This window comes from Thermomonas sp. XSG, assembly GCF_014678725.1.
Lineage (GTDB): Bacteria > Pseudomonadota > Gammaproteobacteria > Xanthomonadales > Xanthomonadaceae > Thermomonas.
On the sequence record NZ_CP061497.1, the window covers coordinates 171,645 to 229,315 of the forward strand.

Genomic DNA, 57,671 nt, shown 5'->3' on the forward strand with positions numbered 1-57,671 from the left:
GCAGCGCACCCTCCTCGTTCGAGGTGGCCGGATGGGCCAGCACGCCTAGCGCGTCGCCGGCGTTGTCGCGCAGGATCTGCGACGCCATCGCCAGTGCTTCTTCCCAGCTGGCTTCGCGGAAGCCTTCGCCATCGCGGATCAGCGGAGCCGTGGCACGGTCGGCAGCAGACAGGCCTTCATGCGCATAGCGGTCTCGATCGGACAGCCAGCACTCGTTCACCGCCTCGTTGTCGCGCGGCACGCTGCGCAGCAGGTCGCCGCGACGGACGTGGTGGAACAGGTTGCTGCCCAGCGCGTCGTGGTAACCCAGCGACGGCCGCGCGGTCAGCTCCCACGGGCGCGCCTTGAAGCGGAACACCTTGTTGGTCAGCGCGCCCACCGGGCAGACGTCGATGACGTTGCCGGACAGCTCGGTGGTCAGCGGCTTGCCGTCGTAGGTACCGATCTGCAGGTTCTCGCCGCGGTACATGCCGCCCAGCTCGTAGGTGCCGGCGATTTCCGCGGTCACCCGGATGCAGCGCGTGCAGTGGATGCAGCGGGTCATCTCGCTGGCGACCAGCGGGCCGAGGTCTTCGTCCGCCACCGCGCGCTTGCGCTCGACGAAGCGGTTGACCGAGCGGCCGTAGCCCAGCGACAGGTCCTGCAGTTCGCACTCGCCGCCCTGGTCGCAGACCGGGCAGTCCAGCGGATGATTGATGAGCAGGAACTCCATCACGTTGCGCTGCGCCTTCAGCGCCTTGTCGTTGCGCGTGAAGACCTTCATGCCGTCCATCACCGGCGTGGCGCAGGCCGGCGACGGCTTCGGCGCGGCGCGGCCGCCGACCTCGGTGTCCACCAGGCACATGCGGCAGTTGGCGGCGATCGGCAGCTTCTCGTGGTAGCAGAAACGCGGGATCGGGACGCCGGCCTTGTCGGCGGCCTGGATGATCATCGAACCCTTGGGCGCGGCCATTTCGACGCCGTCGATGAAGACGGTGACGTGGTCCGGCGGCAGGTTCGGATTGACGGGTTGTGCGCTCACGCAACCACCTTCTCAGCCTTGACCAGCGTGCCTGCGCGTTCGTCATCGACGTAGAAGCGCTTGTTCACGATGGCGTATTCGAATTCGTGCCAGAAATGACGCAGGAAGCCCTGCACCGGCCACGCCGCGGCCTCGCCGAAGGCGCAGATGGTGTGACCCTCGATCTGCCCGGCGGCGGCGCGCAGCATGTGCAGGTCGTCCATCGTGGCGTCGAGGTTGGCGATGCGGGTCAGCATCCGGTGCATCCAGCCGGTGCCTTCGCGGCACGGGGTGCACTGGCCGCAGCTTTCGGCCTTGTAGAACTGGCTGATGCGCTGGCAGGCGCGGACCATGCAGGTGGTCTCGTCCATCACCACCACCGCGCCGGAGCCGAGGCCGGAACCGGCCTTCTGGATCGCGTCGTAGTCCATGGTCAGCTGCATCATCGTCTCGCCCGGCAGCACCGGCATCGACGAACCGCCCGGGATCACCGCCTTGATGCGGTGGCCGTTGCGCATGCCGCCGCACATCTCCAGCAGTTCCGCGAACGGGGTGCCCAGGCGGATTTCGTGGTTGCCCGGACTGGCCACGTGGCCGGAGACCGAGAAGATCTTGCAGCCGCCGTTGTTGGGCTTGCCCAGCGACATGAACCATTCGGGGCCGTTGCGCACGATCGCCGGCACCGAGGCGTAGGTCTCGGTGTTGTTGATCGTGGTCGGCTTGCCGTACAGGCCGAAGTTGGCCGGGAACGGCGGCTTGTAGCGCGGCTGGCCCTTCTTGCCTTCCAGCGATTCCATCAGCGCGGTTTCCTCGCCGCAGATGTAGGCGCCCGCGCCCAGCGCGTTGTGGATGTCGATGTCGATGCCGCTGCCGAGGATGTTCTTGCCCAGCCAGCCGTGCTTGTAGGCTTCCGCCAGCGCCTCTTCGATGTGCTCGAAGGGCTCGTGGTGGAACTCGCCGCGCATGTAGTTGTAGGCGACCTTGGTATTGGTCGCGTAGCAGGCGATGGCCAGGCCTTCCAGCACGGCGTGCGGGTTGTAGCGCAGGATGTCGCGGTCCTTGCAGGTGCCCGGCTCGGATTCGTCCGAGTTGCACAGGATGTACTTCTCGCCATCGTGCTTGGGCATGAAGCTCCACTTCAGCCCGGTCGGGAAGCCCGCGCCACCGCGGCCACGCAGGCCGGACGCCTTGACCATCTCGATGATGTCGGCCGGCGGGATCTTCTCGGTCAGCACCTTGCGCAGCGCCTGGTAGCCACCGGTCTTGAGGTAGTTCTCGTACGACCACGGCTTGTCGAAGTGCAGCGTCGTGTAGACCGCCTGGTGTTCCTTCGGCGCCGGGCCGACCGGGCCGTAACCTTCCGAATAGTGCGAATGTCCGCCCATCACTTCAGCCCGTCCAGCAGCTCGTCCACCTTCGCGAGGTCGAGCTTCTCGTGGTAATGCCCGTTGATGACCACCACCGGCGCACCGCAGCACGCCGCGACGCATTCTTCCTCGCGCTTGAGGTAGACGCGGCCGTCGGCGGACGACTCGCCCAGCTTGCAGCCCAGCTTCTGCTCGGCATGCGCCACCAGCGCTTCGGCGCCGTTGAGCCAGCAACTGATGTTGGTGCAGAACGCCACGTTGTTGCGGGCGACCGGCTTGGTCTCGAACATCGAATAGAAGGTGGCGACCTCGTAGGCCCACACCGGCGGCAGGTCCAGGTACTTGGCCACGGCCGCGATCAGTTCATCGGTCAGCCAGCCGCCGTTCTGTTCCTGCGCGGCGAACAGGCCCTGCAGCACCGCGGAGCGCTTGCGCTCCGGCGGGAATTTGGTCAACCAGTGGTCGATATGCGCGCGCGTCGCGTCCGACAGTGCCACCATCGGATCGACATTGCGGCAGGCTTCGAAATTGCCCGTCGCTTTCATCGGTCAACCTCACCAAACACGATGTCATAGGTGCCGATCATCGCCACCACGTCGGACAGCATGTGTCCCTTCGTGATTTCGTCCATCGACGAGAGATGGGCAAAGCCCGGCGCGCGCAGGTGCACGCGGAACGGCTTGTTAGCGCCGTCGCTGACCAGGTAGCAGCCGAACTCGCCCTTGGGCGCTTCCACCGCGGCGTAAGTCTCGCCGGCGGGCACGCAATAGCCCTCGGTGAACAGCTTGAAGTGGTGGATCAGCGCTTCCATGCTCTGCTTCATGTCCGCGCGCGACGGCGGCGCAACCTTGTAGTTGTCCAGCATCACCGGACCTGGGTTGGCCCGCAGCCACGCAACGCACTGCGCGATGATCCGGTTGGACTGGCGCATCTCGGCCATGCGCACCAGATAGCGGTCGTAGCAGTCGCCGTTGACGCCCACCGGGATGTCGAAATCGACTTCCGCATACTTGGCGTAGGGCTGCTTCTTGCGCAGGTCCCACTCGATGCCGGAGCCGCGCAGCATCGCGCCGCTCATGCCCCAGGCCTTGGCCTGTTCCGGGGTGACCACGCCGATGCCGACGGTGCGCTGCTTCCAGATGCGGTTGTCGGTGAGCAGCGTCTCGTATTCGTCCATCCGCGCCGGGAAGTCGCGGGTGAACTGCTCGAGGAAATCGAGCAGCGAGCCCTCACGCCACTCGTTGAAGCGCTTGAGCTTCGCGCCGTTGCGCCACGGCGACTCCTTGTACTTCGGCATCCTGTCCGGCAGGTCGCGGTAGACGCCGCCCGGACGGTAGTAGGCCGCGTGCATGCGCGCGCCGGAGACCGCCTCGTAGCAGTCCATCAGCTCTTCGCGCTCGCGGAACGCGTACAGGAACACCGCCATCGCGCCGAGGTCGAGCCCGTTCGATCCCAGCCACATCAGGTGGTTGAGGATGCGGGTGATCTCGTCGAACATCGTGCGGATCCACTGCGCGCGTTCCGGCGCCTCGATCCCCATCAGGTTCTCGATGGCGCGCACGTAGGCGTGCTCGTTGCACATCATCGACACGTAGTCCAGCCGGTCCATGTACGGGATCGACTGGTTGAACGGCTTGGACTCGGCCAGCTTCTCGGTGCCGCGATGCAGCAGCCCGACGTGCGGGTCGCAGCGGCGCACCACCTCGCCGTCCATTTCCAGAATCAGGCGCAGCACGCCGTGCGCGGCCGGATGCTGCGGGCCGAAGTTCAGCGTGTAGTTGCGGATTTCCTGCGCCGCTTCCGCCGGATTGCTGGCGAAAGTGTCGCTGCCGGGATGCAGGACGTCGCTCATCGGCGCGCCTCCCGCTGCAGGATGCGGTTGTCGCGCTCGGCCTCGGCGGTCGCGAAGCGGGCGTCGTCGCGGATCACGCGGGCCACGCCCACGCGCGGCTCCACGCTGGTGACGGGCTCATACACCACGCGCTTCTTCTCCTCGTCGTAGCGCACTTCCACGTTGCCGATCAGCGGGAAGTCCTTGCGGAACGGATGGCCCACGAAACCGTAGTCGGTCAGGATCCGGCGCAGGTCGGGATGGCCGTCGAACACCACGCCGAACAGGTCGAACGCCTCGCGCTCGAACCAGTTGGCGCCGGGCCACAGGCCGGTCACCGACGGCACCACCGGCACGCCATCGTCCGGCGCGAAAACCCGCACGCGCAGGCGCAGGTTGCGGGGGATAGACAGCAGCTGCAGCACCACCGCGAAGCGGCGGCTGGCGCGTTCGTCGGAGACGACCCGGGTGCCGGCCTCGTGACTGGGCGACTCGCCCCAGTTGAAGCGCCCGGGGCCCTGCCCTTCGACGCCACGGCTGAAACCTTCGGACGAGACACCGACGGTGTCCCATTCATCGCTGCCGTAGCCCAGGTAGTCGACGCCGCACAGGTCGGTGAAGGTGTCGAAGCCGAACTCGTCGCGCAGCGCCTGGCAGGCGGCAAGGTAATCGGCCGGCGCCACCTCGAGGGTGACCTCGCCGCGCGGCAGCGCGACCTGCACCGCCTGCACTCCGAAACGCGCGGCCAGCTGTTCGGACAGTTGCCTGCTCATGCGCGCGCGCCCTCCGGCTTGGGCGTCCGCGAATACGGATTCTGTTCCATCCGGCGGATCTTCTTCTGCAGCTGCAGGATGCCGTACACCAGCGCCTCGGCGGTCGGCGGACAGCCCGGCACGTACACGTCGACGGGGACCACGCGGTCGCAGCCGCGCACCACCGAGTAGGAGTAGTGGTAGTAGCCGCCGCCGTTGGCGCAGCTGCCCATGGAGATCACCCACTTGGGGTCGGGCATCTGGTCATAGACCTTACGCAGCGCCGGGGCCATCTTGTTGACCAGGGTGCCGGCCACGATCATCACGTCGGACTGGCGCGGCGACGGGCGGAACACCACGCCGTAGCGGTCCATGTCCAGGCGCGCCGCGCCCGCCTGCATCATTTCCACCGCGCAGCAGGCCAAGCCGAAGGTCATCGGCCACATCGAACCGGTGCGCGCCCAGTTCCACAGCGCGTCGAGGCTGGTGGTGACGTAGCCGTTCTGCAACAGCGGGTTGTCGCCCTCGGGACGCAGGATGTCATCCAGCCGCCCTTCCGGCAGCGGGTTGCTGGCGGCTTCCAGAACTGATTGGACGATATTGCTCATTCCCACTCCAGCGCGCCGCGCTTCCACACGTACACGAAGCCGATCACCAGCAGCGTGAGGAACACGCCCATCTCGATCAGGCCGAACACCCCCAGCTCGCGGAACACCACGGCCCAAGGGAAGACGAAGGCGATTTCCAGGTCGAACACGATGAACAGGATCGCGACCAGGTAGTAGCGCACGTCGAACGGCATGCGCGCGTTCTCGAAGGCGCCGAAGCCGCACTCGTAGGGCGAGAGTTTTTCGCCGGAGGGCCGCTTGGGACCGAGGACGTTGCCGACGATGATCAGGGCGATGCCGATCCCGGTGGCGACGATCAAAAACAGCAGGGTGGGCAGGTATTCGGCCAGCACGCTTGCCTCTTCTAGTTGTTCGTGGGCTTGCCGGCCATGATGGCCGCTCGCTAACAGCCGCGCATTCTAACCGCCGGGATACCACCGCGGCCATACCTTCACGACCAAATGCACGCGAAGTGCGCACGATTTTGCACTCGGGCGCACCCGCAAGCGCACAGCACAAGAATCGTTCGCATCCACGGCCGGCAAAATACCCGGATCGATTCCCCAGGCATCGCACGGCCGCTTCCGCCACCTGCCCCGGGCATCTTGCGGATTGGAGCCCGTACTCGTGACATGGCGCGTACAATGCGTGCCCCCTTAACCTTCGGCGATTCCGCCCCAAGGCAACATGAGCGCCGACAACGCGACCCTGCTGTTCACCGACCTCGGCCTGCCCGAGACCCTGCTGGCCGCCCTGCGCGACGTCGGCTATGAGTCACCCTCCCCGATCCAGGCCGCGACCATCCCGCCGCTGCTGGAAGGCCGCGACGTGCTGGGCCAGGCCCAGACCGGCACCGGCAAGACCGCCGCGTTCGCCCTGCCCGCGCTGTCGCGGCTCGACGCCCCAGCCGGCAAGCCACAGGTGCTGGTGCTGGCCCCGACCCGCGAGCTGGCGATCCAGGTGGCGGAGGCGTTCCAGACTTATGCCAAGCACATCCCCGGCTTCCAGATCCTGCCGATCTACGGCGGCCAGGGCTACGGCCCGCAGCTGCATGCGCTCAAGCGCGGCGTGCACGTGGTGGTCGGCACCCCCGGCCGCGTCATCGACCACCTGGAGCGCGGCACGCTGGACCTGTCCTCGCTGCGCATGCTGGTGCTGGACGAGGCCGACGAAATGCTGCGGATGGGCTTCATCGACGACGTCGAAGCCATCCTCAAGAAGACGCCCGAGACCCGCCAGGTGGCGCTGTTCTCCGCCACCATGCCGGCGCCGATCAAGCGGATCGCCCAGACCTACCTGAAGGACCCGGTGGAAATCGCCATCAAGGCGCAGACCACCACCGCCGCCAGCATCCGCCAGCGCTACTGGATGGTCAGCGGCGTCAACAAGCTGGACGCGCTGACCCGGATCATGGAAGCCGAGCCGTTCGACGCGATGATCATCTTCGCGCGCACCAAACTGGGTACCGACGAGCTGGCCGAAAAGCTGGCGGCGCGCGGCTTCAGCGCCGCGGCGATCAATGGCGACGTGGAACAGAAAACCCGCGAGCGCACCATCCAGCGCCTGAAGGAAGGCCAGATCGACGTGCTGGTGGCCACCGACGTGGCCGCGCGCGGGTTGGACGTGGAGCGGATCAGCCACGTGCTGAACTACGACATCCCCTACGACACCGAGAGCTACGTCCACCGCATCGGCCGCACCGGCCGCGCCGGCCGCAGCGGCGAGGCGATCCTGTTCGTGGCGCCGCGTGAGCGCGGCATGCTGGGCGCGATCGAGCGCGCCACCCGGCAGAAGATCGAGCAGATGAACCTGCCCAGCGTGGACGCGGTGAACGAGCGCCGCGTGGCGAAGTTCCTCGACAAGATCGACGCTGCGTTGGGCAGTGACGACCTGTCGGTGTTCCGCGGTCTGGTGGAGCGCTACGAGCAGGAAAAGAACGTGCCGGCGGTGGAGATCGCCGCGGCGCTGGCCAAGCTGGTGCAGGGCAAGACGCCGTTGTTGTTGCCCAAGCCGGCCGTGCCGGAAAAACCCTTCACCGCGGGCGAAGGCCGCCCGCAGCGGAGCGAGCGCCCCGCGCGCGAGCCGCGTGAACGCACCCCGCGCGAGCCGCTGCCGGCCGATGTGGGCATGCGCACGTACCGTATCGAAGTGGGCTACCAGCACGGCGCGCAGCCGGGGCATATCGTCGGCGCGATCGCCAACGAGGCGGACCTGGAATCGCGCTACATCGGCCGCATCGACATCCGCGATGATTACACCCTGGTCGATCTGCCCGAGGGGATGCCGCCGGAGCTGCTGGAACACCTGCAGCAGGTGCGGGTGGCGAGCAAGCCGCTGCGGATGAAGCCGGCCAGCGACGCCGATATCGACGCACCGAAGCGCAAGCGCAGCTTCGGTCCGCCGCGCGACGGCGACCGCCCCGGTGGTCCGCGCAAACCCGGCGGGTTCAAGCCCGGCGGACGCAAACCGGGCGGATTCAAGCCGCGCGGGCCGCGCTGATCGCCCACTTGCTGCCCTGATTGTCCGCGGATGACGCCCGCATCCCACTGCGATGCCGTCGTCATCGGTGCTGGCGCCGCCGGCCTGATGTGCGCGCTGGCGGCCAGCCGGCGCGGTCTGCGCGTGCTCGTCGTCGACCACGCCAACAAGGTCGGCAAGAAGATCCTGATGTCCGGCGGCGGACGGTGCAATTTCACCAATACCGGCACCACGCCCGCCAACTATCTGTCGGCCAACCCACACTTCTGCAAGTCGGCGCTGGCCCGCTACACGCCCTGGCATTTCATCGAGATGGTGGAGCGGCACGGCATCGCCTACCACGAGAAAGAGCTGGGCCAGCTGTTCTGCGACGAGTCCTCCAGGCAGATCGTGGCGATGCTGCTGGCCGAATGCGCCGACGCGGGGGTGGAGATCCGCACCCATTGCGCCATCGAGCGGGTGGAACACACCGACGCCGGCCGCTTCCGCCTGGATACCGTGCAGGGGCGCTTCGAAGCCGCCTCGCTGGTGGTGGCCAGCGGCGGCCTGTCGATCCCCAGCATGGGCGCCAGCGGCTTCGGCTACCAGCTCGCACAGCAGTTCGGCCACGCCGTGCTGCCGACGCGTGCCGGGTTGGTACCGCTGACCCTGAGCGGCAAGCATGCGGAGCGGCTGCACGACCTGGCCGGCGTGGCGCTGCCGGTGGAAGCCCGCTGCAATGGCGCCAGCTTCCGCAACTTCATGCTGGTCACCCACCGCGGCATCAGCGGTCCGGCGATCCTGCAGATCTCCAACTACTGGCAGCCGGGCGACGACCTGCGTCTGGACCTGTTGCCGGCAACCGACGTCGATGCGCTGCTGCGCGACTGGCAGCAATCGCGGCGCGACGCCGAACTTAAGACGCTGTTGGCCGAGGTGTTGCCCAAGCGCTTCGCCCAACGGCTGTGCGAGCACTGGCTGGCCAGCAAACCGCTGCGCCAGTACACCCCGCGCGAGCTGGACGGCATCGCCGCGCTGCTGCGCGACTGGCCGCTGGTAGCCAGCGGCACCGAAGGCTACCGCACCGCCGAGGTGACCCTGGGCGGCGTGGACACCGACGGCCTGTCGTCCAGTACGATGATGTCGCGCCACGTGCCGGGCCTGCATTTCATCGGCGAGGTCGTGGACGTCACCGGCTGGCTGGGCGGCTACAACTTCCAGTGGGCTTGGGCCAGCGGCCACGCGGCCGGACAGGCGCTGGGCGGGCCCTGAGGCGGACGCGGCGCCGCCCGAGTCAGATGAAGGGCACCAGCGGCAGCCCCAGATAGGGATGTACCAGCCACCACAGGCCCACTACCGCGGCCAACCACAGCAGCAGTTTGACCAGCGCGCTGGCGACCTTCAACGCCAGCCACACGCCCAGCACCACCAGCACGATCGCAACCCAGTTCATGCGGCCTCTCCTGCCGACATCGGCCGCAGCTGCGGGTCTAGCGCCACCCGCTCGTCGAACACGAAACAGCCGCCCGCATAGCCCACGCCGCCCACCTGCTCGAAATACCCAAGGATGCCGTCATCCAACTGCAGCACGCTGTCCATGCCGTCGGCGCGCAGCCACAGCGCGGCCTTCTCGCAGCGGATCCCGCCGGTGCAGAAGCTGACCACCGCCGCATCGCGCAACGCCTCGCGGTGCGGAGCCAGCGCCGCCGGCAGGTCGGTGAAGCGGTCGATGGGCAGGGTCAACGCGCCGTCGAAGGTGCCGTATGCGACCTCCTGCTGGTTGCGCGTGTCCAGCAGGACAAGCCGGCGCCCGGCATCATCGCGGCCGCCCTGCGCGATCCAGCGCGCCAGCGTGGCCGGGGCCACCGTCGGCGCGCGCTCGCCAACTTGCAGCGGCGAGGCCGCCTCGCGCCGGAACGTGATGATTTCTGCCTTGCGCTTCACCTTCAATCGCGCAAACGGCACCGTCTCGCTCCAGCTTTCCTTCGCATGCAGCGCGGCGAAGCGCGGGTCCTGGCGCAGCCCCTCCAGGAAACCGCGCAACGGCGCTTCGGCGCCGGCCAGGAACAGGTTCAGGCCTTCCGGCGTCACCAGCATGGTGCCCCGCAGCCCTGCTGCCTCGGCCTGCGTGCGCAGGCGCGCGGCGAGCGCATCGGCATCGTCGATGACCACGAACAGATAGGCGGCGATGTTGAGGATCATGCTGGGTCCGGCTGGCACAAACCAGCCATTCTAGTCGCCCTGCGGCGGCGGCCGTGGAATCATGTGCGGATGCCCGAAACCCCACACACCCGCCGCGTTGCCGTGATTGGCGGCGGCCCCGCCGGCCTGATGGCTGCCGAAGCCGCGCGCGCCGACGGCGCCGAGGTGCATCTGTTCGAGGCCAAGGGCTCGGTGGGGCGCAAGTTCCTGATCGCCGGCAAGGGGGGATTGAACCTGACTCACGGCGAAGCCCGCCCCGACTTCGACATGCGTTACCGCGAGCGGGCCGGCGAAATCGGCCGCTGGCTGGACGCCTTCGACGCCGACGCGCTGCGCGCGTGGGCGCACGGGCTGGGCGTGGATACCTACGTCGGCAGTTCCGGGCGGGTGTTCCCGCTGGACCGCAAGGCCGCGCCATTGCTGCGCACGTGGGTACGGCGACTGAAGGAGTCCGGGGTACAGATGCACGTCCAGCACCGATGGCAGGGCTGGGACGAGGCCGGCGCGCTGCGCTTCGACACGCCCAACGGCGCCACCACGTTCGCCGCGGATGCGCTGGTGCTGGCACTGGGCGGCGGCAGCTGGCCGCAGTTGGGATCGGACGCCGGCTGGGTGGCGTTGCTGACCGCGCGCGGCATCGACATCTCGCCGCTGGCGCCCGCCAACTGCGGGTTCGACGTCGGCTGGAGCGCGTTGCTGGCCGGGAAATTCGCCGGCGCGCCGTTGAAGCCGGTGGTGGCGCACTGGCAGGACGCTGTGGGTACCGCGCACGCCCTCCAGGGCGAATGCGTGCTGACCGAAACCGGCATCGAAGGCAGCCTGGTCTATGCCATCGCCGCAGACCTGCGCACCACCATCGCCCGCGACGGCAGCGCGATGCTGGAACTGGACCTTGCACCCGGCCGCGACCTGGAACGTCTGCAGGCCGATCTGTCGAAGCCGCGCAAGAGCCGCAGCCTGGGCGAACACCTGCGCCGGCAGGCGGGGCTAGATGCTGCCAAATGCGCGTTGGTGTTCGAGGTGCTGGACAAAGCCGCGCTGCAGGACATGGCTGCCGTCGCTGCGACCATCAAGAACTTACCGCTACGCCTGCTTCGCCCACGCCCACTGGCGGAAACGATCTCCACGGCCGGCGGCGTCAGGCTGGAAGCGCTGGACGATTCGCTGATGCTGCGCGAACGGCCCGGGATCTTCTGCGCGGGCGAGATGCTCGACTGGGAGGCCCCCACCGGCGGCTACCTGCTGACCGCCTGCTTCGCCAGCGGGCTGGTGGCCGGCCGCGGCGCCGCGGCGTGGCTGGCGCGGACGCCAGCCTGAGCCCGCGGGCGGTGAAGCTCAGTCCAAGTCCCGCACCGCCCCTTTGACCACCACCGGTGCGGCGCTCCCCCGGAACCTGCGGAAAAACGCCACCGCGCGCGCGCGCCTGCGGCTCAGCAGGTACCAACCGATGCACAGGCCGACGAAAGCGATGAGCAGCAGCGGGTTGGGCACGTCCAGGCGCATCGCCTGGCCGGCCACCAGCCCGCACAGCAGGCTGAACCAGGTAAGGTGCAACGCCGCCCGGGTGGGCCCGAAACCCGCATCCTGCATGATGTGATGGATGTGGTCGCGCCCGGCCGAGAACGGAGACCGCCCTTCCTGCAGGCGCCGCAGGATCAGCACCAGACAGTCCATGACCGGCACCGGCAGCAACCACAGCGCCAGCACCGGGTTCACCGGATGCCCCGGATTCTGGGTCAGCCGGAACATGACCCAGGCGATCAGCAAGCCCAGCAGGGCGCTGCCGGCATTGCCCAGGAACACTTTCGCGCGCGGCCGCCACGGCAGGCGCATGTTCCAGGCCAGGAAGCCCGCGAGCGCACCGCACAGCACCGACAGCCGCCCCGCCAGCACCTCGTTGCCAGCGTACATCGCGGCAAACGCAAGCATCCCCAGCGCCGCCAGCCCCAGCAGGCCAGCCAGCCCATCGGCACCATCGATCATGTTCATAGCGTTGATGATGCCGATGGTGGCAAACACCGTGAACGGCACCGACAGCCAGCCGAGCGACATCTCGCCCAGGCCGAATACCGGGCCGATCTGCTCGACACGTACCCCGCCCCAGTAAATGATCATCAGCGCCGCTACGGCCTGTCCGAGCACCCGCGTGTACCAGCGCATGTCGCGCAAATCGTCGTAAAGGCCCATCGCCACCAGCAGGACCGAGGCGGCCAGCAGCGAATGGACCGCATGGCTGGAGGACTGGAACCAGAGCAGCACCACCGCGCTGCCGACGAAGATGGCCAGGCCGCCGGTGACTGGCGTGGGGGACTGATGGTCCTTGCGGCCCCCGGGGCAATCCAGCAGCCCCAGCCTGCAGGCCGCAGGCTGTATCAACCAAAGCACGCCTGCGGTAACGGCGAACGCCAGCAGCGTGGCCAAGGGGTCGAACCCAAGGAACTTGTGCAACATCCTGTTGCTCCGGCCGGACCAGAACCCCGAGTCTACGGCCTGACGGGTTGTTTTGCCGTTCACGGGACGGGCGACAGTACCCTGGGCCCGGAATGCCGCCTCGCCCACCCGACCGGGTTGGCGCTTACGCGTGCTCGGGTCGCATGTACGGGAACAGCAGCACGTCGCGGATCGAGCTGGAGCCGGTCAACAACATCACGAAGCGGTCGATGCCCACGCCCAGCCCGCCGGTGGGCGCAAGGCCCACCTCGAGCGCGCGGATGTAATCGGCATCGAAATGCATGGCCTCGTCGTCGCCTGCGTCCTTCGCCTCGACCTGGGCGCGGAAGCGCGCGGCCTGGTCTTCCGGGTCATTCAGCTCCGAGAACCCGTTCGCCAGCTCCTTCCCGCCGACGAACAGCTCGAAGCGATCGGTGATGCCGGGCTCGCTGTCGGATTCGCGCGCCAGCGGACTGACTTCTACCGGGTAGTGGGTGATGAAGGTCGGCTGGATCAGCCCGGTTTCGACGGTCTTCTCGAAGATCTCCAGCAGCAGCTTGCCCCAACCGTAGCCGGGCTTGACCGGAATCTTCAGTCGCGCGCAATGCGCGGCCAGTGCGGCGCGGTCGCGGCAGTCGGCGGCCGAGATCTCCGGGTTCAGCTCGCGCACCGCCTCCTCCAGCTTCCAGCGGCGGAAGGCCGGGCCGAGATCGATGGTGTTGCCGTCCCACTCGAATACGGTCGTGCCCATTGCTTCCCGGGCGACGTCGCGCATCATGCCTTCGGTCAGGTCCATCACTTCGGTGTACGTGGCGTAGGCCTCGTACAGCTCCAGCATGGTGAACTCGGGGTTGTGGCGGGTGGACACGCCTTCGTTGCGGAAATTGCGGTTGATCTCGTAGACGCGCTCCAGCCCGCCGACCACCAGGCGCTTGAGGTAGAGCTCCGGCGCCACCCGCAGGAACAGCTGCAGGTCCAGCGCGTTGTGGTGGGTCACGAACGGGCGCGCAGTGGCGCCGCCGGCGATGTACTGCATCATCGGCGTTTCCACTTCGAGGAAGCGGCGCGCGTCCAGCCAGTGGCGGATCGCGCGGACGATGCGCGAGCGGGCGATGAAGACTTCGCGCGCCTCCGGGGTGACGATCAGGTCGACATAGCGCTGGCGGTAGCGCTGCTCGACATCGCTCAGGCCGTGGAACTTGTCCGGCAGCGGCCGCAGGGACTTCACCAGCAGGCGCAACGAGGCGGCCTTGACCGACAGCTCGCCGGTCTTGGTGCGCATCAGGCCGCCCTCGGCGGCCACGATGTCGCCGATGTCCCAGCCCTTGAACGCCTCGTACGCCTCACCCAGCACGTTGGCCTGCAGGAACAGCTGGATCCGGCCGCTCATGTCCTGGATGGTGGCGAACGCGGCCTTGCCCATGACGCGCTTTGCCAGGATGCGGCCGGCGATTGCGACGGCACGGCCATCGGCTTCCAGCACTTCCCCGGTCCAGCGCTCGGCGTCCGCATACTCCGACTGCAGGTCGCCGGCAAAGTCCGCGCGACGGAAATCATTCGGGTAGGCGCCTCCCTGCCCACGCAGCGCGGCCAGCTTGGCACGGCGCTCGGCGATCAGGTGGTTTTCGTCGACAGGCTGGGAGGCGGTGGTTTCGTTCATGGGTAATCCGTCACGCGCGCTGCCGGCAGCGGCGTGCCACAGGGGCAATGGGGGTCAACGCAGGCCGTCAAGAATACCAGAGCCCCCGCCACAGCCCGCGCCGCTGCGATGCCTAGCAAGCCACGGCACATTTCCTGCATGGAAGGACACAACGCCATTATTCCGTCCCCATGCGCATCCTTGCCGCTCTCGTCCTGCTGCTGGCGTCATTGCCGCTGTCCGCGGCCACCGGCACCCCTGCCCCGTCGCCGCAGGTTGCGGAAAGCGACAGCCAGCCCGCCCAATGCATTCGCCTGCAGGGCAGCCTGTCCCGTCAGACCACCGCGCTGGCGGAACTGCAGGCGCGCAGCCAGGCACTGTCTTCCCAGCGCGAGCTGGAGCGGATGCGCAACGAAAGCCGTATCCAGGCGCTGGAGAACGAAAAGGCAAGGCTGCTGTCGGCCGCGGTGATCGCGGTGCTGATCCTGCTGTTGGCGGCGGCGACCGCATTCGGACTGCTGCTGCGCAAGCGCCATCGGCAGCTGCGGCGGCTCAGTGAAATCGACGTGCTGACCGGCCTGGGCAACCGCCGCGCAGCCGCACGCAAACTCGACGCGATGGCGATCCAGCGCGGCCCGGAGGGCACCCGCCACGTGCTGTTCCTGATCGATGTCGATCATTTCAAGCAGATCAACGACAGCCATGGCCACCACGTCGGCGACGAGGTACTGGTCGCCCTGGCGGCGAGGCTGAAGACGGCCTGCCGTCCCACCGACCTGGTGGCGCGCTGGGGCGGCGAGGAATTTCTGGTCGCCTGCACCAACCTGACCCGCGAACAGGCCGAACAGGTCGCCGCACGCCTGCGCCGGGCAATGGCCTACACGCTGGAAACCCCATATGCCAACCGCCCGGTCACGGTGTCGCTGGGATTGGCGCCGATCCCGTTCTTCGACGGCGGCAACGACCCCGCGGCCGCCAGCTGTTGGGACTACGCGCTGCGCATGGCCGACCGCGCCCTCTACGCCGCCAAGCGCCATCGCGACGCCTGGGTGGGCTACTGGGGGGCGCAGCTGCCCGACAACGCCACCGCCGAGGCGGTGCTGGAGCAGCCGGAGGCGGCCGATGGCATCGTCACCGTGATGTCCAGCGTGCCGCGGATCGTCGCAACCTCACTGACGGCCGCCCGCGCGCGCAGCCTCAGGGCACTGCGCGCGCAGGGGTGATCGCGCTCAGACCGCGTCGTTACGCTTGGCGCCGGCCTCCAGGCCCGATTTGAGGCTGGCTTCGACGAATTCGTCGAGGTCTCCGTCCAACACCTTCTGGGTATCGCTGCGCTCGATGCCGGTGCGCAGGTCCTTGATCCGGCTCTGGTCCAGCACATAGTTCCGGATCTGGCTGCCCCAGCCCACGTCGGACTTGGTCGCTTCCAGCGCGTCCCTCTCGGCATTGCGCTTCTGCACTTCCAGCTCGTAGAGCTTGGCCGCCAGCATCTTCATCGCGCGGTCGCGGTTCGCGTGCTGACTGCGCTCGGTCTGGCAGGCCACCACCACGCCGGATGGCACGTGGGTAATACGCACCGCCGACTCGGTCTTGTTGACGTGCTGGCCGCCCGCACCGGATGAGCGGTACACGTCGGTCTTGAGGTCGGCCGGATTGATCTCGATGTCGATGTCATCGTCCACTTCCGGCGACACGAACACACTGGTGAAGCTCGTGTGGCGGCGATTGTCGGAGTCGAACGGCGACTTGCGCACCAGCCGGTGCACGCCGATCTCGGTCTTCAGCCAGCCATAGGCGTATTCGCCCTCCACCCGGAAGGTAGCGGACTTGATGCCGGCCACGTCGCCGCCGGAGGCTTCCAGCAGCTCGGTTTTCCAGCCGCGCGACTCGCACCAGCGCAGGTACATGCGCAGCAGCATTTCCGCCCAGTCCTGCGCTTCGGTGCCACCGGCGCCGGCCTGGATGTCGACAAACGCGTTGCAGCTGTCCATCTGCCCAGAGAACATGCGCTGGAACTCGATCGCCTCCACGCCCTTTTCGTACTGGTCGACGTCGGCTACCACGGCCTGCGCGGTGTCCTCGTCGTCTTCCATCTCGGCCAGTTCCAGCAGCTCGCCCGCGCCGACCAGGCCATCAGTCAGATTGCGGATGCCGTTGACGGTCTTGTCCAGCAGCGAACGCTCGCGCCCCAGCGCCTGCGCACGGGCCGGGTCGTTCCAGACGTCCGGATGTTCCAGTTCGCGTTCTACTTCTTCCAGGCGCTCGCGCTTGGTGTCGTAGTCAAAGATACCCCCGGAGCGCATCGAGCCGACCGGTCAGGTCGGCGATGCGGGCTCGGATGGGATTGAGCTCAATCATGGGGAAAACCGAAGATTCGGGTGAATGCGACATTTTAACAGTGCGTGGCGCCTCTTACGCCGGGGCAATAGTGCCGCCGGCTTTCCGCGCACAGGTTCGCAATGTATGCGGAAGAAGCGCGAAGGCTGGTGACGCGCGCATCATGGAGGGGGCCGGGTCGGAGAATGGACCCGGCAGGCCTCAACCCTCCAGCCCGGCTCGCTGCCGCAGGTCGGCGCGGTAGGTGCGGCTGCACGGCAGCTTCGCGCCATCCCGCATGTGCACACGCGCATCGCCGGTTTCCAGCGGTTCGATGGAGGCGATGTGGTCGAGGTTGACCATGTAGCTGCGGTGCACGCGGGCGAAGCGGGCCGGGTCCAAACGCGCCTCGATGCCACCCAGGGTGCTGCGCAGCGGGTAGTCGTGGCCGCGCACCCGCAGGTTCACGTAGTTGCCCGAGGCCTGCAGCCACTCGATGTCGTTGGCCGCCACCAGAAATTCCCGGCCCAGCTTGCGCACCAGAAAGCGCTCGGGCCGGTCCACCGGCTCGACCGGCGGGCCTTCGTCCGGCAGTGCGAGCAGCATGGCCTCGCCCTGCAGACGGCGCAGCAGCAAACGATAGCCCTCGATGGTCAGGACCACGCCGGCATAGGAGCGGACGTCCTTCAGGTATTCGTAGCCGAACTCCCACCACCAGGGGGTGAAGTCATAGCTGTCGCCGACGCTGGCGTAGGCAGCCTTGCGCAGGGCCACCATCCCGGCCACGTGCAGGATCGACCACACCAGGCTACCCAGCACGTGCAGTGCCAGCACCCGCCGCCAGTCGTCGAGCCGCAACGGGAACCGGCGGGTGAACCAGGCCACCGCCGGCACCAGTGCCAGGGCGACCAGCGCCGAACTGGTTTCCCAGACCGCCGGCTGCCATGCGCTGAATCCCAGGTGCAGCCGGCGCACGTCCATGTTCACGGTGATGCTGTTGGCCAGCGCCGACACCAGGTATTGGACGACCCAGAACCCGGCCTCGACGCCGCGGCGCCACGGCTGGTAACGCTGGTAGAGAGTCGGGACGACTTGTTGCATCCGCGCATTGTAGGGGGCGGGCCGGGCGTTCCGTCCCCGGTTCGTCCCCGGGTTCCGCGGCCCGTCCCAAACCCGCGTCGCACGGTCACTACGGGGTGGCGGGCCCGCCTGTGCGACGGAAGGCTGGCGGTTCCTTCGCAACGGCCATTCCCATGCAACGCCGCCTCGACATCGACCGGGTACGCGTCCTCGCCTTCGGCCTGCTGGTTCTGTACCACGTGGGCATGTACTACGTGAGCTGGGACTGGCACGTCAAAAGCCCACATGCCGGCCCCGCGCTGGAACCGCTGATGCTGCTGACCAGCCCATGGCGGATGTCGCTGCTGTTCGTGGTCTCGGGCGTGGCTACCGCCTTCCTGCTGGCCAAGGCGAACCGTGGCGACGGGCGCTTCCTCGGCCGGCGCTCGTGGCGGCTGCTGCTGCCGCTGCTGTTCGGCATGTATGTGGTGGTGCCGCCGCAGGTCTACTACGAACTGGTCGAAAAAGTGCCGGGCGGCTTCCACGCCAGCTACGCCGCATTCATGGCCACCTACCTGCGCGGCGGCGACTTCTATTGCGCGGCCCCCGGCGACTGCGTGGACGCGCCGACCTGGAACCACCTGTGGTTCCTCGCCTACCTGTGGACCTATACCGTCGCCCTCTGGCTGCTGCTGAAACTGGCGCCGGCGGCGATGCAATCGGTCGGTGGCTGGCTCGGGCGGCGGCTGTCGGGCCCGGGCGCGCTGTTGTGGCCGATGGCGTGGCTGGCGCTGGCAAGGCTGGCGTTGGCGGGGCGCTTCGAGTCCACCCATGACCTGGTGGACGACTGGTACAACCACGCCCAATACCTGCCCATGTTCCTGCTGGGCTACCTGCTGGCGTTCTCGGCCGGGTTCTGGGAAGCGCTGCAGCGCCACCGCAAAGTCGCGCTGGGCATCGCCCTCGCCGGCTACGCCGTGATCACCGGCGTCTGGTATTTCTCCGGCTACAGCGACGAAGTGCCGCCGCCCGAGGGCCTGCGCATGCTGTTGCGGCTTGTGTGGGGCATTAACCAGTGGTGCGCGATCGCGGCCATGTTCGGCTACGCCTACCGCCTGCGCGATGTCGACAGCCCCGCTTTGCGCTACCTCACCCCGGCGGTATTCCCGGTCTACATCCTGCACCAGACCGTCATCGTCGCACTGGCGCACGGCGCCAAACCGCTGGCCCTGCCGCCGCTGCTGGAAGGTCCGCTGCTGGTGGTGCTGACCTTCGCGGCGTGTTTCGGCGGTTACGAGCTGATCCGGCGGATCCCTGTGCTGCGGCCGCTGTTTGGCCTCAGGCGGGAACCGACGCGGCTGCCGCTTCCCGATGCACCACCACGAGCTGGATAGCATCGCCGCCGCGATAATCGTCGGGCGCGAGCCGATACGCGACATGGATCCGTCGACCCGGCTCCTCGCCGTTCCAGCCGTTGAAGTGGATGGCGTTGCAACGGCGTCCGCCGAGCTCGAGTTCCAGCTTGAGATGGCGTTCCTTCAGCACGCGGAAGCCCAGCACCTCGAACTCGCCGTCGAACAGCGGCTCGGGGTAGCCCTGGCCCCAATGCCCACCGTCGCGCAGCGCCAGCGCGACATCCGCCCGCAAGTCGTCCGCACGCAGCTCACCATCGCTGTGCAGTTCCTCGGTCAGCAGCACGGGGTCCAGCCACTCGCGCGCGACCTGCACGAACGCCTCGCGGAACGTAGGGAAGGCGTCTCGCGGCAGGCTCAGGCCCGCCGCCATCGCATGCCCGCCGAAGCGCGGCACCAGCCCGGGGTGGCGGGCATCCACCAGCGCCAGCGCATCGCGAACGTGGAAGCCGGGAATCGAACGCGCCGAGCCCCGCAGCATGTCGCCGTCCGGCTCCGCCGGGGCGAAAGCGATGGCGGGCCGGTGCAGGCGCTCCTTCAGCTTGGACGCCACCAGCCCGACCACGCCGGGATGCCAGTCGGGGTCGAACAGGCAGGCCGCGTGGCTGGCATCGATGTCGTCCAGCCGGGTGTCGGCCACGTCCTGCATGTCGGCCTGCAGCGCACGGCGCTCGTCGTTGATGCCATGCAGTATGGCCGCCAGTTCGCGCGCCTGCGTCGCGTGGTCGGTGAGCAGGCATTCGATGCCGATGCCCATGTCCTCCAGCCGCCCCGCCGCGTTGATGCGCGGGCCGATGGCAAAGCCGATGTCGACGGTGGACAGGGTGGCGTCGCGCCGGCCCGAGACCTCGATCAGGGCGCGCAGCCCGGCGCTGCCCTGCCCGGCCCGCAACCGCCGCAGCCCGGCCCCGACCAGGGCGCGGTTGTTGGCATCCAGCGGCACCATGTCGGCCACGGTGCCCACGGCGACCAGATCCAGCAGCACGGAAAGATCGGCCTTCGATTCCAGAGCGGCGCGCAGCGCCAGCAGCACGTAGAACATCACCCCGACGCCGGCCAGCACCTTGCTCGGGAAGCCGCAGCCGGGCTGGTTTGGATTGACGATGGCATCGGCCGGCGGCAGCGTTGGCCCAGGCAGATGGTGGTCGGTGACCAGCACCTGCCAGCCTTGCGCCTTGGCCGCCCGGATACCGGCATGGCAGGCGATGCCGTGGTCCACCGTGACCACAAGGTCGGGCTGCAGCGCCGCCAGTTCCTCCACCAGTCCGGGGGTCAGGCCGTAGCCATGGACGATGCGGTTGGGCACCGCATGGGAGACCCGACGTGCACCCAGCAGGCGCAGGCCGCGTACGCCCACCGCGCAGGCGGTGGCGCCGTCGCAGTCGAAATCGCCGACAACAAGGATATGCGCGTCCGCATCGATCGCCGCGCGCAGCAACCGCACCGCCGCGTCGATGCCCAGCAGGTCCGAAGGCGGCAGCAGGTCGGCCAACCGCGGCATCGCCGCGCGCGCATCGCTGCCGCGCGCGGCGTGCACCCGGCGCAGCAGTTCGGGCCAGTGCGCGGGCCAGTCGCCAACCGGTTCGGAAGGCGGCCGGCGGACGATGCGGCGGACCGCAGTCATGCCGACAGCGCCGGCAGCGGCCGGCGCCAGATCCGCCAGCGCTGGCTGGAGCTCAGTGCGAACGACAGACCATCGGCAAAATCGAAGTCCGCCTCGCCGCGCGCGGCAGCCGGCGCCAGCCAGCGATCCAGAAGCGCGCGCGGATCGCGCTGGCCGCGCAGGTCGACCAGCGCATCACCCTCTACTTGGTCGATTGCGGGCAGCGGCATGCCCTGCAGCTTGCCCAACCGGGCCGCACCCAGCACCGCGGGATCATCGGAATACACGGTCGGCGCAGTGGCCGATACCGCATCGGGCAGGTTGCCGCCGCCCCAGAACCACAGCGCATTCACTGGCACCCGGCCCGAAGCCAGTCGCGCGGCGTTGTGCGGATGGTTGTGCAGGGTGATCTGCAGCTCGCTTTCCAGCGCCCGCCAGCGGCGCGCCGCGTCGCCACGCGGCGCGTGGTCGAACACGTCGTCGCCCAGCGCCTGGTCGGGCGAGACGAAGGCCGGCAATGGCGTCCCGCCGGGCAGGCGCAGGTACCAGCGCGTCGGATGCGGCGCATCCAGCGCGAAGCCGGCATCACCGAACAGCGGCCGCAGCGCCGGCAGCAGCGCGTCCACGTCGGCCTGGTCCATGCCCAGGTTGGCACCGATACCGAGCAGGCGCGCGCCGTTGATGTCGGGACGGATGTGGGCGGGATCGGCGCGCAGCCAGGTCGCGCCACGCGCCTCGCCCTCGCCCGCGTCCAGCAGCCGCGTCATTGCGGCCGCAGGCCAGCCGCGCGGGCGCAGGTCGAAGTGGCGGGCCAGCAACTCCGGCTCACCGGGGTCCGCCTGCCTGCGGTCGGCGCGACCCAGCGCCTTCGCCAATGCGGGCGGCAGGGCTATGCCGGCGAACCGCGAGGCCGCCGGCAGCAGCAGCGTCAGCCGCGCCACGGCTCAGCCCTTGTAGGCGACCGAAACGATCTCGTACTCGCGGGTGCCGCCCGGCGCTTCGATGGTGATGGCGTCGCCCTCGTTCTTGCCGATCAGCGCGCGCGCCACCGGCGAGGAAATCGCGATCAGCCCCTGCTTGATGTCGGCCTCGAGGTCGCCGACGATCTGGTAGGTCTTCTCCTCGTCGGTATCGCAATCCACCACGACCACGGTCGCGCCGAACACCACCTTGTCGCCGGCATCCAGCTTCGAAACGTCGATGACCTGGGCGTGCGACAGCTCCGCCTCCAGCTGTTTGATGCGGCCTTCGATGAAGCCCTGCTGCTCGCGCGCGGCATGGTACTCGGCGTTCTCCTTGAGATCGCCATGGGCGCGGGCCTCGGCGATCGCCTCGATCACCGCGGGACGCTTGACCGACTTCAGTTCTTCCAGTTCCGCGCGCAGGCGCTGCGCGCCCTTGGCGGTGATGGGTGCACGGCTCATGCCAGCTCCTTGTGCAGTTCCTGCAGCGAGAGCACGTCGCCCTTGCCGCGATGGTCCAGAGAATGCAGCAGCGCGTTGGCGCCCGCCACGGTGGTGGAATAGGTCACGCGCGCCTGCAGCGCCTCGCGACGGATGGAGAAGGAGTCGGCGATGGCCTGCCGCCCTTCGGTGGTGTTGACGATATAGCTGATCTCACCGTTCTTGATCAGGTCGACGATGTGCGGGCGGCCTTCCGCCACCTTGTTGACGCGCTCGCATGCCACCCCATGGGCGCTCAGGAAGTCCGCGGTGCCGCTGGTGGCGACGATGCTGAAGCCGCGCTCGATCATGTACTTCGCCACCGGCAGCACCCGCGCCTTGTCCGGGTCACGCACCGAGATGAAGGTCTTGCCCGGCTGCGGCGCACGAATGTTGGCTGCTTCCTCGGCGCGCGCGAACGCCGCTTCGAAGCTGCGGCCCACGCCCATCACCTCGCCGGTGGAACGCATCTCCGGGCCGAGGATCGGATCGACGTTCTGGAATTTGGCGAACGGGAACACCGCTTCCTTGACCGAGTAGTACGACGGCACGATCTCTTCGGTCGCGCCCTGCTCCGCCAGCGTCATCCCGGCCATGCAGCGCGCCGAGATCTTGGCCAGCGGGCGGCCGATCGCCTTGGACACGAACGGCACGGTGCGGCTGGCGCGCGGATTCACCTCCAGCAGGTAGATGGTGTCGGCCTCGTCCCCTTCCGCCACGCCGACCTGCACCGCGAACTGGGTGTTCATCAGGCCGACCACGTGCAGCGCCTTGGCCAGCGCCACCACCTGCTCGCGCAGGCGTTCCTGCGTGCGCGCGGACAGCGAGTACGGCGGCAGCGAGCAGGACGAGTCGCCGGAATGCACGCCGGCTTCCTCGATGTGCTCCATCACGCCGCCGACCAGCACGTTGCCGTCGCGGTCGGCGATCACGTCGATGTCCACTTCCACGGCGTTGTCGAGGAAGCGGTCCAGCAGCACCGGAGAATCATTGCTGACCTTCACCGCCTCGCGCATGTAGCGCGCCAGGTCGGCATCGGCATGCACCACTTCCATCGCGCGGCCGCCCAGCACGTAGCTGGGGCGCACCACCAGCGGATAGCCGATCTCGCGGGCGTGCGCCAGCGCTTCGTCCGGGCTGCGCGCGGTGCGGTTCGGCGGCTGCTTCAGGCCGAGGTCGTCGACCAGCTTCTGGAAGCGCTCGCGGTCCTCGGCCAGGTCGATGGAATCCGGCGAGGTGCCGATGATCGGCACGCCGTTGGCCTCCAGCGCCTTCGCCAGCTTCAACGGGGTCTGCCCGCCGTACTGCACGATCACCCCCCAGGGCTTCTCCAGCTCCACGATCTCCAGCACGTCTTCCAGCGTCAGCGGCTCGAAGTACAGGCGGTCGGAGGTGTCGTAGTCGGTGGACACGGTTTCCGGGTTGCAGTTGACCATGATGGTCTCGTACCCGTCCTCGCGCAGGGCGAGCGCCGCGTGCACGCAGCAGTAGTCGAACTCGATGCCCTGGCCGATGCGGTTGGGACCGCCGCCGAGCACCATGATCTTCCTGCGGTCGCTCGGCGCGGCCTCGCACTCGTCCTCGTAGGTCGAATACAGGTAGGCGGTGCCGGTGGCGAACTCGCCGGCGCAGCTGTCCACGCGCTTGTACACCGGGCGCACGCCGAATGCCTTGCGCAAGGCGCGCACGGCGGTTTCGTTGGTGCCGGCAAGGGTCGCGATGCGGGCATCGGAGAAGCCCATGCGCTTGAGCGCGCGCAGCCGCTTGGCGTCGAGGCCGTCCAGGCCGCGATGGACCACATCCACCTCGGCGTCGATCAGCTCCTCGATCTGGTCGAGGAACCACGGATCGACGAACGACAGCGCATGCACGTCTTCCACGCTCATGCCGGCGCGGAACGCATCTGCGATGTGGAAGATCCGCTCCGGTCCCGGTTCCTTCAGCTCCCGGCGCAGCGCCAGCAGGCCATCCTCGCTCGCCAGGTCCAACCCGGTCGGATCCAGCCCGATCTTGCCGGTCTCCAGCCCGCGCAGCGCCTTCTGCAGCGATTCCTGGAAGCTGCGACCGATCGCCATCACCTCGCCCACCGACTTCATCTGGGTGGTCAGGCGGGCGTCGGCGGCCGGGAACTTCTCGAACGCGAAGCGCGGGATCTTGGTGACCACGTAGTCGATCGACGGCTCGAAGCTGGCCGGGGTCAACCCGCCGGTAATCTCGTTCTTCAGCTCGTCCAGCGTGTAACCCACCGCGAGCTTGGCGGCGACCTTGGCGATCGGGAAGCCGGTCGCCTTCGAGGCCAGCGCCGACGAACGCGACACTCGCGGATTCATCTCGATGACGACCACGCGGCCGTCCTTGGCATTGATGCCAAACTGCACGTTGCTGCCGCCGGTATCGACGCCGATCTTGCGCAGCACCGCGATGGAGGCGTCGCGCAGGCGCTGGTACTCCTTGTCGGTCAGGGTCTGCGCCGGCGCGACGGTGATGCTGTCGCCGGTATGCACGCCCATGGCATCGAAGTTCTCGATGCTGCACACGATGATGCAGTTGTCCGCGGTGTCGCGGACCACTTCCATCTCGAATTCCTTCCAGCCCAGCACCGATTCCTCGACCAGCACTTCGCTGGTTGGCGACAGCTCGAGGCCGCGCTTGACGATCTCCTCGAACTCCTCGCGGTTGTAGGCGATGCCGCCGCCGGTCCCGCCGAGCGTGAAGGACGGGCGGATGATGGTGGGGAAGCCAACGCTGGCCTGGATCTCCACCGCCTGTTCGTAGGTCTTGGCCACTTCCGAGCGCGGGCTGTCCAGCCCGATCTCGGTCATCGCCTGCTTGAACAGCTCGCGGTCCTCGGCCATCCGGATGGCGTCGCGCTTTGCGCCGATCAGCTCGACGTCGTACTTCTCCAGCACGCCGTTGTCGGCCAGGTCCAGCGCGCAGTTCAGCGCGGTCTGCCCGCCCATGGTCGGCAGGATCGCGTCGGGCTTTTCCTTGGCGATGATCTTCTCGACCGTCTGCCAGTTGATCGGCTCGATGTACACCGCGTCGGCCATGTCCGGGTCGGTCATGATCGTGGCCGGGTTGCTGTTCACCAGCACCACCCGGTAGCCCTCCTCGCGCAGCGCCTTGCACGCCTGCGCGCCGGAGTAGTCGAACTCGCAGGCCTGGCCGATCACGATGGGGCCGGCGCCGATGATGAGGATGGTCTTGAGGTCGGTGCGCTTAGGCATTGTTGTTCTTCTCCATCAACGCAACGAAACGATCGAACAGGGGCGACACGTCCTGCGGCCCCGGGCTGGCTTCCGGGTGGCCCTGGAAGCTGAACGCCGGCGCGTCGGTCAATTCGATGCCCTGGTTGGTGCCGTCGAACAGCGAGCGGTGGGTGACCCGCGCGTTCGACGGCAGGCTGGCTTCGTCGATGCAGAAGCCATGATTTTGCGAGGTGATCAGTACCCGGCCGCTGTCGAGGTCCTGCACCGGATGGTTGGCGCCATGGTGGCCGTGCGGCATCTTCATGGTGCGCGCGCCGACCGCCAGACCCAGCAGCTGGTGCCCGAGGCAGATGCCGTACAAAGGGATCCTGGCGTTGATGAATTCGCGGATCGCGCCGATCGCGTAGTCGCAGGGCGCGGGGTCGCCCGGGCCGTTGGACAGGAACACGCCGTCGGGCTGCATTGCCAGCACCTCGGCCGCAGGCGTCTGCGCAGGCACCACGTGCACATCGCAACCGCGTTCGGCCAGCATGCGCAGGATGTTGCGCTTGGCACCGAAGTCGTAGGCAACGACCTTGAACTTCGACTCCGCGCGCACGAACGTGTTGCTATCGAGGTCCAGCTGACCTTCGCCCCAGCGGTAGGGTTCGGTGGTGCTGACCACCTTGGCCAGGTCCATGTCCTTCAGGCCGGGGAACTTGCGCGCCGCCTCGATGGCGTGTTCGACGTCCAACACCTCATCGTGGCTGGCCGCCGCCAGCAGCGCCGCGTTCTGCGAGCCGCGCTCGCGCAGGATGCGGGTCAGCTTGCGGGTGTCGATGCCGGCGATCGCGCGGATCCCGCGCGCCTGCAGCCACTCCGGCAGCGCCACCTGGCTGCGCCAGTTGCTGGGCCGGCGCGGCACGTCGCGCACGATCAACCCGGCGGCCCAGGCCTGCGCGGCCTCGTCGTCCTGGTCGGTGCAGCCGGTGTTGCCGATATGCGGATAGGTCAGCATGACCAGCTGGCGGGCGTAGGAAGGATCGGTGAGGATCTCCTGGTAGCCGGTCATCGCGGTGTTGAACACCGCTTCGCCCACGGACAGGCCGGGGGCGCCCACGGAAATGCCCTCGAAGACCGTACCGTCTTCAAGCGCGAGAATGGCGGGATTATTCAAGTGCATCGCCCTGCGTCAGGTTGCAAGAAAGCGCCGAAGCGGGGCTACCGGTTCGGAGCTGAGGGGGTTAGGCGAGCGGGAATTGTACCGATGCGGCCGCGCTGGCGCCAGCGTTGCAGCGCTCCCCGGCGGGCTCCCGGATGCAGGGCAGCCGCAGCGCCGGTTGCCGCGCGGGGCGGCGCGGCACTCCGCTACAGCAGCTCGGCCACCCGATAGCGCCCGGCATTGCGGCCGCGCAGGCGCGTGGCGACATGCAATGCCCCGCGCGCGAAGATGTCGCGGTTGCTGGCGCGGTGCACCAGCTCGATGCGTTCCCCCGCTGCCGTGAACTGCACGAGGTGCTCACCGACGATGTCGCCGGCGCGGATCGAGGCGTAATGCGGCTGCGCGCCCCCCGCCTGCGCCGCGGCACCCAGCGTCAGGGCGGTTCCGGAAGGTGCATCCAGTTTGCGGGTGTGGTGGGCCTCGACGATGTCGCAGTCCCAGCCCGGCAGGAGCGCTGCGGCGCGCTCCACCAGCTCGTGCAGCACCGCCACGCCAAGGCTGAAGTTGCTGGCCCATGCCACCGGGATCGTGGCGGATGCGGCGTCCAGTTGCACCCTCTGTGCATCGGACAACCCGGTGGTACCGGACACCAGTCCCGCACCGCGAGCAACGCAAAGCGACAGGATGGCGTCAAAGCCCTCCGGCAGGCTGAAATCGATGGCCACGTCGAACGCCGGCACGCCCGCCAGCTCGGCGGCAGCGAACTGCGGCACCCCATCCACCACCCGCGCACCGACCTGGCGCGCGACCGCCGCCACCACTTCGCAGCCGGAATCCTGTTCGCGGCACAGGCGCAACAGCGTCTGCCCCATCCTGCCCGTGGCCCCATGGATCAACAGTCGTACCGGCATCGTCGTCATCGGCGCAGGCTAGCCCGCGTCGATGGCAGCAGCAAGCCGGCGCGCGTTCGTCCAGCGCCGGATATCGAACCGAATGACCCGGTTCAGCCCTTGCCAGATGCGCTCTGCAGGCGCCCTACCACCTGATGCATGGCATCTTCAAAGGCGGTTTCGCCGTCGCGCACGATCACCCGATCGAGCTTGGCCATGACAGCCAGCTCTTCTACCGACGCAACCAGCACGCGGATGCCGCGGCGATTCACCAACAGCAAGCGTGCCGAGATCGGGCTGATCCACGACACCTTGGCCGGGGCGAAATGACCGTCGGCCGCGGCAAGCTGGATCCAGTCGCCGATCTGCAGCTTGCGGATGCGTTCCAGCATGGCCGCGTCATAGTCGAGGCTCGCGGAACCGGCCACGACCTCCAGCTGCGGCTCCGGCTCGGGGGCCGGCTCGGCTGCCGCTACCTGCACCGGCATGCGCGCGTCGTCCTCAAGCGCCGCCTGCCCTGCCAGCAGCCTCGACAGCGCGTCGCGCAACGCATCCAGCGCAGCCTGCGTGGCTTCGCCTACACAACCGGCGCTGGCCAGGATCGCGCGCAGCCCATCATCCGGCTGCAACGCCGCCGACGCGGACGCTACTCCGGCCGCCGCCTCGTCGAACGCCGCCAGCAATTGCTCCACGGCGCGCAGTGCTTCCTCGTAGCGCGGCGCGCCGCGACCATCGCGCAACGCTACCTGGGTGAGATGGTGGCTGGCGTGCCGGGACAGGAAGTCGCCGATTACCGGTGGCAGCAACCTGTCAGCACGCAATCGATCCAGATCTTCGGCAGCGACCTTGCGCGCATGCTCCAGCCGCTCGCGGCCACGCTGCGCCTCGGCGGTGCGCTTTTCGGCCAGTTCGAACCGCTTGCGGTGCTGTGCCATGTAGGCACGCAGCTCCTGCTCCAGCGTCTCGAAAATCGCAACATCTTCGTTGAATTCGGCGACCAGGCGGTCGATCGTGTGATCGACGCGGGTCAGCAGCTCGCGCTCTTGGGGCGCCTCGCCGCGGTTGCCCTCGCAGGCCTCGGCGACGGTGTTCAGCAGCTTGCGCGCCGGATGTTCCTTCAACATGAACATGCGGCGATCCTTCACCGCGACCTTCACGTAGGGCACCAGCATCCGCCCGATCTTCTGGCGGATCTGGGTGTCGTATTGCGGGCCGTCGAGCAGCACGTCGAACAGCAGGGCGACCAGATCGACGGCATCGCCGTCCAGCCCGTCCAGATTGATGTTGTCGCCGCGGACGCCGAGCTTGCGCGCGCTTTGGGTCATCTGCTGGCGCAGCTGGCCGGCCAGCGACTGCTCGGCCTCGCCGGCGGGGGTGAAGCGCGCGCTGCCATCGTGCTGCATCAGCGACAGGATCGACATCAGGTCCTGGGTGGGCAGCACGGGTCCGGCCCCGGCCGGGCCGGCAGGCGCTGCCAGGCCCATCGCGGAGCGCCAGCCCTGCAGCATCCCGAGCATGTTGGCGAACTCGGCCTGCTCCGCGCCGCTGATTGGCATCGCCGCGGCGCCGCCGTCGAGGTTCGCAGGCGGGCCCTCGTGCCCGCCCGCGGCGGACGGAGCCTGCGCCGCGCCCGCCCCGGCCCGGGCCGCGCGTGGCGGTACCCGGCCGCTGGTCCGCAGCTCAGGCAAGATGCCAGCCGCCGCCATAAGCGTGTTGCAGCGCTCGTAGATGTCGCCCAGCGCGCTTGTCAGCTCGCGTTCGAAGAACTTGAAGACGACGATGCGCAGATCCGGCTCGAGGTCCAGCTTGCTCATCGCCTGGCCAAGCGCACTGGCAAGGAAAACCGGGCCAAGCGGATTTTCGAGCGGCGGCAGCTCGCCCTGTCCGGCGACCACGGAAAACCGCTTGCTCGCCACTTCGAACGCGGATGCGTGCGTGCGCAGGACCGCCGCGGCCAACTGTTCCACCGCCAACTGCTCTTCCAGGTCCTGGTCGGACAGGAGGCTGAGACCGGCGTCGTCGCCATCGCCCACCGCGCTTCCTGCGCGCAGCCCCCGGAACCGGTTCAGCACCGCCTGGCGGAACCGCTGGATGATTTCGCCGCGCGCACGCCGCATGTCGCGCAGGGCCATCAACCCCAGCGATTCCTCGCCGGACTGGCTGCGGTCGAACAGGTAATCATCGAGATCGGCCAGCGCACGGTCCAGTGCCGGCACCGCGCGATCGATCACGTGCTTCTGCAGCGCGTCGAGCAGCGGGCCGTTGGCGCGCGAAGGCATCGGGATCGGGGATTCCGCGGGGGAACGGAAATTCATGGCTCGGCCTGCCTGGAGTGGCCCAAGTCGGACATTATCCCAATTCAGGAACATGATGAGTGATCGCCGTCATGGATCGGGGGATCGCTGGCGCTCAGCCCGGCAACATCCGTCCAATGCCCGTCCGCGCCAGCTCCGCCACCGCGTCCTCCAGCTGCCCCGCCTGCGTGCCCGGGCTGAATCCAAGCCGGAAGTGCAGTTCACCGGCCGGGGTACGCGAGGAATGCAGCGACGCGATGTTGACCCCGTGACGCTCGAACACGTGCAGCAGGGCGCGCAGCGAACCCGGCCGGTCTTCCGGCAGATGGATGCCGAGGCTGCGGGCATCGGAGAGGTCCGCCAGCAGATAGCCAAGGCGCTCGTAGGTGTAATTGCCGGCGGCCAACGCCGCTTGCCCGAGGCCCTCGCGGTTGGCCTCCAGGAACTCCGTGCGGAACCCCGCGCGGGCGGCATCGTCTCCCTGCCCAACCAGCGTGGCGAGCCGCGACAGCTGCGCCGACAGCGCGCGCAGCGCTTCCGGCGCATGCGGATTGCCGAACTGGATGTCCTCGTAGATCGCGGGGTTCAGCGACAGGATGCGGGCGGCGACGGCGGCATCCATCTCGAACGATGCCGAGCGCAGCGAGAGCAGGCCGGCCAGACCGCCCACGTCCCCTGCATGCTCGCGCAGCACCCCTGCCTGGGCCAGGTGCGAGGCGTGCACCATCGCCTGCACCAGCGCCATCGCCCGGTCGTGGCGTTCCGGCGTGGCCCGCACGCATTCGGCTTCCAGCGCCGCCAGCAGCGCTTCCAGCCACGGCCGCCACGCCTGCAGCCGCGCTTCGCAGACCACCAGCACGCGTCCTTTCAGGGTGGGCGATTTCGGCGGCGCCGTCATCGGGTGCAGGCCGGCCACTTCCGCCTGCGAGCCCAACATCGCGGCAACAGGGGCGGCCTTGACCGAGGTGATGTCCAGCCACAGGCGGCCCGCCTCGCGGCCGGCAGAGCGCTGCGCGTAGCGCCCGATCAGCTCGGGCGTGTGCCGGATCGGCGCGGAAAACAGCAGTACATCGGCCTGCTCCAGCAGCGCCTCCTCGCTGGCGGAAGCCGGATCCGCGGGATCGTGGCCGATGACCGCCAGCCCCATGCGGGATTCGAAGAACGTGCGCAGCCAGCGCCCGTAGGCGCCGGCACTGCCGACGATGCCGATGCGTGGGCGCTGTGGGGGACCGGACAAGGAACGGACTCCGCGAAGGAGCCCGGATTCTACGCAAGCATGCGCCGGCGCAGGGCGTTGGTTGCCCGCGACACCATCGACCCTTGGTGCCGCCCGGCTTGCGCCATATGCCGGCGATCAGGACACCATGCGGTCCCAGAACCCCTTGACGCCATCGAGGAAGGTGCTGGATTTCGGCGAATGGCGGCGCGCCCCTTCGCCGACGAAGGTGGCTTCGAACTGCTCCAGCAGCTGGCGCTGCTCGGGGGTCAGGTTGACCGGCGTCTCCACCACCGCCCTGCAGTACAGGTCGCCCGGCTGACGGCTGCGCACCGACTTCACCCCGCGGTCGCGCAGCCGGAACACCTTGCCGGTCTGGGTTTCGGCCGGAATGCGAAGCTCCACTTCGCCGCCCAGCGTGGGCACCCGCACGATGTCGCCCAGCGCCGCTTGCGAAATGCGGATCGGCACCTCGCAGTGGAGGTCGTCGCCATCGCGCTCGAAGATTTCGTGCGGGCGCACCCGCACCTCGACGTACAGATCGCCCGGGGGCGCCCCTGCGGGGCCGGCTTCGCCCTCGCCCGCCAGGCGGATGCGGTCGCCGCTGTCCACGCCCGCCGGGACCTTCACCACCAGGGTCTTTTCCTGCTCGACCCGGCCATTGCCGTTGCAGAGCTTGCACGGGCTGGCGATGGTCTTGCCTGCGCCATCGCAGTGCGGGCACGGCGCCTGCATCATGAACGGGCCGCGCTGCATGCGGACCTGGCCGCGACCCTGGCAGGTGGCGCAGGTTTCCACCTTGCCGTCCTCCGAACCGCTGCCCTTGCAGGGCTCGCAGTTGGCCATGGTGGGGATGTGGATGGTCTTCTCGACCCCGGCGACCGCCTCCTCCAGGTCCAGCTCCATCATGTAGCCGACGTCGGCGCCGCGGCGCGGGCCCTGCTGGCGCGCCCCGCCACCGAAGATGTTGCCGAAGATGTCGCCGAAGATGTCGCCCATGTCGGCGCCGCCGAAACCGCCGAAGCCCGGGCCGGCGTTGCCGCCGCCCATGCCGTGCTCGAAGGCGGCGTGCCCGTGCTGGTCGTACAGGCGGCGCTTGCCGCCGTCGCTCAGCACCTCGTAGGCCTCCTTGCACTCCTTGAACGCGGCCTCGGCACTCTTGTCGCCGGGGTTGCGGTCGGGGTGGTGCTTCATCGCGCAGCGGCGGTAGGCCTTCTTCAGATCCTCCTCGCTGGCGTTGCGGGCCACGCCCAGGACTTCGTAGTAATCGCGCTTGCTCATCGGGCCAACCTGTTCCCTTCACGGCGACGGGCAGACCACCGGCCTGCCCGTCGCATTGCATGCCTGGCGATCAGGCCTTCTTGTCGTCGTCCTTGACCTCGGTGAACTCGGCGTCCACCACGTCGTCGCCCGGCTTGCCGGCATCGCCGGCCTCACCCTGCGGCTGGGCGGCGGCAGCGGCGAACAGCGCCTGGCTGGCTTCCTCCAGCGCCTTGGCCTTGGCCTCGATCTGGCCCTTGTCGTCGCCCTTCATCGCCGCTTCCAGCTCGGCGATGGCGCCTTCGGCGCGGCCGATGGCATCGCCCGGCAGCTTGTCCCCGTTGTCCTTGATGGTGCTGCGGGTGGCGTGGATCAGGGCATCGGCCTGGTTGCGCGCGGTGACCAGCTCGTGGAACTTCTTGTCCTCCTCGCGGTGGCTTTCGGCGTCCTGCACCATCCGCTGGATCTCGTCGTCCGACAGGCCCGAGCCGGCCTTGATCTCGACCTTCTGCTCCTTGCCGGTCTTCTTGTCCTTGGCGGTGACGTGGACGATGCCGTTGGCGTCGATGTCGAAGCTCACCTCCACCTGCGGCATGCCGCGCGGCGCCGCATCAATCCCGGTGAGGTCGAACTTGGCCAGTGACTTGTTGTAGCGGGCCTGCTCGCGTTCGCCCTGCAGCACGTGCACGGTCACGGCCGACTGGTTGTCCTCGGCGGTGCTGAACACCTGCGAGGCCTTGGTCGGGATGGTGGTGTTCTTCTCGATGATCTTGGTGAACACGCCGCCCAGGGTCTCGATGCCCAGCGACAGCGGGGTCACGTCGAGCAGCAGCACGTCCTTGACGTCGCCGGCCAGCACGCCGCCCTGCACCGCCGCACCGATGGCCACGGCTTCGTCCGGGTTGACGTCCTTGCGCGGCTCCTTGCCGAAGAACTCGGCCACCGCCGCCTGCACCTTCGGCATGCGGGTCTGGCCACCGACCAGGATCACCTCGCTGATGTCGCTGGCGCGCAGGCCGGCGTCGTTCAGGGCCACGCGGCAGGGCTCGATGGTGCGCTTGACCAGGTCATCGACCAGCGCTTCCAGCTTGGCCCGGGTCAGCTTGATGTTCAGGTGCTTCGGACCCGACGCATCGGCGGTCACGTACGGCAGGTTGACGTCGGTCTGCTGGTTGGAAGACAGCTCGATCTTGGCGCGCTCGGCGGCATCCTTCAGGCGCTGCAGGGCCAGCGGGTCCTTGCGCAGGTCCACGCCGTCGGACTTCTGGAACTCTTCCACCAGGTAGTCGATGACCCGGTTGTCGAAGTCCTCGCCGCCCAGGAAGGTGTCGCCGTTGGTGGCCAGCACCTCGAACTGCTTCTCGCCGTCGACGTTGGCGATCTCGATGATTGACACGTCGAAGGTGCCGCCGCCGAGGTCGTACACCGCGATCTTGCGGTCCTTGGTATCGCCCTTGTCGAGGCCGTAGGCCAGCGCGGCCGCGGTGGGCTCATTGATGATGCGCTTGACGTCCAGGCCCGCGATGCGGCCGGCGTCCTTGGTGGCCTGGCGCTGGCTGTCGTTGAAGTAGGCCGGCACAGTGATGACCGCCTCGGTGACCGTTTCGCCCAGGAAGGCTTCGGCGGTCTTCTTCATCTTCTCCAGCACCTTGGCGGAGACTTCCTGCGGGGCCAGCTTCTTGCCGTCCGCCAGCGCCACCCAGGCGTCGCCGTTGTCATGCTGGGTGATGGTGTACGGCACCACGCCGATGTCCTTCTGCACCTCGGCGTCGGTGAACTTGCGGCCGATCAGGCGCTTCACCGCGTAGAAGGTGTTCTTCGGGTTGGTGACTGCCTGGCGCTTGGCCGAGGCACCCACCAGCACTTCGCCGTCCTTGGTCCAGGCGACGATGGACGGGGTGGTGCGGTCGCCCTCGCTGTTCTCGATGACGCGGGCCTTGCCGCCTTCCATGATGGCGACGCAGGAGTTGGTGGTGCCCAGGTCGATGCCGATGATCTTGCCCATGACGATATCCTCTTGAATCCCGATGTCTGGTGGCGCCGCGCGCCGATGATTGCTATCTGGGGATGCCGCGCCGGCCTTCAAGAGCCGCGCGGCATCGTGCGTGCACGCCGTTTCAGTCCTGCTTGGCCACGATCACCAGCGCCGGGCGCAGCAGCCGGCCGTTGAGCAGGTAGCCCTTCTGGAACACGGTGATGACGTGGCCGGGGGCCACGCCCTCCGATTCGCCCTGGCTGATCGCCTGATGGTGCTCGGGGTTGAACGCCTGCCCGGCGGGATCCAGCACTTCCATGCCGTTGTCCGCGGCGACCTTCAGCAACTGCTTGTAGGTCAGCTCCAAGCCCTGGCGCAGCGCGCCCGCATCTTCGCCAGCTGCAGCCAGACCCGCATCGAGGCTGTCGAACACCGGCAGCAGGTCGGACAGCAGGCGCTCGTTGGCGAACCTGCGGGCGCTGTCGATGTCACGGGCCAGCCGCTTGCGCTGGTTCTCAAGATCGGCGCGCTCCAGCAGCGATTGCGCCCGGAGCTGCTCGACTTCGGCGCGCAGCGCCTCCAGCTCGTCCTGCTGCGCCATCTCGTCGGCGCCTTCGTTCACTTCCTGCGTCGGGTCGTTGCTCATGTCCACGGATCGATTGGCGGCGGGATGCCGCTTCCGACTCCGGCTATGGGGCCATCGCCGCCGCGATTCAAGGCACCGCGTTCAGGCGCCCCCGTCCAGCGCCGCCCCCAGCGCCGCTGCGGTGGCCTCCACCACCGGGATCACCCGCTCGTAGGCCATCCGGCTCGGGCCGATGACGCCCAGCACCCCCAGCACCTGGCCGTCGCGACCGTAAGGCGCGCTCACCAGCGACATCCCTTCCAGCGGCGCCAACCCGGTTTCCTCGCCGATAAACACACGCAGGCCGGGCGCCTTCGCGGTGCGCTCCAGCAGTTGCAGCAGCTCGCGCTTCTCGGCGAAGGCTTCGAACAGCCCGCGCAGGCGGTCCAGATCCCCCAGTTCCTGCAGGCCCAGCAGCCGGGTCTGCCCGGCCACCAGCATGTCGTCCTCGCGGGCAGGCGCGAATGCCTGCTCGGCAAGCTCGATGGAATTCGCCAGCAGCCGCTCCATCTCGCTGCGGGCATCACGCAACTCGCGCAGCAGCGCTGCCCGGATCAGCGCAAGCGACCGCCCGGCGAAATGGGCGTTGAGGTAATTCGCCGCCTGCTCGAGTTCGGAGGGCGAAAACGCCCGCCGCACCTGCACCACCCGGTTCTGCACCTCGCCATCGGCGAACACCAGGATCGCCAGCACCCGCTGCGGGTCCAGCGCGACGAAATCGATCTGCCGGAACGCGAAGCTCTCGCGCTTCGGCACGCTGACCATGCCGGCGAAGTGGGTCATCGCCGAGAGCAGTTCCGAGGTGCTGCCCAGCAGGGCCTGCGTGCCGGCGCCCGCCGGCAGGCCGCTGCGCAGGCGATCCACGTCCTGCGCCGCCAGCGGCTTGACCTGCAGCAGGGAATCCACGAACAGCCGATAACCCTGCGCGGTGGGCACGCGTCCGGCCGAGCTGTGCGGCGCGGCCAGTAGACCGGCATCCTCCAGCGAAGCCAGGATGTTGCGGATGGTGGCCGGGCTGACGTCCAGCCCTGAATGCTTGGCCAAGGTCTGCGAACCGACCGGCTCGCCATCGCGGATGTGCCGCGACACCAGCGTGCGCAGCAACTGCCGCGCACGCGGGTCGAGGGCGATATCCGGGGTCGGGCGGCGGGCCATGCGCAGGTTGTAAGCGCAGTCCGCCACGCATGCAACCGCTTCCGGGCAATCGCCCACGCAGGCACAATGCGCAGCCATGCTGACCCGCCTTTCGATCCGTGATTTTGCCGTCGTCGCCCATGCCGAACTGGACTTCGGCGCGGGCCTGACCGTCGTATCCGGCGAAACCGGCGCCGGCAAATCGCTGCTGGTGGATGCGCTGGGCTTCCTGTCCGGCGCCCGCGGCGATGCCGGGGCGGTGCGCCACGGCGCGCAGCGTGCGGAACTGTCCGCCGAGTTCGCGCTGGACGACTGCCCTGCCGCCACCTGCTGGCTCGCCGAAGCCGACCTGGACGACGACGGCGCCTGCCAGCTGCGGCGCACCCTGCGCGCCGACGGCGGCTCCAAGGCCTGGATCAACGGGCGCAGCGTCACCATCGCCCAGCTGTCGGAACTGGCCGCGCTGCTGGTGGAAATCCACGGCCAGCACGCCCAACAGGCGCTGCTGGTGCGCCCGCAGCAGACCCGCCTGCTCGACGACTTCGCCCGCCATCCGGACCTGCTGGCCGCCACCGGCGAATCGGCGCGGCGCTGGAAGGCATTGCAGCAGGAACGCGACGCCCTGCTCGCCCGCGGCGACGTTGCCGAGCGCCAGGGCTGGCTGCAGCACCAGCTGGACGAACTGCAGGCGCAGCCGCTGGAACCGGCGGTGCTGGCCGAACTCGACGCCAGCCATCGCCGCCAAGCCCACGCCGCCTCGCTGATCGCCGCCTGCGATGCGGCGCTGGACGCACTGGGTGGCGATGACGCGCTCACAGGCCGCCTGCAGCAGCTGCGCAATGGCCTGCAACGGGAAACCACGCACGAGCCGCGCCTGGTGGAAGTCGATGCGATGCTCGACTCCGCCGCCATCCAGCTCGACGAAGCACTGGCGCTGATGCAGCGCATCCGCGACGACCTGGACCTTGATCCGGACGCACTGGCCGAAATCGAGCGCCAGCTTGTCCGCGTGCAGGACCTGGCGCGCAAGCATCGGGTCACTCCCGACAAGCTGGCCGCGCATCGCGACGCGCTGGCCGCAGAACTGGAGTCGTTGGCGGATGCCGATGCGCGCCTGCAGCGGCTGGATCGCGACATTGCCGTCGCGCTGGCGGCGTGGCGCACTGCCGCCACCGCCCTCGCCGCCTCGCGCCGCAAGGCGGGCGACGCGCTCGGGGCCGCCATCACCGCACTGATAGGCGAGCTGGGTATGCAGGGTGGCCGCTTCGAAGTGGCGCTGGAAGCCAACGCCAGCGACAGCCCCGACCCGAACGGCGGCGAGCGTGCGGAATTCCTGGTCTCCGCCAACCCCGGCCAGCCGCCGCGTCCACTGCGCAAGGTCGCTTCCGGCGGCGAGCTCTCGCGTGTTTCGCTGGCCATCGAAGTGGCCACGCAGGGACAGGATGCGGCCGCGACGCTGGTGTTCGACGAAGTCGATGCCGGCATCGGCGGCGCGGTGGCCGCCGCGGTCGGCGCCAAGCTGCGCGCGCTGGGCGCATCGAAGCAGGTGCTGTGCGTGACCCACCAGCCGCAGGTCGCCGCCGCCGGCCACGCGCAGTACCGTGTCAGCAAGGCCGCGCAGGACGGCATCACCCAGTCCTCGGTGGCCGCGCTGGACGCCGCCGGGCGCGTGGACGAGATCGCCCGCATGGTCGGCGGCGCCGATGTCAGCAAGGAAGCCCGCGCCGCGGCGAAGAAGCTGCTGGACGGTCACTGAGCTCAACCCGCGCGCATTGGCCCTAGAATCGGGCCATGCTCAAGATCGACACCCACGCCCACTACCTGCCGCGCGACTGGCCGGACCTCGCCAGCAAGTACGGCGACAACCGCTTCCCGGTGATCCACCACGGCGACGACGGCCGCCACCGTATCTACAAGGACGGCAAGTTCTTCCGCGAGATATGGCCGAAGACCTGGGACCCGCAGATCCGCATCGACGACTACGCCGGCTTCGGCGTGCAGGTGCAGGTGCTGTCCACGGTGCCGGTGATGTTCAGCTACTGGGCCAGGGCGCACCAGGCGCTGGAGCTGCACCGCGCGCTCAACGACCACTTGGCGCAGACCTGCCGCGATTTCCCACGCCATTACGCGGGCATCGGCACGGTGCCGCTGCAGTCGCCGCAGCTCGCCGTGCGCGAGCTGGAGCGTTGCATGGACGAGCTGGGCCTACAGGGCGTGCAGATCGGCAGCCATGTCGAAGCCATGAACCTGGACGCGCCGGAGCTGTTAGAATTTTTCGAGGCGGCCAGCGAGCTGGGCGCCGCCATCCTCGTGCACCCCTGGGACATGATGGGCGCCGAGTCGATGCCGAAGTACTGGCTGCCGTGGCTGGTCGGCATGCCGGCGGAGCAGTCGCGTGCCGCCTGCTGCCTGGTGTTCGGCGGCGTGCTGGAACGCCTGCCGAAGCTGCGCATCGCGCTGGCCCACGGCGGCGGCAGCTTCCCCTACACCATCGGCCGGATCGAGCACGGGTTCAACATGCGCCCCGACCTCGTCGCCACCGACAATTTCCGCAATCCGCGCGAGTATCTGAAGCGCCTGTACTTCGATTCCTGGGTGGCCGATGACGCCGCGCTGCGCTACCTGCTCGAAGTCTGCGGCAGCGAGCGGGTGATGCTGGGCACCGACTATCCGTTCCCGCTGGGCGAACAGGTGCCTGGCGAAGGCATCGAACGGCTCGACCTGGCCGACGCGCAGCGCGCACGGCTTTACCACGGCACCGCGCTGGAATGGCTGGGCCTGTCCGCATCGAGGTTTACATGACCGAGCTCTACACCGACCACCACGCGTCCGCGCTCGATGCGGCCGACCCGCTGCGCCACTTCCGCGACGAGTTCCACCTGCCGCTGCACGACGGCGCGCCACAGGCCTACTTCGTCGGCAACTCGCTGGGCCTGCAGCCGAAGGGCGCCCGCGCCCATGTCGAGGAGGTGCTGGACAAATGGGCGCGCGAGGCGGTGGAAGGCCATTTCACCGGCAGCGCGCAATGGATGCCCTACCACGAACTGGTGCGCGACCCGCTGGCGCGGGTGGTCGGCGCGCAGCCATCGGAAGTGGTGGCGATGAACTCGCTGACCGCCAACCTGCATTTCATGCTGGTCAGCTTCTACCGCCCCACCCGCGAGCGGCCGGTGCTGCTGATGGAGGCCGGCGCATTCCCGTCCGACCGCTACGCGCTGGAATCGCAGGTGCGCTTCCATGGCTTCGATCCGGCCGAGGCGCTGGTCGAAGTGGCGCCGGACAACGCCGACGGCACTTTCTCGATGGCCGCGATCGAGCGCGCCATCGCCGAGCATGGCCCGCGCCTTGCCACCATCGTCTGGCCGGGCGTGCAGTACCGCACCGGGCAGGCCTTCGACCTCAGGGAAATCGCGCGGCTGGGGCACGCGGCCGGCGCGGTGGTGGGCTTCGACCTCGCCCACGGCGTCGGCAACCTGCCGCTGCAATTGCACGATGCCGACGCCGACTTCGCGGTCTGGTGCCACTACAAATACATGAACGCCGGTCCCGGCGCGGTGGCCGGCTGCTTCGTCCACGAACGCCATGCCCGCACCGACCGCCCGCGCTTCGCCGGCTGGTGGGGCAACGATGCGTCGGTGCGCTTCAAGATGGGCCCGCAGTTCTCGCCCACGCCGGGCGCCGACGGCTGGCAGCTGTCCAACCCGCCGATCCTTGGCCTGGCGCCGCTGCGCGCCTCGCTGGAGCAGTTCGACCGCGCCACGTTGCCGGCGCTGCGGGCGAAATCGGAACAGCTCACCGGCTACCTCGAGCAACTGATCGACACCGGCCTGCGCGACGTGCTGCAGGTGGCCACGCCGCGCGACCCCGTGCAGCGCGGCTGCCAGCTTTCCATCCGCGTGATCGGCGGCCGTGAGCGCGGTCGCGAACTGTTCGATTTCCTCGCCGCGCGCGGCGTGCTTGGCGACTGGCGCGAGCCGGACGTGATCCGCATCTCGCCGGTGCCGCTGTACAACAACTTTGCCGACGTGCTGCGCTTCGCCCGCACCGTCAAGGAGTGGCGCGATGGGCGCTGAGCGCGATATCACCATCATCGGCGGCGGCCTGGCCGGCGCCCTGCTTGCCATCCTGCTGGCCCGGCGCGGCTGGTCGGTGGACGTGTTCGAGCGACGCGGCGACCCGCGCGTGGACGGCTACGCCGGCGGTCGCTCGATCAACCTCGCGTTGGCCGAACGCGGATTGCACGCACTGCGCCAGGCCGGTGCCGACGACGCGGTGCTGCAGCAGGCGGTGATGATGCGTGGCCGCTACGTGCATCCGCTGCACGGCGAGCCCGGCCTGCAGCGCTACGGCCGCGACGATTCGGAAGTGATCTGGTCGATCAACCGCGGCGAGCTGAATATCGTGCTGCTGACCATCGCCGAATCCCACGGCGCGCGCCTCCACTTCGACCACGCACTGGAGCGGGTGGACTTCATCGACCGCATCGCCTCCTTCCGCCACCACGAGCAGCAGGTGAAGCGGCCGTTCCAGGCGCTGGTCGGCGCGGACGGTGCCGGCTCCACCCTGCGCGCGGAAATGGCGAAAGTGCAGCCGCTGGGCGAGCGCACCGAATGGCTGGACCACGGCTACAAGGAACTGGAAATCCCGCCGGCCGCCGACGGCGGCTTCCGCATCGAGCCCAACGCGCTGCATATCTGGCCGCGCGGCCACTACATGTGCATCGCCCTGCCCAACGACGAGCGCACCTTCACGGTGACGCTGTTCATGCCGCATGCGGGCAGCTACCCCAGCTTCGAGCAGGTCCAGACCGGCGACGATGCGCTGGAGCTCTTCCGGCGTGACTTCCCCGACGCCCTGCCGCTGATCCCCGCGCTGCGCCACGATTACGATGCCAATCCGGTCGGCAGCCTGGCCACGCTCTACCTCGACCATTGGCACGTGGGCGGCCACGCGATGCTGCTGGGCGATGCCGCGCACGCGATGGTGCCCTTCCACGGTCAGGGCATGAACTGCGCGTTCGAGGACTGCGTGGCATTGGCCGAACATATGGAACGCGCGCCGGCGCTGGGCCATGCATTCGCCGCATTCGAGGCCGAGCGCAAGCCGAATGCCGAGGCGATCCAGAAGATGGCGCTGGAGAACTACATCGAGATGCGCGACAAGGTGGACGATGCGGACTTCCTGCTCCAGCGCGATCTGGAGCTGGCCCTGCAGGAACGCCACCCCGGCCGTTTCGTGCCGCACTACGCCATGGTCACCTTCATGCGCATCCCCTATGCCACCGCCCTGCATCGCAGCGAAGTGCAGCGCGGGATCCTGGTCGAGGCAACGCGTGGACTCAACTCGCTGGACGAGATGGATTGGGCCGCAGTGGATGCCGACGTGCTGGCGAAACTCGACGTCCTGTAGGAGCGCACGGAACGGGCGCGAACGCTGCCGCAGGATCACGCAAAGAGCATCGCGCCCCTGCGGTGCACTCCTACAATAGTGCGATGGCCGCTTCCTTCCTCTTCTACGACCTCGAAACCTTCGGCACCGACCCGCGCCGCAGTCGCATCGCGCAGTTCGCCGCGATCCGCACCGACCTTGAACTGAACGAGATCGATGCGCCGATTGACGTGCTGGTGCGGCCCGCCGATGACCTGCTGCCCTCGCCCGGCGCCAGCATGGTCACCGGGCTGACGCCGCAGGCGTTGCTGCGCGATGGCGTCAACGAAGCCACCGCATTCGCCCGCATCGCCGACGAGATGGGCCAGCCCGACACCTGCAGCGTGGGCTACAACTCGCTGCGCTTCGATGACGAATTCGTCCGCTACGGCCTGTACCGCAATTTCCACGATCCGTACGAACGGGAGTGGCGCGGCGGCAATTCGCGCTGGGACCTGCTCGATGCACTGCGGCTGATGCACGCGCTTCGCCCGGACGGCCTGGTCTGGCGCCAGCGCGAGGACGGCAAGGGCACCAGCTTCCGGCTGGAACACCTTGCAGAGGACAACGGGCTGCGCGAAGGCATGGCGCACGAAGCCCTGAGCGACGTACGCGCGCTGATCGGGGTGGCGCGTCGTTTCAAACAGGCCCAGCCGCGCCTGTGGGACTACGCCCTGCGCCTGCGCGACAAGCGCTTTGCCGCCTCGCTGCTGGACACGGTGGCGATGACGCCCTTGCTGCACGTCTCGCAGCGCTACCCCGCCGCGCGCCTGTGCGCCGCACCGGTGTTGCCGCTTGCACGGCATCCGCAGATCGACTCTCGGGTGGTGGTGTTCGACCTCGACGCCGATCCGGAACCGCTGCTGGCGCTGGACGCCGACGCCATCGCCGCGCGCCTGTACGTCCGGCAGGAGGACCTGCCCGAAGGCGAGCTGCGCATTCCGCTGAAGGAAGTGCATACCAACAGGTGTCCGGCGCTGGTGCGCTGGGACCATCTGCGCCCGGACGATTTCGCCCGGCTCGGCGTCGACGCCGGCCTCGCCGAAGCACGCGCGCAGCGCCTGCGCGCAGCCGGCCCCGCGCTGGCGGAAAAAGTCCGCCGCGTATACGCACGAGAGCGGCAGGCCGCGGCGGCCGACCCGGATGCCGCCCTGTACGACGGCTTCCTCGGCGAGGGCGACAAGCGGCTGTTCGCCCAGCTGCGGGGAACCCCGCCGCAACTGCTGGGGCGCGCAAGCTTCGCCTTCCGTGACCCGCGCCTGCCCGAACTCCTGTTCCGCTACCGCGCGCGCAACTGGCCGGAGACCCTGCTGCCGGCGGAGCGCGCTGACTGGGACGCCTATCGCCGCCGCCGGCTGCTGACCGATGCGGGCCTGTCGGAACTGACCTTGGCGCAATACCGCGAGGACATCGCGCGGCTGCGCGACGAGCACGCCAATGCCCCCGACCGGCTGGCCCTGCTCGACCAGCTCTCGGCCTGGGGTGACCAGCTCGCCGCCGGGCTGGGCGGCTGACCGCTACACTGATACAGGACTTCCGGAGCCGCGCCGTGTCGAAGAAGCTGAAGTGGATCCTGGCCATCGCCATCGGCCTGCTGCTGGCCCTGTTCGCGTATGCGGCGGCGGGCCCCTACCTGGCCGTCAACGGCATCCGCAACCTCGTCGCCAGCAACCGGTACGACGAGCTGTGGCGTTTCGTCGACTTCGACCGCCTGCGCGAGGACCTGCGTCCGCAGGTGCAGGAACGGATCGCCCGCGGCATCATCGGTCGCGTCAGTCCTGGCCAGGCCGACAAGGCGGTTGGCGAGCTCACTGCGATGGTCGCGAAGCCGGCGGTCGATGCGATGGTATCGCCGCAGGGCATCAGCACCCTGCTCACCGGTAGCGCCTTGGCGCGCCAGATGGCGGGCAAGGTGGAACCCGACGGCAAGGCGCGCGCCGCGGACCCGCTGAAGGACGCGCAGACCCGGTTCGAATCGCCCTCGCTGTTCACCGCCACGGTGTCGAATGCCGAAGGCAAGCCGGTGGTGTTCGAGTTCCATCGCGATGGGCTGTCCTGGAAACTCGCGGGATTGCGCCTGCCTGAGTAACGCGAGCGCGCGCCGGCTCTCTCACCCGACGCCAGCGCGCGTTCCTTCGGTATCGCCAGTCGTCGCAGCGGCACCACTGCGGCGGGAGCCGCGGGGACTGGCATCCGCGAGACTGGCCAGCATCAACCCCGCCAGTGCCCCGGTCGTCGACATCAACGCAAGCGTGCGCAAGGGATAGTCCGCCCACGAATGCGCCAGTACGGCGCAGATGGCGACAAAACAGCCGGCCGCGAGCGCGGCGCTGCGCCCCTCACTCCGGACGAGCTGCCAGCCCGAGACCGCCAGCAGTCCGAGAACCAGCGCCAGCACCGCCATCCCCACCCAACCGGTGGCCAGCCACCACTGGGCATACTCGTTGTGGGCGTGGTTGACGTAACTGGCCAGCTGCAGCTGCGGCGGCGCAGCCTGCGCGAATACCGGAATAAATGCGCCAATGCCGGCACCCAGCGGCGCCTGGGCCTGGCCCGCCTTGAGCGTGGCAGCCGCCATGACGTGTCGCAGCTCCTCCGCCTGGTCGACCGCCATCCAGCCCATTGCCGCGCGCACGCCGATCACGGCCAACACTGCCACGCCCGCCACGAGCAGCGCGGAACGCCTGCTGCGTCCGATCTCGCGCAACCGCAGCGCTCCCGTGAGCAGCAACGCCAGCGCCAGCGCCGGCAGTGCGATCGCCATGCCGGCACGCGAAGTGGACAGAGGCACCATCAGCAGGAAGAAGCCCGCCAGGCCCAGATACCACCAACGGCGATGCGGATGGGCCTGGCCACGCCGCGCGCGCAGGCGGGCCTCTGCCGCCAACCCCACCGCCAGCGCCATGCCGATGATGCAGGCAGTCGCCTGGTGGTTGGTATTGGCAAGCAGGCCGCCAAACCCGGCGTTGAAGTCCTGGTAAAGGCGCAGCGCGCTGTCGCGCGGCAGTCCGGCCTGGAAGAATGCAAACAGTACGTTGGCGGCCAGCACCACCACGACAGCCTGCACCAGTCGCCGCCGCTGCGACTGGCTCAGTGCGGCCGCGGCGAGGAACGCCGCCACTGCCGGCAACAGCGCCCACAGTCCCTGCTCGGTCGCGAACGGCGACAGGCTCCAGCGCGGCGCCGCCGCGACGCCTGCACTGGCCAGATCCGCGTGCAGCAGCTGGCGCGCCGGGGCAATCGCGCCGCCAGCAACCGGCAGCAGCTGCATGATCGGCACCAGCAGCACCAACGACACCGCAACGACGCCCCAGGCCACCGGCCCCGGCAAACCATCTTCGACGAGCACGCCCACCGCCAGCAGCAGCACCGGCAGCGCCAGCAGCTGCAGCCACTCATCAATGGCGGTGTCATCGGCGGTCACCCCGCCACCCAGCCAGCAGGCAATCAGCAGGATGAGGGTGGCAGGCAGCAGCAGGCGACGGGCAGATGCTTGCATCGGTGAACGGACTCCGACGAAGGGGAAACGAAACAGGGCAGGTCTCTCGACCTGCCCTGCTGTGTTCGACACGAGGCGCGCAAGCGCGCTGCCATCAGAAGTGGCGGATACCGGTGCTCAGCGGACCAGCCGGCGTCTTGTCTTCGTTTTCGATCACGCCGGCTGCGACCAGCGCGGAGATCGCGATGATGCCGGCATTCATGGCCGAGCTGCCACCGGTCTGACCCGGCACCGCGTTGCACTGGCTCGGCACGGTGTAGATGCCCGGCTGGTCGAGCTTGATCTTGCAGCCATTGCCGTAGGTCAGGAAGCCGCTGGAGCCGGCGTTGACCATGACCTTCTGACCCGCAGCCAGAGACTGGCCGCTGCTGGCGGATGCGTATTCGCCGCCGGCGCTGGTCATGATCGAACCACTCTCGACCTGCAAGGTGGCGCTGACGGGCTCCTGGGCAAACGCGGGGGTGGCGAATGCAGCGGCGGCGGCAAGCAGTGCGGCGGCGATCTTGGTCATGGCATCATCCTTGTTGGCGGTAGGGTCGGGGGAGGATCCCTCCGTCCCGAGGGTATCGGAAATTGCGGATCTTTGCAATACGAAACATGACACTCATTCAGGTTGCCGCTTCAACCGGAAGCCGGTCAGCCACAGGTCACCCGCAACCTGCTGCCCTGCCCCACTGGGCACGGGATTTTCCAGACGGAGCCATTGTCCGGGACACCCTACAGGAGGCACCGTGAATTCCATGTCGACATCCATCCAGTCGAAACTCCCTTGGAGCGCCTCACTCCTTCCCACCACGCGCGCCGGCCCGGCACAGGCAATGCGCCATTGCAGCCCCATTTCGCTCCGCACCGCTCGGGCACGAGCACGCAAGAGCATCCGATAACGCCCGGGTGCGAGCATCAATGCCTGCTCCAGTCCGGCATTCGGCACGCGCCGACCAAGGAACTGCAGGTGGACGATCCGGCTGCCGGCCTCTTTCCCTGGCTCGAACTCCATGAGCACGCCAGGCACGCGCCGGCGACGCCAGTCAAACCCGGTGCCGGACGGATCCAATGCAAAGTCGCCGTTGTAGAGGAGTGGCAATCGGCCGCCGGGTTTGTTGGCGCTGCTCGCCCAGCGTGCATACGCTTCGCCCCAACGCCCTTGACTGATCAGGCCATCAAGCCAGCGCGAGTACTCATCCGCCGACAATCCACCCTCGTCCTGCAGGGCCTGCATCACCTGCCCTGCAGCCAAGGGACTGCCGGTTTTCGGATGGCGCAGCGCCGCCAACACGCCTGCGCGCCACGGGGGATCGCTGCGCAGGACCTGCGCCAGCGCCTTTGCAAACACGGCATCCTGCGCCATCTGTACCAAGGCAGGATGGACCTTGTCGGTACGCCATGGCGCCACCCGCAGCAACGCATCGATCTGCACCAGCGCCTGCGGATAGTCGCCCTGCTGCAGGAAGTGTCGCGCCAGCCAGGCGCGCGTTGCCTGGTCGCGCGGCGCGCGGCGCGCGGCGATCTGGTAAAGCTGCAGCGCCCGCTCCTGGTCGCCCTCCCGCTCGCTGGTAGCAGCGAGGATCCGGAATGCCTGTCCCTGCAATGGCTCGCGCTCCAGCAGCCGCGTGGCGGTCACTCTCGCCGCGGCCGCATTGCCGTCTGCCAACTGGCGTTCGGCCAATCCGAGCAGTGCGGCGGGATCACCTGGGCGCCAGCGCAGGGCGCGCAGCGGATCGCTTGATGCGTAGCGCTCCGCCTGCATCTGGCCCACCACGCGCCACCCGGCAAAAAGGCATGCCAAGGCAACCGCCGCCAGCACAAGCCGGCCTGACAACACCCTCATCGGGTCGACTCCATGTCCATTCCTGTCACCAGCCAGTAGCCATCGCGCCAGCGCAGACGCGCAGTCAACACGCCACCGCGCGGCGCACGCCCCGCAACAACCGCGGATTCGAGCACTGCATTGTCGCTGCCGATCCGCCATTGCGCTTCGCCGAGCCGCACCCGTCCCTCGGCGTGCAATTCTTGCCGCAAGCGCGCGGCGTCCGTCTCGACGGCCGGACTGCTCCAGATCGGCGGTGCCGGCCTGCGCGGCGCACGGAGATAGTCGAGGAGCTGCGCCCCGGTCAAGCGGGCCGACTCCACCTTTGCGAATTCCGGTTGCACCACAGATGGAGAAGCTGGCGATGTCTCCGTCGGCACCGACGCCTGATTGCCGACGGCAGCCGGACGCTGCGTGACGGCCTGCTGGTGTTGATGGGCAGAAATGCTTACCGCCCGACCTGCGGCAAGTGCAGGTTGGTGGGCGATAGCGCCGGGGAGGCTGGGCGCTCCGGACCCTGCAGCGTCGCTGGCGGGATACCGGCCAGCCATTGGAATGGAGGACGCCTGTTCGGCTTGCGGAAGCGCGCTGACGCCGATCCGTGATTCCGTCGGATGCGGATTGGCCGGCTGCCTTTCCACGCTGGCGTTCTCGCCCTGGCGCGGAGTCGGCGAGAGCTGCCGCTTGGACACCGCGTCCGCGTCCGCGCCCGGGCTGGGCAGCAGCGATGCGATCGGTTCGGGCTCACGCCTGTGCCCGGCATCTGGCGTGACCTGCGAGGCCTCCCATTCCGCATCGGCCCGCTCCATGTCACGCAGCGCCAGCAGCGCAAGCACGCCGCACAGGGCCAGCAATGCCAGCGCGGGCCAGCGCCGCCGCCACGGCGAAGGCGGCACGACCGGCTCGGCTGCCGGCACCCAGGTCCGCACACTGCGCAGCGCGCCACTGCTGTCGAAGATCTCCGGCGGCCGCGCTGCCCGCAACGCGTCGTCATACGCCCGCCGCCGCTCGGCACTACGCAGACGGTTCCAGGCACTGTTGACCCGCGCGGCGAACACCACGTCGTCCTCGCTACGGGTGCGATCCGGATGCAGCCACAGCTGCAACAGGCGGTAATGACCCTTGATGGTGTCGGCGCTGGCCTGGGGATCGACGCCGAGCACCCGGTAGGCATCTGCCTGCGGATGGAACAGGACCTCGCGGGCGTAGAAGCGGGCGGCCTCCAGCACCTGCGCTTCGCTTTCGCCAAACCGCCGCGCCTGTTCGGCAAGGACTTCAGGCGCTGCACCGGCGGCGATGCCCAGCAACTCCTCCATGCCCTCCTGCGGCAGCGGACGCTGCCGCAATACATGCCGTTCGCCAGGCGCCCTCAGCAAGGCCAAGGCCCACTCCAGCGCGCTCCCCATCGCGCCGCCCACTCCTCAGCCCTTGGTCAGCCGCGGCTTGTCGCCGTAGGAGTAGTACGCGTAGGCGCCACCGTAGCCATAGCCGTAGCCATAACCGGCGGCGCGGGCGTCGTACTTGGTCAGCAGTCCACCCAGGAGGCGCGCACGCGCGGCATACAGTCGCTTGAGCGCGGCCTGCGCGGCGCCGATCTTGGTCTTGGCACTGTTGACGACCAGCAGGGTGCCATCAATCGCGTTGGCCAAGATCGGGGCATCGGCCAAGCCCAGTACCGGCGGTCCGTCGATGATCACGTGGTCGTATCGCTCCGTGCCGACCGTCAGCAGCGACACCAGCTTCGAGCCGGACAGCAGCTCCGCCGGGTTGGGCGGCAGGGGCCCGGCAAGGATGACGTGCAGGCGCTCGTCCTCCGTGCGCTGGACGGCTGCGCCGAACGTGCAACCGCCGGCGAGGAGATGGCTGAGCCCCGACTCGGCCTTCAATCCGAGCGTCTTGTGCAGCGATGGTTTGCGCAGGTCCGCATCCACCAGCAGCACGCGCTTGCCGAGTTGGGTGAGGTTGCGCGCCAGCGCCAGGGCGGTGGTCGACTTGCCTTCACCGGGGCCACTGCTGGTGACCAGCAGGCTCTTGGGTACGCCGTGGTCGGTGGCGAACTGCAGCGCGGTGCGTACCGAACGGTAGGCCTCGGAGAACGAGGACTGCAGGTCGGAGGCAACGTCACTCAGGTTGTCCTTGGGGCCAAGCTTGGGAATGATCCCCAGCACCGGCAGCTTGAGCTTCTGTTCGACATCGTCTGGCGTCTTGATGGTGTCGTCGAGGAACTCCAGCAGGAACGCGGCCAGCACGCCCAGCATCGCCCCGAGCAGCAGCCCGATGGCGAGGTTGAGGGTGAGGTTGGGCTTGAAGCGCCAGCGCGGCACTTCCGCTCGATCGATGATGGAGATGTTGTTGGCGCGGACGTCGCCAGCCACGCCGACTTCCTTGAAGCGCTGCAGCAGGCCGTCGTAGAGCTGGCGGTTGGTGTCGACCTCGCGCTTGAGGATGTTGTACTGGATGCTGCGGCCGTCCACGTCCAGGGCCTGGGTACGCAGCGCGGCGATCTGCTGGGTCAGCATCTGCTCCTGCGCGGCGGCGGCATCGTACTCGGCGCGGACGGAGGCACGCACGCCGGCGGTTTCCTTGACAATCTGCCGGTCCAGCTCATCGATCTGGCTCTTGAGCTGCTGCATCTCCGGATAGTCAGGCTTGAAGGTCTGCAGCTTCAGCTGGTACTGCGACTGCAGTTCTCCCTTCTGCTGCTGCAGCACCCGGATGTTGGAGTTGCCGATCATGTCGGCCGGCATCGCCCCCGACGACGCCTGCCGCCAGCGCGCCTGCGCGCGGATGCGCTGGTCCTGCGCCGTGGCCAGCGCGGCGTTGAGCTGGGTCAGGTTCTGCACCGCGAGCGACTGCCCGTTTTCGCCGGTGTTGATCAGGTTTTCCTGCTGGGCGAACTGCACCAGCTTGCGCTCGGAATCCTCCAGCTTGGCCTTGGTGAGCTTCAGCTGGTCTTCCAGATAGGTCTTTGCGTAGGACGAAGCACCGAACCGTCGCTCCAGCCCGGAGGCGATGTAACCCTCCGCAATGGCGTTGGCCGCACGCGCCGAAAATTGCGGCGAAGGGCTGTCGAAATTGATCTTGACAAGCCGGGAGTTGCGCACCGGCTCGATGCTCAGGCTGTTGCCGATCAGTGTGGCGGCGTCGCGCAGCTCGGCTGCCGCATCGCTTGTGGACGCGATTGCCTGCTTGTTTTCTTCCTGCTTGCCCTTCGGCTTCAGCAACGCCAGCATCCGCCCCAGCCAGCCCGGCTCACTGAGCCGGTCCAGCGCAGCCCGGTCCAGCCCCAGTTCGTTCGCCACGCGCTCGGCGAGCGAACGGCTCTTGATCAACTCGTACTGGGTCTGCAGGAACGCCGGATCAAAGCCGCGGTCATCGCCGGGCTGGATGCCGTCCACCTGGACTACCTGGATGCCTTCCTTGTCCAGCTGCAGGAGGGTCGTGGCGCGGTAGATCGGCGTCGCGGTAAGGGTTGCCAGCAACGCGACCGCAACCACCCCGGCCAGCACGCTGGCGATCAGGCGGCGGCGCTTGACCAGGATCCGCCAGTAGGCAAGCAGATCAATTTCGTCGTCATCGTGGCGTTCCTCCTGTGCCTCCAGCACCAGAGCGGTACCGCCGCGATGCAGGTCGACCCCGCCCGCCCTGCCCACCTCGGCGCGCGCCGGCAGGCCTCGTTTGTCGTCGGCCGGCCCCGCCGGCAGGTTTTCGTCAGTCATGCGGGAATCGTCCTTGATCTGTCAGAACCAGCGGAACACGCCGATCGCCGGCACGGCTTCGATGAAGCGGCGGAACGCCGATTTGCTGCCGGACTGCTCCACCACGATGATGTCGTCCCCGTATACCTGCGGGTCGTCGATCATCCCCTTCCGCACCAGGCGCAGGTCGAAGACCGCGGCCTGGCGCTTGCCCTCCACCTGGCGCATCAGCACGATGCCGCCGAGGTCGGCGATCTTGTCGTCCACGCCTTCCGCAAGCGCAATGGCCTGCAGCAGGCTGGTCCTGCCGGTGATGGGATAGATGCCCGGTTTCTTCACCGCCCCCTCCAGCGTAATCCGCTGGCTCGAGTATTCCTTGACGAAGACACTGACCTGGGGGTTCTGCAGGAACCCATCCGCGTATTTCTTCGCCAGCTCCGCTTCCAGTTCGGGGATGGTGCGGCCACCGGCCATCACCCCACCCACCAGCGGCAGCGAAATCTGGCCGTTGGAATTGACCCGCACTTCCTTGTCCAGGTCCTGCACGCCGAACACGCTGATCTGCAGCAAATCCATCGCGCCGATGCGGTAGTCGGTCGCACCCTCGTAGGCGCCCGAGGCTGCTGTGGTGTCGGGCGGCGGCAGCGTGGTTACCGCAGACGCGGCGGCGTCCCGGGGGCCACCGCTGCTGGCGCACGCCGCCAGTAGCAGAACCAGGGTCGATGTCAGCAAGCCACGCATCCAGTTGCGCATGCACGATCCTCCGCGGTTGAACCGGCATTATGCGTGGCAGGCAAGCCTGCGCAACCACACAGAATTCACACGCCGCGAGGTCGGTGCCTCCCGCCCCATTCATGCGATAGGGAAGCGGGTGGGACGCACCAACAAAAAAGCCGGCGCATGGCCGGCTTTTCTTGCTTGGATCTGGTGGGCGGTGCAGGGTTCGAACCTGCGACCCTTGCCGTGTGAAGGCAATGCTCTACCGCTGAGCTAACCGCCCGAAGGAGCCGCGTATTCTACATGAACGCGGCCGGCAGGCAATAGTCTGCGCAGCCCGGCAAACCACGGCCGCGCCGGTACCGGGCAGCATCGCCGAACCCGGCCTGCAACTCGACCGCGCCGGTCACGCCGCCACAGCACCCACGCCGGCTGGGGCCCCGGTCCGCAACGCCGGTGCACCCGGCGAGGCGGCGATACCGTCGTCCTCCGGCACCGACATGAGGTGCACGCCAACGTTCAGCCGCTTGGCCTGCCGCTTGGCGGCGGCGGCCTGCGAAGCCACCTCCTCGGCGGTGGCGAAGCGTCCCGGCGCGGCCGGGGTCACCCCGATGGTCAGCGTTGTCAGCGGGAACGTGGCGTAACGCCCGGCACGGTCCTCCCCTTCCAGCACCCCGCGGGCCAAGTCGGCCGGATCGAACAGGGTATGGCTGGCGGCATTGAACTCAGCCACCATATCGGCGCAGCGACGTTCCCAGTCGTCGCTCTGGAAAAGCACGACGAAATCGTCGCCACCGACATGGCCGACGAAATCCCAACGCGGCTCCGCATGCCGGACCAGCGTATTGGCCACCAGCCGGATCATGCGATCTCCACGGAAATAGCCGTACTGGTCGTTATACGGCTTGAAGTGGTTGAGATCGCAATACGCGGCCATGAACGGCTGGCCGGCGTCGATCAGCCGCGCGATGTGCTCGGCGATGGGAATGTTGCCGGGCAGCAGGGTCAACGGATTGGCGTACCGCGCCGCCTCGATGCGCAGCTCGGTCACCCGCCGGACGAGCGCCTCGCCGGTACCCACGCCGGCATAACGACCGCCCCGGGTGATGATGAAGCCGTCGGCCAGATAGCGCTGGTCCTCGCCCAGCAGGATCTCCGACATCGCATCGATGCTCTGCGAGACATCGGCCATGATCGGAGAGGGATGCATCAGCTGGATGCAGGGCTTGCGGCCGAGCAGTTCGCGCGCGAAAGGCATCGCCATCCGCTCGTTGAAGACGCGGCGGTTGATCAGCCCCTGCGGAAAACCCTCCATGTCGACAACCGGCAGCGCCGGCAGGTGCGGGTGCTGGCGGAACAGCTGCTCGGCTTCGAAATTGCTGGCCTGCTCGTTGATGGACGGCGCCTCGACCAGCAGGTGTGCAGCGGTCACCCTCGGGAATGCGTGGCGCTGCCCGTTGACCGGCCACACCGGCAGCTTTTCGCTGGAGGCCTGCAGGGCCTCCCCGGCCACGGTCTCGGCCACCGCCGGCTGCGGACGACCGAGCAGGAACCCCTGCGCATAGCGGATGCCGAGGTCCTGGATGATCGCCAGGTCCTGGATCCGTTCGACGCCTTCGGCGATCAGGTCGGTCCCCAGGCTGTCCGCCACCTGCACCAGCGCCCGGACGATGCTGAGGCGGCCGGGGCTCTGGGCGATGTCGTGCACCAGGTAACGGTCGATCTTGACGTAGTCGGGGCCCAGCTCGTGCCAGAGCTCGAAGTTGGAGTGGCCGTTACCGAAGTCGTCCAGCGCGATCTGCACGCCGGCCGCGCGCAGGTAGCCCAGCGCATCGGCCAGACGACCGACGTCCTCGACGATGTCGCGCTCGGTGATCTCGATGACGAACCTGCTGAGGTCCTGGCCGGCCGATTGCAGGCTGCACAGGACCTGCTGCGGGCGCAGGTCTCCCTGCAGGATGGCGTGCGCGCTCAGGTTGACCAGCAGCCGCCCGCCACGGATGAAGTCGAAGGCCTGCGCCAGAGTGCTGGCGGCGTGGGTTTCCAGCTCGCCCAGGCGGCCCGTGCGCCGCGCATGGTCGAGCAGGCGCAGAGGCGGCACGTCCGCGTGCGCATGGCGCATCAGGCCCTCATGCGCCACCACCTTGCGGTCTTCCAGCCGGACGATCGGCTGGAACAGGGCGCGCAGGCCGTGGGGCCGCAGGGCGGCGGCAAGCAACGCATCGGACGGATCAGGCAATGGGGCGGCGCACATGCAACAAATGGTGTGAGCAGGCGATGACAGCTTCGTGTCACCGCACGCGCCATCGCCACCATTAGCCCGCGCCGATCAGGTCGCGGTGTCGTACCACTCCAACGCCAGCGCAGCGATGACCTCGTCCGCAAGCGCTGCCACATCGGCCCCCAGCGTATGCAGGTGCAGTTCCGGCGCCTGCGGCGGCTCGTAGGGCGAATCGATGCCGGTGAAGTTGCGCAGCTCGCCGCGGCGCGCCTTGGCGTACAGGCCCTTGACGTCGCGGCGCTCCGCTTCGGCCAGCGGGGTATCGACGAACACCTCAAGGAATTCGCCAGGTTCGAACAGCGAGCGCGCCATCTCGCGTTCGGCGCGGAACGGGCTGATGAAGCTGACCAGCACGATCAGCCCGGCGTCGGTCATCAGCCTGGCCACCTCGGCGACGCGACGGATGTTCTCCACCCGGTCCTCGGCGGTGAACCCGAGGTCCTTGTTGAGGCCGTGGCGGACGTTGTCGCCATCCAGCAGATAGGTGTGCCGACCCTGCGACAGCAGCTTCTTCTCCACCAGGTTGGCGATGGTGGACTTGCCGGCACCGGACAGGCCTGTGAACCAGAGGCAGCGCGGCGTCTGGTGCTTGACCGCGGCGCGCGCGGCCTTGTCCACGTCCAGGTGCTGCCAGTGGATGTTGGCGGCGCGACGCAGCGCGAAGTCCAGCGTGCCGGCCGCAACGGTGGCATTGCTCTGCCGGTCGATCAGGATGAAGGCGCCCAGCGCGCGGTTCTCGGCGTAGGCGCTGAAGGGCACCGGCTGGTCCAGGTGCAAGTTGCAGTAGCCGACCTCGTTCAGGTCGAGGTGCTTGGCGGCCAGCTGGTCCTGGGTATTGACGTCGACCTTGTGCTTGATTTCGGTGACTGATGCGCCGACGGTGCGGCTGCCGATCTGCAGCAGGTACGGCCGCCCCGGCAGCAGCCGCGCATCGCCCATCCACAGCAGGTGGGCGGCGAACTGGTCGGCCACCTCCGGCGGATTGGCGGCGCTGGCGATCACGTCGCCGCGACTGACGTCGATCTCGTCGCGCAGGGTCAGGGTGACCGCCTGCCCTGCACTCGCTTCCGCCAGTTCGCCATCGGCGGTGACGATGGCAGCGATCCGCGAGCGGCGCCCGGACGGCAGCACCACGATGTCGTCGCCCGGCTTGGCCGTGCCTGCCGCGATGGTGCCGGCAAAGCCGCGGAAATCCTGGTTCGGCCGGCACACCCACTGCACCGGCATCCGCAGCGCGGCATCACCCGCGGCGCGCGCAAGCGGTACCGTTTCCAGCAGCTCCAGCAGCGCCGGCCCGCCATACCAGGGCGTGTTAAGCGAGCGCTCGATCATGTTGTCGCCACGCAGCGCGGACAGCGGGATGCAGTCCACGTGGGCGATGCCCAGCTGTGCCGCCAGCGCGCGGTATTCGTCGGCGATGCGATCGAACACGGCCTCGTCGAAGCCGACCAGGTCCATCTTGTTGACTGCCAGCAACACGCGCTCGATCCCCAGCAGCTTCACGATGTAGCTGTGGCGGCGGGTCTGGGTGAGCAGGCCCTTGCGCGCGTCCACCAGCACCACCGCCAAGTCCGCGGTGGACGCGCCGGTGGCCATGTTGCGGGTGTACTGCTCGTGGCCGGGACAGTCGGCGACGATGAACTTGCGGCGCTCGGTATCGAAGAAGCGGTAGGCCACGTCGATGGTGATGCCCTGCTCGCGCTCGGCGGCCAGGCCGTCGACCAGCAGGGCGAAATCGATTTCGTCGCCCTGGGTCCCGTGCCTGCGGCTGTCGGCTTCCAGCGCGCTGACCTGGTCATCCAGCAGCAGCCGGGTGTCGTGCAGCAGCCGGCCGATCAGGGTGCTCTTGCCGTCGTCCACGCTGCCGCAGGTGATGAAGCGCAGCAGGTCCTTGGTTTCATGCTGCCGCAGGTAGGCGGCGACCTGTGCATCCGCGTCGTCCATGCGCATCAGAAGTAGCCCTCCTGCTTCTTCTTCTCCATCGAGGCGGTCGGATCGTGGTCGATCACCCGGCCTTGCCGTTCCGACGTGGTGGCCACCAGCATTTCGGCGATGATCTTCTCCAGCGTATCGGCCCCGGATTCGATGGCGCCGGTCAGCGGGTAGCAGCCGAGGGTACGGAAACGCACCTGCCGCATGGCCGGCACTTCGCCCTCGCGCAGCGGCAGGCGCTCGTCATCGACCATGATCAGGGCGCCATCGCGTTCCACCACGGGACGCTCGGCGGCGAAATACAGCGACGGCACCGGGATCTTCTCGCGGTAGATGTAGAGCCAGATGTCCAGTTCGGTCCAGTTGGACAGCGGGAACGCACGCACCGACTCGCCCCTGTGGATGCGCGCGTTGTAGAGATTCCACAGCTCCGGGCGCTGGTTCTTAGGGTCCCAGCGGTGCTGCGCGTTGCGGAAGCTGAAGATGCGCTCCTTGGCGCGCGACTTTTCCTCGTCGCGGCGGGCACCGCCGATGGCGGCATCGAAGCCGAACCGGTCCAGCGCCTGCTTCAGCGCCTGCGTCTTCATCACGTCGGTGTGCACGGTGGCGCCGTGGCTGACCGGACCGATGCCCTGTGCCAGCCCGTCGGGATTGGTGTGCACGTGCAGGGTGACGCCGGTCTCGGCGGCGCGGCGGTCGCGGAAGTCGATCATTTCGCGGAACTTCCACGTGGTGTCCACGTGCAGCAGCGGGATCGGCGGACGCGCGGGATGGAACGCCTTCAGCAGCAGATGCAGCAGCACCGAACTGTCCTTGCCCACGGAGTACAGCAGCACCGGATTGCGGAACCCGGCGGCGACTTCGCGGAGGATGTGGATGCTTTCGGCTTCCAGCCGGTCGAGGTGGGACAGGGCTGCGTTCAAGGCTGCGGTGCTGCGTCAACGAAGGCGCACAGCGTATCAGCTGGCCTTGCTGTCCCGAAGCCGCGCGACATGCGCAGGCGGCATGAAGGCATCGCTGCGCGCTTGCTGCCAGAACTCGCGGAACACCGCGTGTTCGGGCAGGCGCCCGCCGAGCAGTTCGCCAGGCTGGAGGTAGCGGTACAGCGCCGACAGCGAGCGCACCTCCACCGGCGAGACGCGGCGCAGGATGTGTTCCGGGCCCAGCTGGTCCGGGTGCTGCAGCCCGGCCGCGCAAAGCAGGTCACGCAGCGCGCGCAGGGTATTGGCGTGGAAGGTGGCCACGCGCACAGACTTGTCGGCCACGTCCAGCTGCTTCCAGCGCGCCGGATCCTGGGTAGCGATGCCGGTGGGGCAGCGGTTGGTATGGCAGCTCAGTGACTGGATGCAGCCCAGCGCGAACATGTAGCCGCGGGCGGCATTGCACCAGTCCGCACCCATCGCCAGCGCGCGGGCGATGTCGAAGGCGCTGACGATCTTGCCTGCTGCGCCGATTTTTATCCGGTCGCGCAGACCCAGCCCGACCAGGGTGTTGTGCACAAGCATCAGGCCTTCGTGCATCGGGACGCCGACGTGATCGACGAACTCCGCCGGTGCCGCGCCGGTGCCACCCTCGGCACCATCGACGACGATGAAGTCCGGCAGCAGTTCCGGATTGGCCTCGGCCTGCTCCTGCATCGCCTTGGCGATCCCGAACCATTCCCACGGATGCCCGATCGCCAGCTTGAAGCCCACCGGTTTCCCGTCCGACAGCTTGCGCAGCCGTGCCACGAACTGCAGCAGCCCCAGCGGCGTGGAAAAGGCCGAATGCGCGGCCGGGGACACGCAGTCCTGCCCCATCGGCACGCCGCGGGTGGCGGCAATCTCCGCGCTGAGCTTGGCCGCCGGCAACATGCCGCCGTGGCCGGGCTTGGCGCCCTGCGAGAGCTTCACCTCGATCATCTTCACCTGCGGGTCGACGGCCTGCGCCGCGAACCGCTCCTCGCTGAAGCTGCCGTCGTCGTTGCGGCATCCGAAGTAGCCGGAACCCAGTTCCCACACCAGGTCGCCGCCGCCCTCGCGGTGGTAGGGGGAAATCGAGCCCTCGCCGGTATCGTGGTAGAACCCGCCGCGCTTCGCGCCGGCGTTGAGCGCATGGATGGCAGCGGCGGACAGCGCGCCGAAGCTCATCGCCGAAATGTTGAACACGCTGGCGCTGTACGGGCGGGCGCGACCCGCGCCTATGACGATGCGGAAGTCATGGTCCGGGATCGCCGTGGGCGCCAGCGAATGGTTGATCCATTCGTAGTCGAGGCCGTACACGTCCTGCAGCGTGCCGAACGGACGCACGTCGTTGACGTGCTTGGCGCGCTGGTAGACCAGCGCGCGCTGCTCGCGCGAAAACGGCACCTCGGCGGTGTCGGACTGGATGAAGTACTGGCGCATTTCCGGGCCGATGGTTTCCAGCCCGTAGCGGAAGTGCGCCAGCAGCGGATAGTTGCGGCGCAGC

Annotated in this window: 46 protein-coding genes and 1 tRNA gene (2 of these 47 cut by a window edge); 11 read left to right on the top strand and 36 right to left on the bottom strand. The window is 68.3% G+C overall.

Annotation, left to right across the window (positions count from 1 at the left end; genetic code table 11):
• The 7 genes in view from nuoG to ICG51_RS00830 are tightly spaced (each overlapping or abutting the next) and all read right to left on the bottom strand, a layout consistent with a single transcriptional unit that may run on beyond the window.
• Nucleotides 1-1,021, bottom strand: the start of a protein-coding gene (gene nuoG, locus ICG51_RS00800; protein ID WP_190281099.1) for an NADH-quinone oxidoreductase subunit NuoG. The gene continues 1,214 nt to the left of window position 1, outside the view; the window shows 1,021 of its 2,235 coding nt (coding positions 1-1,021); its start codon is at nt 1,019-1,021; the stop codon falls past the left edge of the window.
• Nucleotides 1,018-2,385 (bottom strand): NADH-quinone oxidoreductase subunit NuoF, encoded by a 1,368-nt coding sequence (gene nuoF, locus ICG51_RS00805; RefSeq protein ID WP_190281100.1) that lies wholly within the window; start codon nt 2,383-2,385, stop codon nt 1,018-1,020. The genes nuoG and nuoF overlap by 4 nt, the downstream gene beginning before the upstream one ends.
• On the bottom strand, nt 2,385-2,912 hold the full coding sequence (gene nuoE, locus ICG51_RS00810; RefSeq protein WP_190281101.1) for an NADH-quinone oxidoreductase subunit NuoE: 528 nt from the start codon (nt 2,910-2,912) through the stop codon (nt 2,385-2,387). The genes nuoF and nuoE overlap by 1 nt, the downstream gene beginning before the upstream one ends.
• Nucleotides 2,909-4,219: an NADH-quinone oxidoreductase subunit D gene (locus tag ICG51_RS00815; protein ID WP_190281102.1), complete on the bottom strand. Its 1,311-nt coding sequence runs from the start codon at nt 4,217-4,219 to the stop codon at nt 2,909-2,911. Before ICG51_RS00815 ends, nuoE begins: the two co-directional genes overlap by 4 nt.
• Nucleotides 4,216-4,971, bottom strand: a complete 756-nt coding sequence (locus ICG51_RS00820) for an NADH-quinone oxidoreductase subunit C (protein ID WP_190281103.1) — start codon at nt 4,969-4,971, stop codon at nt 4,216-4,218. The genes ICG51_RS00815 and ICG51_RS00820 overlap by 4 nt, the downstream gene beginning before the upstream one ends.
• Complete coding sequence (locus tag ICG51_RS00825; RefSeq protein WP_190281104.1) at nt 4,968-5,558, bottom strand: NADH-quinone oxidoreductase subunit B; 591 nt, start codon at nt 5,556-5,558, stop codon at nt 4,968-4,970. The genes ICG51_RS00820 and ICG51_RS00825 overlap by 4 nt, the downstream gene beginning before the upstream one ends.
• On the bottom strand, nt 5,555-5,911 hold the full coding sequence (locus ICG51_RS00830) for an NADH-quinone oxidoreductase subunit A (RefSeq protein WP_187570707.1): 357 nt from the start codon (nt 5,909-5,911) through the stop codon (nt 5,555-5,557). Before ICG51_RS00830 ends, ICG51_RS00825 begins: the two co-directional genes overlap by 4 nt.
• Nucleotides 5,912-6,245: 334 nt before the next feature.
• On the opposite strand from ICG51_RS00830, the gene ICG51_RS00835 reads away from it, so the two are divergent.
• A complete protein-coding gene (locus ICG51_RS00835; protein ID WP_190281105.1) occupies nt 6,246-8,057 on the top strand; it encodes a DEAD/DEAH box helicase in 1,812 nt (603 codons plus the stop codon).
• A gap of 30 nt (nt 8,058-8,087) precedes the next feature.
• Nucleotides 8,088-9,287 carry an NAD(P)/FAD-dependent oxidoreductase gene (locus tag ICG51_RS00840; protein WP_190281106.1) on the top strand — a complete coding sequence of 400 codons (1,200 nt, stop codon included), beginning with the start codon at nt 8,088-8,090 and terminating at the stop codon, nt 9,285-9,287.
• 22 nt (nt 9,288-9,309) lie between these two features.
• On the opposite strand, the gene ICG51_RS00845 is transcribed toward ICG51_RS00840, so the two are convergent.
• Both ICG51_RS00845 and ICG51_RS00850 read right to left on the bottom strand, forming a co-directional pair.
• Nucleotides 9,310-9,468 (bottom strand): hypothetical protein, encoded by a 159-nt coding sequence (locus ICG51_RS00845; RefSeq protein WP_190281107.1) that lies wholly within the window; start codon nt 9,466-9,468, stop codon nt 9,310-9,312.
• Nucleotides 9,465-10,217 carry a sulfurtransferase gene (locus ICG51_RS00850; protein WP_190281108.1) on the bottom strand — a complete coding sequence of 251 codons (753 nt, stop codon included), beginning with the start codon at nt 10,215-10,217 and terminating at the stop codon, nt 9,465-9,467. Before ICG51_RS00850 ends, ICG51_RS00845 begins: the two co-directional genes overlap by 4 nt.
• A 69-nt stretch (nt 10,218-10,286) precedes the next feature.
• Between ICG51_RS00850 and ICG51_RS00855 the strand changes: the two genes are divergently transcribed.
• Nucleotides 10,287-11,534 (top strand): TIGR03862 family flavoprotein, encoded by a 1,248-nt coding sequence (locus ICG51_RS00855; RefSeq protein ID WP_190281109.1) that lies wholly within the window; start codon nt 10,287-10,289, stop codon nt 11,532-11,534.
• Nucleotides 11,535-11,552: 18 nt separating this feature from the next.
• Here the strand turns inward: ICG51_RS00855 and ICG51_RS00860 are convergent, their stop codons facing one another.
• Both ICG51_RS00860 and lysS read right to left on the bottom strand, forming a co-directional pair.
• A complete protein-coding gene (locus tag ICG51_RS00860) occupies nt 11,553-12,638 on the bottom strand; it encodes an MraY family glycosyltransferase (RefSeq protein WP_190281110.1) in 1,086 nt (361 codons plus the stop codon).
• Nucleotides 12,639-12,792: 154 nt separating this feature from the next.
• Nucleotides 12,793-14,307: a lysine--tRNA ligase gene (gene lysS, locus ICG51_RS00865; RefSeq protein WP_190281111.1), complete on the bottom strand. Its 1,515-nt coding sequence runs from the start codon at nt 14,305-14,307 to the stop codon at nt 12,793-12,795.
• Between the two features lie 170 nt (nt 14,308-14,477).
• Here lysS and ICG51_RS00870 point away from each other — a divergent pair, with 170 nt between their 5' ends.
• Nucleotides 14,478-15,509 (top strand): GGDEF domain-containing protein, encoded by a 1,032-nt coding sequence (locus tag ICG51_RS00870; protein WP_190281112.1) that lies wholly within the window; start codon nt 14,478-14,480, stop codon nt 15,507-15,509.
• A gap of 6 nt (nt 15,510-15,515) precedes the next feature.
• Here the strand turns inward: ICG51_RS00870 and prfB are convergent.
• Together prfB and ICG51_RS00880 are read right to left on the bottom strand one after the other, a co-directional pair.
• Nucleotides 15,516-16,644, bottom strand: a protein-coding gene (gene prfB / locus ICG51_RS00875) for a peptide chain release factor 2 (protein ID WP_190281113.1) whose coding sequence is annotated in 2 segments (ribosomal slippage) — nt 15,516-16,568 and nt 16,570-16,644 — 1,128 coding nt in all. Because the reading frame shifts where the segments join, the coding sequence is not laid out codon by codon here.
• 180 nt (nt 16,645-16,824) lie between these two features.
• The gene (locus ICG51_RS00880; RefSeq protein ID WP_190281114.1) at nt 16,825-17,703 is read right to left on the bottom strand and encodes a LytTR family DNA-binding domain-containing protein; all 879 of its coding nucleotides are present in this window, start codon (nt 17,701-17,703) and stop codon (nt 16,825-16,827) included.
• A 152-nt stretch (nt 17,704-17,855) separates the two neighbouring features.
• On the opposite strand from ICG51_RS00880, the gene ICG51_RS00885 reads away from it, so the two are divergent.
• Entirely contained in the window at nt 17,856-19,055 is a 1,200-nt protein-coding gene (locus tag ICG51_RS00885) for an acyltransferase family protein (RefSeq protein ID WP_190281115.1), read from the top strand.
• Here ICG51_RS00885 and recJ read toward each other — a convergent pair.
• The 12 genes from recJ to hrcA all read right to left on the bottom strand — a co-directional run bounded on the left by recJ (nt 19,000) and on the right by hrcA (nt 35,883).
• Nucleotides 19,000-20,697, bottom strand: a complete 1,698-nt coding sequence (gene recJ / locus ICG51_RS00890) for a single-stranded-DNA-specific exonuclease RecJ (RefSeq protein ID WP_190281116.1) — start codon at nt 20,695-20,697, stop codon at nt 19,000-19,002. The genes ICG51_RS00885 and recJ overlap by 56 nt on opposite strands.
• A complete protein-coding gene (locus tag ICG51_RS00895; protein WP_190281117.1) occupies nt 20,694-21,617 on the bottom strand; it encodes a phosphoglycerate mutase in 924 nt (307 codons plus the stop codon). Before ICG51_RS00895 ends, recJ begins: the two co-directional genes overlap by 4 nt.
• 3 nt (nt 21,618-21,620) lie before the next feature.
• A complete protein-coding gene (gene greA, locus ICG51_RS00900; protein ID WP_190282297.1) occupies nt 21,621-22,085 on the bottom strand; it encodes a transcription elongation factor GreA in 465 nt (154 codons plus the stop codon).
• Between the two features lie 11 nt (nt 22,086-22,096).
• Nucleotides 22,097-25,345 (bottom strand): carbamoyl-phosphate synthase large subunit, encoded by a 3,249-nt coding sequence (gene carB / locus ICG51_RS00905; protein ID WP_190281118.1) that lies wholly within the window; start codon nt 25,343-25,345, stop codon nt 22,097-22,099.
• A complete protein-coding gene (carA, locus tag ICG51_RS00910; RefSeq protein ID WP_190281119.1) occupies nt 25,338-26,483 on the bottom strand; it encodes a glutamine-hydrolyzing carbamoyl-phosphate synthase small subunit in 1,146 nt (381 codons plus the stop codon). Before carA ends, carB begins: the two co-directional genes overlap by 8 nt.
• Nucleotides 26,484-26,674: 191 nt before the next feature.
• Nucleotides 26,675-27,388 carry a 4-hydroxy-tetrahydrodipicolinate reductase gene (dapB, locus tag ICG51_RS00915; RefSeq protein ID WP_190281120.1) on the bottom strand — a complete coding sequence of 238 codons (714 nt, stop codon included), beginning with the start codon at nt 27,386-27,388 and terminating at the stop codon, nt 26,675-26,677.
• Nucleotides 27,389-27,471: 83 nt separating this feature from the next.
• Nucleotides 27,472-29,673, bottom strand: coding sequence for a DUF1631 family protein (locus ICG51_RS00920; protein WP_190281121.1), 2,202 nt, complete (start codon nt 29,671-29,673; stop codon nt 27,472-27,474).
• A gap of 94 nt (nt 29,674-29,767) precedes the next feature.
• Nucleotides 29,768-30,889 carry a prephenate dehydrogenase gene (locus tag ICG51_RS00925; RefSeq protein WP_190281122.1) on the bottom strand — a complete coding sequence of 374 codons (1,122 nt, stop codon included), beginning with the start codon at nt 30,887-30,889 and terminating at the stop codon, nt 29,768-29,770.
• A gap of 117 nt (nt 30,890-31,006) precedes the next feature.
• Nucleotides 31,007-32,149, bottom strand: coding sequence for a molecular chaperone DnaJ (gene dnaJ, locus ICG51_RS00930; protein WP_190281123.1), 1,143 nt, complete (start codon nt 32,147-32,149; stop codon nt 31,007-31,009).
• A 70-nt stretch (nt 32,150-32,219) separates the two neighbouring features.
• Entirely contained in the window at nt 32,220-34,133 is a 1,914-nt protein-coding gene (gene dnaK, locus ICG51_RS00935) for a molecular chaperone DnaK (protein WP_190281124.1), read from the bottom strand.
• 112 nt (nt 34,134-34,245) lie between these two features.
• Nucleotides 34,246-34,749: a nucleotide exchange factor GrpE gene (gene grpE / locus ICG51_RS00940; protein WP_190281125.1), complete on the bottom strand. Its 504-nt coding sequence runs from the start codon at nt 34,747-34,749 to the stop codon at nt 34,246-34,248.
• Nucleotides 34,750-34,830: 81 nt separating this feature from the next.
• Nucleotides 34,831-35,883 carry a heat-inducible transcriptional repressor HrcA gene (gene hrcA, locus ICG51_RS00945; RefSeq protein ID WP_190281126.1) on the bottom strand — a complete coding sequence of 351 codons (1,053 nt, stop codon included), beginning with the start codon at nt 35,881-35,883 and terminating at the stop codon, nt 34,831-34,833.
• Nucleotides 35,884-35,959: 76 nt separating this feature from the next.
• On the opposite strand from hrcA, the gene recN reads away from it, so the two are divergent.
• From recN to ICG51_RS00975, 6 genes are all read left to right on the top strand, one after another.
• Nucleotides 35,960-37,618 (top strand): DNA repair protein RecN, encoded by a 1,659-nt coding sequence (gene recN / locus ICG51_RS00950; RefSeq protein ID WP_190281127.1) that lies wholly within the window; start codon nt 35,960-35,962, stop codon nt 37,616-37,618.
• Nucleotides 37,619-37,653: 35 nt separating this feature from the next.
• Nucleotides 37,654-38,664, top strand: coding sequence for an amidohydrolase family protein (locus ICG51_RS00955; RefSeq protein ID WP_190281128.1), 1,011 nt, complete (start codon nt 37,654-37,656; stop codon nt 38,662-38,664).
• Entirely contained in the window at nt 38,661-39,935 is a 1,275-nt protein-coding gene (gene kynU / locus ICG51_RS00960) for a kynureninase (protein WP_190281129.1), read from the top strand. Before ICG51_RS00955 ends, kynU begins: the two co-directional genes overlap by 4 nt.
• A complete protein-coding gene (locus ICG51_RS00965; RefSeq protein ID WP_190281130.1) occupies nt 39,925-41,271 on the top strand; it encodes an NAD(P)/FAD-dependent oxidoreductase in 1,347 nt (448 codons plus the stop codon). The genes kynU and ICG51_RS00965 overlap by 11 nt, the downstream gene beginning before the upstream one ends.
• Before the next feature lie 83 nt (nt 41,272-41,354).
• Entirely contained in the window at nt 41,355-42,803 is a 1,449-nt protein-coding gene (sbcB, locus tag ICG51_RS00970; RefSeq protein ID WP_190281131.1) for an exodeoxyribonuclease I, read from the top strand.
• 35 nt (nt 42,804-42,838) lie between these two features.
• Nucleotides 42,839-43,378, top strand: a complete 540-nt coding sequence (locus ICG51_RS00975; RefSeq protein WP_190281132.1) for a DUF2939 domain-containing protein — start codon at nt 42,839-42,841, stop codon at nt 43,376-43,378.
• A gap of 21 nt (nt 43,379-43,399) precedes the next feature.
• Here the strand turns inward: ICG51_RS00975 and ICG51_RS00980 are convergent, their stop codons facing one another.
• The 11 genes from ICG51_RS00980 to ICG51_RS01030 form a co-directional block, all read right to left on the bottom strand.
• On the bottom strand, nt 43,400-44,788 hold the full coding sequence (locus tag ICG51_RS00980) for an O-antigen ligase family protein (protein WP_190281133.1): 1,389 nt from the start codon (nt 44,786-44,788) through the stop codon (nt 43,400-43,402).
• Between the two features lie 94 nt (nt 44,789-44,882).
• Nucleotides 44,883-45,299 (bottom strand): hypothetical protein, encoded by a 417-nt coding sequence (locus ICG51_RS00985; protein WP_190281134.1) that lies wholly within the window; start codon nt 45,297-45,299, stop codon nt 44,883-44,885.
• Nucleotides 45,300-45,392: 93 nt separating this feature from the next.
• Nucleotides 45,393-46,616 carry a tetratricopeptide repeat protein gene (locus ICG51_RS00990; RefSeq protein WP_190281135.1) on the bottom strand — a complete coding sequence of 408 codons (1,224 nt, stop codon included), beginning with the start codon at nt 46,614-46,616 and terminating at the stop codon, nt 45,393-45,395.
• The gene (locus ICG51_RS00995) at nt 46,613-47,911 is read right to left on the bottom strand and encodes a J domain-containing protein (protein ID WP_190281136.1); all 1,299 of its coding nucleotides are present in this window, start codon (nt 47,909-47,911) and stop codon (nt 46,613-46,615) included. Before ICG51_RS00995 ends, ICG51_RS00990 begins: the two co-directional genes overlap by 4 nt.
• Nucleotides 47,912-48,016: 105 nt before the next feature.
• Nucleotides 48,017-50,314 (bottom strand): polysaccharide biosynthesis tyrosine autokinase, encoded by a 2,298-nt coding sequence (locus ICG51_RS01000; RefSeq protein WP_190281137.1) that lies wholly within the window; start codon nt 50,312-50,314, stop codon nt 48,017-48,019.
• A 21-nt stretch (nt 50,315-50,335) separates the two neighbouring features.
• Complete coding sequence (locus ICG51_RS01005) at nt 50,336-51,046, bottom strand: polysaccharide biosynthesis/export family protein (protein WP_190281138.1); 711 nt, start codon at nt 51,044-51,046, stop codon at nt 50,336-50,338.
• A 172-nt stretch (nt 51,047-51,218) separates the two neighbouring features.
• Nucleotides 51,219-51,293 (bottom strand) — tRNA-Val (locus tag ICG51_RS01010).
• A gap of 123 nt (nt 51,294-51,416) precedes the next feature.
• Nucleotides 51,417-53,264 (bottom strand): EAL domain-containing protein, encoded by a 1,848-nt coding sequence (locus ICG51_RS01015; RefSeq protein WP_190281139.1) that lies wholly within the window; start codon nt 53,262-53,264, stop codon nt 51,417-51,419.
• A gap of 75 nt (nt 53,265-53,339) precedes the next feature.
• Entirely contained in the window at nt 53,340-55,241 is a 1,902-nt protein-coding gene (gene cysN, locus ICG51_RS01020) for a sulfate adenylyltransferase subunit CysN (RefSeq protein ID WP_190281140.1), read from the bottom strand.
• The gene (gene cysD / locus ICG51_RS01025; protein ID WP_190281141.1) at nt 55,241-56,146 is read right to left on the bottom strand and encodes a sulfate adenylyltransferase subunit CysD; all 906 of its coding nucleotides are present in this window, start codon (nt 56,144-56,146) and stop codon (nt 55,241-55,243) included. The genes cysN and cysD overlap by 1 nt, the downstream gene beginning before the upstream one ends.
• Before the next feature lie 36 nt (nt 56,147-56,182).
• Nucleotides 56,183-57,671 carry the 3' portion of an FMN-binding glutamate synthase family protein gene (locus ICG51_RS01030; RefSeq protein ID WP_190281142.1) on the bottom strand. The gene runs 152 nt beyond the window's last position, so 1,489 of the gene's 1,641 nt are visible here — the last part of the coding sequence; its start codon lies beyond the right edge, outside the window; its stop codon occupies nt 56,183-56,185.

Coding starts and splice junctions, on each gene's coding strand:
- nuoF (WP_190281100.1), bottom strand. CDS start 2,385: ATGGGCGGACATTCGCACTATTCGGAAGGTTACGGCCCGGTCGGCCCG.
- nuoE (WP_190281101.1), bottom strand. CDS start 2,912: ATGAAAGCGACGGGCAATTTCGAAGCCTGCCGCAATGTCGATCCGATG.
- ICG51_RS00815 (WP_190281102.1), bottom strand. CDS start 4,219: ATGAGCGACGTCCTGCATCCCGGCAGCGACACTTTCGCCAGCAATCCG.
- ICG51_RS00820 (WP_190281103.1), bottom strand. CDS start 4,971: ATGAGCAGGCAACTGTCCGAACAGCTGGCCGCGCGTTTCGGAGTGCAG.
- ICG51_RS00825 (WP_190281104.1), bottom strand. CDS start 5,558: ATGAGCAATATCGTCCAATCAGTTCTGGAAGCCGCCAGCAACCCGCTG.
- ICG51_RS00835 (WP_190281105.1), top strand. CDS start 6,246: ATGAGCGCCGACAACGCGACCCTGCTGTTCACCGACCTCGGCCTGCCC.
- ICG51_RS00840 (WP_190281106.1), top strand. CDS start 8,088: ATGACGCCCGCATCCCACTGCGATGCCGTCGTCATCGGTGCTGGCGCC.
- ICG51_RS00845 (WP_190281107.1), bottom strand. CDS start 9,468: ATGAACTGGGTTGCGATCGTGCTGGTGGTGCTGGGCGTGTGGCTGGCG.
- ICG51_RS00850 (WP_190281108.1), bottom strand. CDS start 10,217: ATGATCCTCAACATCGCCGCCTATCTGTTCGTGGTCATCGACGATGCC.
- ICG51_RS00855 (WP_190281109.1), top strand. CDS start 10,287: ATGCCCGAAACCCCACACACCCGCCGCGTTGCCGTGATTGGCGGCGGC.
- lysS (WP_190281111.1), bottom strand. CDS start 14,307: ATGAACGAAACCACCGCCTCCCAGCCTGTCGACGAAAACCACCTGATC.
- ICG51_RS00870 (WP_190281112.1), top strand. CDS start 14,478: ATGCGCATCCTTGCCGCTCTCGTCCTGCTGCTGGCGTCATTGCCGCTG.
- ICG51_RS00880 (WP_190281114.1), bottom strand. CDS start 17,703: ATGCAACAAGTCGTCCCGACTCTCTACCAGCGTTACCAGCCGTGGCGC.
- ICG51_RS00885 (WP_190281115.1), top strand. CDS start 17,856: ATGCAACGCCGCCTCGACATCGACCGGGTACGCGTCCTCGCCTTCGGC.
- recJ (WP_190281116.1), bottom strand. CDS start 20,697: ATGACTGCGGTCCGCCGCATCGTCCGCCGGCCGCCTTCCGAACCGGTT.
- carB (WP_190281118.1), bottom strand. CDS start 25,345: ATGCCTAAGCGCACCGACCTCAAGACCATCCTCATCATCGGCGCCGGC.
- dapB (WP_190281120.1), bottom strand. CDS start 27,388: ATGACGACGATGCCGGTACGACTGTTGATCCATGGGGCCACGGGCAGG.
- ICG51_RS00920 (WP_190281121.1), bottom strand. CDS start 29,673: ATGAATTTCCGTTCCCCCGCGGAATCCCCGATCCCGATGCCTTCGCGC.
- dnaJ (WP_190281123.1), bottom strand. CDS start 32,149: ATGAGCAAGCGCGATTACTACGAAGTCCTGGGCGTGGCCCGCAACGCC.
- dnaK (WP_190281124.1), bottom strand. CDS start 34,133: ATGGGCAAGATCATCGGCATCGACCTGGGCACCACCAACTCCTGCGTC.
- grpE (WP_190281125.1), bottom strand. CDS start 34,749: ATGAGCAACGACCCGACGCAGGAAGTGAACGAAGGCGCCGACGAGATG.
- hrcA (WP_190281126.1), bottom strand. CDS start 35,883: ATGGCCCGCCGCCCGACCCCGGATATCGCCCTCGACCCGCGTGCGCGG.
- recN (WP_190281127.1), top strand. CDS start 35,960: ATGCTGACCCGCCTTTCGATCCGTGATTTTGCCGTCGTCGCCCATGCC.
- ICG51_RS00955 (WP_190281128.1), top strand. CDS start 37,654: ATGCTCAAGATCGACACCCACGCCCACTACCTGCCGCGCGACTGGCCG.
- kynU (WP_190281129.1), top strand. CDS start 38,661: ATGACCGAGCTCTACACCGACCACCACGCGTCCGCGCTCGATGCGGCC.
- ICG51_RS00965 (WP_190281130.1), top strand. CDS start 39,925: ATGGGCGCTGAGCGCGATATCACCATCATCGGCGGCGGCCTGGCCGGC.
- sbcB (WP_190281131.1), top strand. CDS start 41,355: ATGGCCGCTTCCTTCCTCTTCTACGACCTCGAAACCTTCGGCACCGAC.
- ICG51_RS00980 (WP_190281133.1), bottom strand. CDS start 44,788: ATGCAAGCATCTGCCCGTCGCCTGCTGCTGCCTGCCACCCTCATCCTG.
- ICG51_RS00985 (WP_190281134.1), bottom strand. CDS start 45,299: ATGACCAAGATCGCCGCCGCACTGCTTGCCGCCGCCGCTGCATTCGCC.
- ICG51_RS00990 (WP_190281135.1), bottom strand. CDS start 46,616: ATGAGGGTGTTGTCAGGCCGGCTTGTGCTGGCGGCGGTTGCCTTGGCA.
- ICG51_RS00995 (WP_190281136.1), bottom strand. CDS start 47,911: ATGGAGGAGTTGCTGGGCATCGCCGCCGGTGCAGCGCCTGAAGTCCTT.
- ICG51_RS01000 (WP_190281137.1), bottom strand. CDS start 50,314: ATGACTGACGAAAACCTGCCGGCGGGGCCGGCCGACGACAAACGAGGC.
- ICG51_RS01005 (WP_190281138.1), bottom strand. CDS start 51,046: ATGCGCAACTGGATGCGTGGCTTGCTGACATCGACCCTGGTTCTGCTA.
- ICG51_RS01015 (WP_190281139.1), bottom strand. CDS start 53,264: ATGTGCGCCGCCCCATTGCCTGATCCGTCCGATGCGTTGCTTGCCGCC.
- cysN (WP_190281140.1), bottom strand. CDS start 55,241: ATGCGCATGGACGACGCGGATGCACAGGTCGCCGCCTACCTGCGGCAG.